53 protein-coding genes and 2 tRNA genes (1 of these 55 running past the window's edge) are annotated in these 57671 nt (G+C 34.1%); 38 read left to right on the forward strand and 17 right to left on the reverse strand.

Annotated features, from left to right (window positions below):
- The first annotated feature begins 383 nt into the window (after positions 1–383).
- Positions 384–469, forward strand: a tRNA-Leu gene (locus tag AAC069_RS10785).
- Positions 470–777: 308 nt separating this feature from the next.
- Here AAC069_RS10785 and AAC069_RS10790 read toward each other — a convergent pair.
- The 5 genes from AAC069_RS10790 to AAC069_RS10810 form a co-directional block, all read right to left on the reverse strand.
- Positions 778–2037, reverse strand: coding sequence for a DUF819 family protein (locus tag AAC069_RS10790; protein WP_339920477.1), 1260 nt, complete (start codon positions 2035–2037; stop codon positions 778–780).
- The gene (locus AAC069_RS10795; RefSeq protein WP_339920478.1) at positions 2037–3392 is read right to left on the reverse strand and encodes a serine hydrolase; all 1356 of its coding nucleotides are present in this window, start codon (positions 3390–3392) and stop codon (positions 2037–2039) included. Before AAC069_RS10795 ends, AAC069_RS10790 begins: the two co-directional genes overlap by 1 nt.
- The gene (locus tag AAC069_RS10800; protein ID WP_339920479.1) at positions 3385–4425 is read right to left on the reverse strand and encodes a dipeptide epimerase; all 1041 of its coding nucleotides are present in this window, start codon (positions 4423–4425) and stop codon (positions 3385–3387) included. The genes AAC069_RS10795 and AAC069_RS10800 overlap by 8 nt, the downstream gene beginning before the upstream one ends.
- Positions 4426–4662: a hypothetical protein gene (locus AAC069_RS10805; RefSeq protein WP_339920481.1), complete on the reverse strand. Its 237-nt coding sequence runs from the start codon at positions 4660–4662 to the stop codon at positions 4426–4428.
- A gap of 166 nt (positions 4663–4828) precedes the next feature.
- Positions 4829–5329: a DUF456 domain-containing protein gene (locus tag AAC069_RS10810; protein ID WP_339920482.1), complete on the reverse strand. Its 501-nt coding sequence runs from the start codon at positions 5327–5329 to the stop codon at positions 4829–4831.
- Positions 5330–5414: 85 nt separating this feature from the next.
- Between AAC069_RS10810 and AAC069_RS10815 the strand changes: the two genes are divergently transcribed.
- Genes AAC069_RS10815 through AAC069_RS10825 form a run of 3 tightly spaced genes read left to right on the forward strand, consistent with a single transcriptional unit; the run spans position 5415 to position 6983 of the window.
- Positions 5415–5744, forward strand: a complete 330-nt coding sequence (locus AAC069_RS10815) for a hypothetical protein (protein WP_339920483.1) — start codon at positions 5415–5417, stop codon at positions 5742–5744.
- A gap of 45 nt (positions 5745–5789) precedes the next feature.
- Complete coding sequence (locus tag AAC069_RS10820; RefSeq protein ID WP_339920484.1) at positions 5790–6266, forward strand: hypothetical protein; 477 nt, start codon at positions 5790–5792, stop codon at positions 6264–6266.
- A gap of 3 nt (positions 6267–6269) precedes the next feature.
- Positions 6270–6983: a DUF4184 family protein gene (locus AAC069_RS10825; RefSeq protein ID WP_339920485.1), complete on the forward strand. Its 714-nt coding sequence runs from the start codon at positions 6270–6272 to the stop codon at positions 6981–6983.
- Positions 6984–7436: 453 nt separating this feature from the next.
- Here AAC069_RS10825 and AAC069_RS10830 read toward each other — a convergent pair whose 3' ends face one another.
- From AAC069_RS10830 to AAC069_RS10840, 3 genes are read right to left on the reverse strand one after another with little or no spacing between them, the layout of a single operon-like run.
- Complete coding sequence (locus AAC069_RS10830; protein WP_339920486.1) at positions 7437–7628, reverse strand: hypothetical protein; 192 nt, start codon at positions 7626–7628, stop codon at positions 7437–7439.
- Positions 7629–7678: 50 nt separating this feature from the next.
- Positions 7679–8779 carry a glycosyltransferase gene (locus AAC069_RS10835; protein ID WP_339920487.1) on the reverse strand — a complete coding sequence of 367 codons (1101 nt, stop codon included), beginning with the start codon at positions 8777–8779 and terminating at the stop codon, positions 7679–7681.
- 10 nt (positions 8780–8789) lie between these two features.
- Positions 8790–9761, reverse strand: coding sequence for a hypothetical protein (locus AAC069_RS10840; protein ID WP_339920488.1), 972 nt, complete (start codon positions 9759–9761; stop codon positions 8790–8792).
- 89 nt (positions 9762–9850) lie between these two features.
- On the opposite strand from AAC069_RS10840, the gene ruvC reads away from it, so the two are divergent.
- The 15 genes from ruvC to AAC069_RS10915 all read left to right on the forward strand — a co-directional run bounded on the left by ruvC (position 9851) and on the right by AAC069_RS10915 (position 23351).
- Positions 9851–10405, forward strand: coding sequence for a crossover junction endodeoxyribonuclease RuvC (gene ruvC, locus AAC069_RS10845; protein WP_074724169.1), 555 nt, complete (start codon positions 9851–9853; stop codon positions 10403–10405).
- Complete coding sequence (gene hemW / locus AAC069_RS10850) at positions 10402–11535, forward strand: radical SAM family heme chaperone HemW (RefSeq protein WP_339920489.1); 1134 nt, start codon at positions 10402–10404, stop codon at positions 11533–11535. Before ruvC ends, hemW begins: the two co-directional genes overlap by 4 nt.
- Before the next feature lie 89 nt (positions 11536–11624).
- On the forward strand, positions 11625–12392 hold the full coding sequence (locus AAC069_RS10855; protein WP_339920490.1) for a cyclase family protein: 768 nt from the start codon (positions 11625–11627) through the stop codon (positions 12390–12392).
- Positions 12393–12394: 2 nt separating this feature from the next.
- Positions 12395–12796, forward strand: a complete 402-nt coding sequence (locus tag AAC069_RS10860) for a GNAT family N-acetyltransferase (protein ID WP_339920491.1) — start codon at positions 12395–12397, stop codon at positions 12794–12796.
- Between the two features lie 19 nt (positions 12797–12815).
- Positions 12816–13181, forward strand: a complete 366-nt coding sequence (locus tag AAC069_RS10865) for an MmcQ/YjbR family DNA-binding protein (protein ID WP_339920492.1) — start codon at positions 12816–12818, stop codon at positions 13179–13181.
- 118 nt (positions 13182–13299) lie between these two features.
- Complete coding sequence (locus AAC069_RS10870) at positions 13300–13713, forward strand: response regulator (protein WP_339920493.1); 414 nt, start codon at positions 13300–13302, stop codon at positions 13711–13713.
- A 5-nt stretch (positions 13714–13718) separates the two neighbouring features.
- Positions 13719–14261 (forward strand): heme NO-binding domain-containing protein, encoded by a 543-nt coding sequence (locus AAC069_RS10875; protein WP_339920494.1) that lies wholly within the window; start codon positions 13719–13721, stop codon positions 14259–14261.
- A 4-nt stretch (positions 14262–14265) separates the two neighbouring features.
- Positions 14266–16563, forward strand: coding sequence for a PAS domain-containing protein (locus AAC069_RS10880; RefSeq protein WP_339920495.1), 2298 nt, complete (start codon positions 14266–14268; stop codon positions 16561–16563).
- Between the two features lie 2 nt (positions 16564–16565).
- Entirely contained in the window at positions 16566–17699 is a 1134-nt protein-coding gene (locus AAC069_RS10885) for an FIST N-terminal domain-containing protein (protein WP_339920496.1), read from the forward strand.
- A complete protein-coding gene (locus tag AAC069_RS10890) occupies positions 17699–18736 on the forward strand; it encodes an ATP-binding protein (RefSeq protein WP_339920497.1) in 1038 nt (345 codons plus the stop codon). Before AAC069_RS10885 ends, AAC069_RS10890 begins: the two co-directional genes overlap by 1 nt.
- Positions 18723–19040, forward strand: coding sequence for an Hpt domain-containing protein (locus AAC069_RS10895; RefSeq protein WP_091089205.1), 318 nt, complete (start codon positions 18723–18725; stop codon positions 19038–19040). Before AAC069_RS10890 ends, AAC069_RS10895 begins: the two co-directional genes overlap by 14 nt.
- 13 nt (positions 19041–19053) lie before the next feature.
- On the forward strand, positions 19054–19761 hold the full coding sequence (locus tag AAC069_RS10900) for a LytTR family DNA-binding domain-containing protein (protein WP_339920498.1): 708 nt from the start codon (positions 19054–19056) through the stop codon (positions 19759–19761).
- Positions 19762–19868: 107 nt separating this feature from the next.
- Positions 19869–20216 carry a hypothetical protein gene (locus AAC069_RS10905; protein ID WP_339920499.1) on the forward strand — a complete coding sequence of 116 codons (348 nt, stop codon included), beginning with the start codon at positions 19869–19871 and terminating at the stop codon, positions 20214–20216.
- Positions 20217–21083: 867 nt separating this feature from the next.
- A complete protein-coding gene (locus AAC069_RS10910) occupies positions 21084–21794 on the forward strand; it encodes a PH domain-containing protein (protein WP_339920500.1) in 711 nt (236 codons plus the stop codon).
- A 264-nt stretch (positions 21795–22058) separates the two neighbouring features.
- Entirely contained in the window at positions 22059–23351 is a 1293-nt protein-coding gene (locus tag AAC069_RS10915; protein WP_339920501.1) for an aminopeptidase P family protein, read from the forward strand.
- Positions 23352–23423: 72 nt separating this feature from the next.
- Here AAC069_RS10915 and AAC069_RS10920 read toward each other — a convergent pair whose 3' ends face one another.
- The 3 genes from AAC069_RS10920 to AAC069_RS10930 form a co-directional block, all read right to left on the reverse strand.
- Positions 23424–24524, reverse strand: coding sequence for a DUF4407 domain-containing protein (locus AAC069_RS10920; protein WP_339920502.1), 1101 nt, complete (start codon positions 24522–24524; stop codon positions 23424–23426).
- Positions 24525–24679: 155 nt separating this feature from the next.
- A complete protein-coding gene (pckA, locus tag AAC069_RS10925; RefSeq protein ID WP_339920504.1) occupies positions 24680–26281 on the reverse strand; it encodes a phosphoenolpyruvate carboxykinase (ATP) in 1602 nt (533 codons plus the stop codon).
- 69 nt (positions 26282–26350) lie between these two features.
- Entirely contained in the window at positions 26351–26749 is a 399-nt protein-coding gene (locus AAC069_RS10930) for a DUF423 domain-containing protein (RefSeq protein WP_339920505.1), read from the reverse strand.
- Positions 26750–26956: 207 nt separating this feature from the next.
- On the opposite strand from AAC069_RS10930, the gene AAC069_RS10935 reads away from it, so the two are divergent.
- A complete protein-coding gene (locus AAC069_RS10935; RefSeq protein WP_339920506.1) occupies positions 26957–28324 on the forward strand; it encodes a saccharopine dehydrogenase C-terminal domain-containing protein in 1368 nt (455 codons plus the stop codon).
- 73 nt (positions 28325–28397) lie between these two features.
- Here AAC069_RS10935 and AAC069_RS10940 read toward each other — a convergent pair whose 3' ends face one another.
- The 4 genes from AAC069_RS10940 to AAC069_RS10955 form a co-directional block, all read right to left on the reverse strand.
- Positions 28398–29861, reverse strand: a complete 1464-nt coding sequence (locus AAC069_RS10940; protein ID WP_339920507.1) for a M56 family metallopeptidase — start codon at positions 29859–29861, stop codon at positions 28398–28400.
- On the reverse strand, positions 29858–30232 hold the full coding sequence (locus tag AAC069_RS10945; protein ID WP_339920508.1) for a BlaI/MecI/CopY family transcriptional regulator: 375 nt from the start codon (positions 30230–30232) through the stop codon (positions 29858–29860). Before AAC069_RS10945 ends, AAC069_RS10940 begins: the two co-directional genes overlap by 4 nt.
- A gap of 20 nt (positions 30233–30252) precedes the next feature.
- Positions 30253–30678 carry a hypothetical protein gene (locus AAC069_RS10950; RefSeq protein WP_339920509.1) on the reverse strand — a complete coding sequence of 142 codons (426 nt, stop codon included), beginning with the start codon at positions 30676–30678 and terminating at the stop codon, positions 30253–30255.
- 277 nt (positions 30679–30955) lie between these two features.
- Positions 30956–32344: a dipeptidase gene (locus tag AAC069_RS10955; protein ID WP_339920510.1), complete on the reverse strand. Its 1389-nt coding sequence runs from the start codon at positions 32342–32344 to the stop codon at positions 30956–30958.
- A 113-nt stretch (positions 32345–32457) separates the two neighbouring features.
- Between AAC069_RS10955 and AAC069_RS10960 the strand changes: the two genes are divergently transcribed.
- Positions 32458–32539, forward strand: a tRNA-Leu gene (locus tag AAC069_RS10960).
- Between the two features lie 175 nt (positions 32540–32714).
- On the opposite strand, the gene AAC069_RS10965 is transcribed toward AAC069_RS10960, so the two are convergent.
- The gene (locus AAC069_RS10965) at positions 32715–33662 is read right to left on the reverse strand and encodes an alpha/beta hydrolase (RefSeq protein ID WP_339920511.1); all 948 of its coding nucleotides are present in this window, start codon (positions 33660–33662) and stop codon (positions 32715–32717) included.
- Positions 33663–33960: 298 nt separating this feature from the next.
- Here AAC069_RS10965 and AAC069_RS10970 point away from each other — a divergent pair, with 298 nt between their 5' ends.
- The 9 genes from AAC069_RS10970 (at position 33961) to AAC069_RS11010 (ending at position 44362) form a co-directional block, all read left to right on the forward strand.
- The gene (locus AAC069_RS10970) at positions 33961–35406 is read left to right on the forward strand and encodes an MFS transporter (RefSeq protein ID WP_339920512.1); all 1446 of its coding nucleotides are present in this window, start codon (positions 33961–33963) and stop codon (positions 35404–35406) included.
- 173 nt (positions 35407–35579) lie between these two features.
- On the forward strand, positions 35580–36416 hold the full coding sequence (kduI, locus tag AAC069_RS10975; RefSeq protein WP_339920513.1) for a 5-dehydro-4-deoxy-D-glucuronate isomerase: 837 nt from the start codon (positions 35580–35582) through the stop codon (positions 36414–36416).
- Between the two features lie 7 nt (positions 36417–36423).
- Positions 36424–37209 carry a gluconate 5-dehydrogenase gene (locus AAC069_RS10980; RefSeq protein ID WP_339920514.1) on the forward strand — a complete coding sequence of 262 codons (786 nt, stop codon included), beginning with the start codon at positions 36424–36426 and terminating at the stop codon, positions 37207–37209.
- A gap of 17 nt (positions 37210–37226) precedes the next feature.
- A complete protein-coding gene (uxaC, locus tag AAC069_RS10985; protein ID WP_339920515.1) occupies positions 37227–38627 on the forward strand; it encodes a glucuronate isomerase in 1401 nt (466 codons plus the stop codon).
- 27 nt (positions 38628–38654) lie between these two features.
- Positions 38655–39677 (forward strand): sugar kinase, encoded by a 1023-nt coding sequence (locus tag AAC069_RS10990; RefSeq protein ID WP_339920516.1) that lies wholly within the window; start codon positions 38655–38657, stop codon positions 39675–39677.
- 6 nt (positions 39678–39683) lie between these two features.
- Positions 39684–40352, forward strand: a complete 669-nt coding sequence (locus tag AAC069_RS10995) for a bifunctional 4-hydroxy-2-oxoglutarate aldolase/2-dehydro-3-deoxy-phosphogluconate aldolase (RefSeq protein WP_339920517.1) — start codon at positions 39684–39686, stop codon at positions 40350–40352.
- 52 nt (positions 40353–40404) lie between these two features.
- Positions 40405–41220 (forward strand): SDR family oxidoreductase, encoded by an 816-nt coding sequence (locus AAC069_RS11000; RefSeq protein WP_339920518.1) that lies wholly within the window; start codon positions 40405–40407, stop codon positions 41218–41220.
- A gap of 50 nt (positions 41221–41270) precedes the next feature.
- Positions 41271–42716 (forward strand): tagaturonate reductase, encoded by a 1446-nt coding sequence (locus AAC069_RS11005; protein ID WP_339920519.1) that lies wholly within the window; start codon positions 41271–41273, stop codon positions 42714–42716.
- Between the two features lie 29 nt (positions 42717–42745).
- The gene (locus tag AAC069_RS11010; RefSeq protein WP_339920520.1) at positions 42746–44362 is read left to right on the forward strand and encodes an altronate dehydratase family protein; all 1617 of its coding nucleotides are present in this window, start codon (positions 42746–42748) and stop codon (positions 44360–44362) included.
- Between the two features lie 60 nt (positions 44363–44422).
- On the opposite strand, the gene AAC069_RS11015 is transcribed toward AAC069_RS11010, so the two are convergent.
- Positions 44423–45451 carry a LacI family DNA-binding transcriptional regulator gene (locus AAC069_RS11015; RefSeq protein ID WP_339920521.1) on the reverse strand — a complete coding sequence of 343 codons (1029 nt, stop codon included), beginning with the start codon at positions 45449–45451 and terminating at the stop codon, positions 44423–44425.
- 329 nt (positions 45452–45780) lie between these two features.
- Here AAC069_RS11015 and AAC069_RS11020 point away from each other — a divergent pair, with 329 nt between their 5' ends.
- From AAC069_RS11020 to AAC069_RS11055, 8 genes are all read left to right on the forward strand, one after another.
- Positions 45781–47193 (forward strand): glycoside hydrolase family 28 protein, encoded by a 1413-nt coding sequence (locus AAC069_RS11020; protein ID WP_339920522.1) that lies wholly within the window; start codon positions 45781–45783, stop codon positions 47191–47193.
- 98 nt (positions 47194–47291) lie between these two features.
- On the forward strand, positions 47292–50444 hold the full coding sequence (locus AAC069_RS11025) for a TonB-dependent receptor (protein WP_339920523.1): 3153 nt from the start codon (positions 47292–47294) through the stop codon (positions 50442–50444).
- An 18-nt stretch (positions 50445–50462) separates the two neighbouring features.
- The gene (locus AAC069_RS11030) at positions 50463–52253 is read left to right on the forward strand and encodes a RagB/SusD family nutrient uptake outer membrane protein (RefSeq protein ID WP_339920524.1); all 1791 of its coding nucleotides are present in this window, start codon (positions 50463–50465) and stop codon (positions 52251–52253) included.
- Positions 52254–52281: 28 nt separating this feature from the next.
- The gene (locus AAC069_RS11035) at positions 52282–53823 is read left to right on the forward strand and encodes a DUF4957 domain-containing protein (protein ID WP_339920526.1); all 1542 of its coding nucleotides are present in this window, start codon (positions 52282–52284) and stop codon (positions 53821–53823) included.
- 127 nt (positions 53824–53950) lie between these two features.
- Positions 53951–55402 (forward strand): right-handed parallel beta-helix repeat-containing protein, encoded by a 1452-nt coding sequence (locus tag AAC069_RS11040; RefSeq protein WP_339920527.1) that lies wholly within the window; start codon positions 53951–53953, stop codon positions 55400–55402.
- A 52-nt stretch (positions 55403–55454) separates the two neighbouring features.
- Positions 55455–56405, forward strand: coding sequence for an alpha/beta hydrolase (locus AAC069_RS11045; protein ID WP_339920528.1), 951 nt, complete (start codon positions 55455–55457; stop codon positions 56403–56405).
- A 23-nt stretch (positions 56406–56428) separates the two neighbouring features.
- The gene (locus AAC069_RS11050; RefSeq protein WP_339920529.1) at positions 56429–57394 is read left to right on the forward strand and encodes a DUF4861 family protein; all 966 of its coding nucleotides are present in this window, start codon (positions 56429–56431) and stop codon (positions 57392–57394) included.
- A gap of 15 nt (positions 57395–57409) precedes the next feature.
- Positions 57410–57671, forward strand: the 5' portion of a protein-coding gene (locus tag AAC069_RS11055; RefSeq protein ID WP_339920530.1) for a glycoside hydrolase family 88 protein. 932 nt of this gene lie beyond the right edge of the window; the window shows 262 of its 1194 coding nt (coding positions 1–262); the start codon lies at positions 57410–57412; its stop codon lies beyond the right edge, outside the window.

The raw sequence follows: 57671 nt of genomic DNA on the forward strand, positions 1-57671 counted from the left end.
TATGTGGGAGAGTATGTCGTCGCCTTTCTTTGAAAACCCCGTTCTAACGAACGGGTTTTTTTGTTTTAACGTGATTACACAACGAAGCAGCCGTTAGAGGGTCAGTATTCATCCATTTGAATAAGGATTTTGGGGTAACAATAAAAGTTAGGTATTATGCAAATAATTATTTAGTTAAGATAAAGAGAAAGTATCCTACTTGATGTGGAACCGGAGTGGAAGGAGTAAGTAAGATTAAACATAGTAAATTATTTGATTTTTTTTAATAGTACTTTGCGAAAGTGAATTATTATACTACCTTCGCCTAGATAGTATTCCAATGGATCGATAGTCCATTTGTCCGTGGCTTTTAGAAGCTTCGGCATATGTAGGTGCTACAGCATGCTCGGATGGTGAAATTGGTAGACACGCTGGACTTAAAATCCAGTGAACAGCAATGTTCGTGCGGGTTCAAGTCCCGCTCTGAGTACAAAGAAACTTCATTAGGTGTATGCTTAATGGAGTTTTTTTATAAAATAGATTTGTTAAAACCCTATTCATGTAGTTGAATAGGGTTTTTTGTTGTAGAAAAGTTCGTTTTGCGTGAGGGTTAGTAGCGGCATCCTTTTACAAAGTGATAGCTGAGTAAAAGATATAGCGTATAGCCCGACCCCTTAGGGTCACGCCCAAATTATAAGGCCGTTTTAAAGGGTCGTTAATCTGACAGCACTTTGTTGTTGGTTAATGAGATGTATGGCTTAGAGTTCTTTAAATCATCACTGTTTAATATAACGTTAGCTAGGTAATGATTAGAAATATTTGGTGCAGTAGTAAACCGCAAACGTAGGCTCCGTAGGTTCCGACGGCATAGCCCAAAACAGCTAGTAATACTCCAACGGGAGCTAAAAACGGACTAAATGCGGCGGCAACGATGGGCGCAGAAGCCGCTCCGCCAATATTAGCTTGGCTTCCTACTGCCACATAAAAGAAAGGGGCTTTAATAATTTTAGCTACAATGATCATCACAATGATATGGGTAGTAATCCAAATAATTCCGACTAAGAATAACAAAGGATTATCAAAAATTGCTCCTAGATTCATATGTGTTCCTATGGTTGCAACTAGTATGTATAAGAATACGGTTCCCACTTTTGAAGCACCATAACTTTCTATTTTTCGAACTTTGGTAAACGATAATAAAACTCCTGCTGTAGTTGTGATAATTACCAACCAGAAAAATTCATTTGTAAACGAGTATTTCTCTAATTCTGGATAGTTTTCTTTAAAAAATGGAGCTAAAATATCGGCTAAAAAGTGTCCTAAACCCGTTAGGCCAAAAGCAACCATAAGAACTATCATTAAGTTATTGGTCGTAAGTGGTTGTCTTTTTCCTGCTTGCTCTTCTTCCAGTTTTTTCTCTAATTCGGCTATTGGTGCATTATCTGCTTTTAACCATTTGTCAATTTTATCTGATTTTTGAGCGCCGTACAGCAAAAACCCCATCCATAAGTTAGCTACCAGAACATCTACCGCAATCATTTGAGCAAACATGCTTTTACTTGCGCCAAATACTTCTAGCATGGCGGTTTGATTTGCACCACCACCAATCCAACTTCCCGCAATAGTTGATAGTCCTTTCCAAACTTCTTCTCCGTTTGATAAAGCTACTTCAGGAAAGATGCTACCCACAATATATAAGGCCAAAGGACCGCCTAATATAATACCTAAAGTCCCTGCCAAGAACATAATGATAGCTTTGCTTCCCAGTTTTTTCAATGCAACAAAATTGATGCTTAAGGTTAGTAAAACCAAACTGGCTGGTAATAAATAACGTGAGGCGATGGTGTATAGACTGGAATTCTCTCCTGATATAATATTGAAGGTGTTGAAAAGTGCAGGTATGAAGTAGCACAACAATACCGAAGGGACTATGCTATAGAATTTCTTGAAAAAAGGTTTCTCACTCGAAGAAGTGATAAATATTAAACCTAGTATTGTCATAAGAATACCTAGAACAACAGCATCGTTAGTTATTAGGGCAGTTGGATTTTCTATCATTATTTATTGGTTTGTATGGTTTTGATTAGCAAATCTAACATTTCACTTTTATTTGTAGCACCTATTTTTACATAGTCTTTTTGAAGCGACGTTAAAGCTGGTAAATCCCAGTTGCTATTTTTATGATCTTTATACCATTTTGGTATTTTTTCAAATGATAATTTACAGGCATCTATTTTAAATAGTTCGCTTCCTTTTGCTTTTGGGAAATTTAACTTTTGTCCATTTAGAAAATCATTAACAGCCGCTCTTATTTCTTTAATGTAAGCTGTGTTATAGGTGTTATTTAAAATAATGACAAGATCTTTCGTTTGAATGGAACGTCTAATATAAGTTAAGTTTCCTGCCCAACTTCCTGTATGTGATACAATTTTGCCTTTTATACTATCGTTTGTAATGTGCCAACCATAACCATAATCGGAGGTGTCTTTAGTAGGCGGATTTTTGCTAAATGCTAATTCCTTTGAAACAGCATTAAAGATAGAATCATCATATAAAAACTGATCCCATTTTATTAAATCGTCTATACTTGACGATAGTCGTCCTGATCCTAGACGGCCACTCAAAAAGCGATAATAGGCATTGTTTGGTAATGATTCTGGAATAACATTTTTGCATTCAGCTAAACTAAACATGTAACCAGGGGCATAGTTCTCTTTATCCCAAATACTGTCTCTGCCCATAAAAAAAGTGCTTTTCATTTGCATAGGTTCAAATACTTTTTTGGTTAAATACTTTTCTAAAGTTACTCCACCGCTTGCGCCACTTACAATTTCAGCAAGAAGCACATATCCAGTATTAGAATAATGGTATTTTTCTCCTGCGACACTTATAATTGCAGGTTTTTTCGTCTTGAAATAATTTAGAATGTCTTTGTTGTAGGCAATAACTTCAGTATTCCAATTTTCTTTAAAATAGTCTTCATAATCAGCCAAACCAGCGGTATGAGAAAGTAATTGTGAAATAGTCACATCTTTATAAGGAAAATCATCACCAAGATATTTAGTAGCAAAATCAGTTACCTTTAATTTGTTTTCTTGTTGTAGCAAAAGAATTGCTGTTGATGTGAACTGTTTAGAAACTGAAGCGATCTCCATAGCAGTAGTAGTCAAAAACGGGTTTTGCTTTTTTAAATTAGCTATTCCGTACCCTTTTTTGAAGATTAATTTGCCATTTCGTTTTACCGCTACTGCTCCGTTAAACATTTTTGCAGCGTATAATTTTGAGAAATAATTATCTAATGTATCATTTTGTACTTCAGTAGTTGTTTTTAAATTTGTTTTCTTTTGCGCATCACAGCTGGTAATCGATAGCGCTAAAAATAAAATGATAGCAGTTTGGTAGATCTTATACATAAGTTTCAATTTTGTTCCAATCGGGATTTATAAGGCCGATTCCGTTAGTATCATTAAGATGGATAGATCCATTTATTACTTGGTGTCCTTGAAATGGATCATTAGTCACGCCTAAATTCCCATCTAAATCTACCCAGTCAGCCATGGCACCTAAATGAGCTGCAGCAGCAATAGCACAAGATGTTTCAGACATGCAACCGATCATTATTTTAAGATTCATTGATTTGGCTAAATTTGCCATAGCAAAAGCTTCGTGTAACCCCGTTGATTTCATCAGTTTGATATTGATACCATGATAAAAATTACTGGCGGTTTTCACCTCTTCTAATCGTTGAATTCCTTCGTCTCCAATCAATGGTAAAGGACTTCGGGCCACTAGCCACTCCATGTCGTTGAATGCTTTTTTGGGCATTGGCTGTTCGATAAAAACAGCACCTTCATCCTTTAACCATGCAATTTTATCAAGGGCTTCTTCTTTATTAATCCAACCTTGATTAGCGTCTATAAACAATGGTTTGTGAGAAACGCTTCGTACTGCTTTTATAATTTCAGCATCGTTATCCCCACCAAGTTTAATTTTAAGGTAATGATAATCAGCAGCTTCGTCTACTCTTTGTCTAATAATTTCAGCACTGTCAATCCCAATAGTTTTACTCGTTTTAAGTTCCTTTCTTGGTAAATTGAAATATTCATACAAAGGAATGTTTTTCATTTTACCTATAAGATCATGAAGAGCAATATCGACCGCTGCCTTAATGGCTGGATTTCCTGCGGCATGTTGATCTAATGATTTTAAGATCGCTTCAATTTCTAATGGTGAGGAGAAGGGACTAAAATCAAATGTTTTTATAAAACGTTGTGCACTGGCTATACTTTCTCCATATAAGGGAGGCATTGAAGCCTCTCCATACCCTACAAACCGATCGTATTTTAGTTTTATCAATAGAACAGGAGTATTTGTTCTAGATCCACCAGCAATTCTAAAAACGTGTTTTTTATTTAATATATAAGGTTTAATTTCTATCGAAATCATTTAATATCCAGTGTTTTGAGGTTTGATATTTGGATTTGGATTTAATTCTTTCAATGGAATTGGAGAACTAAATTGGTCATAAGTATAGCTTGTTCTCAAACTTTTTTTAGACTGTATGACTGTTAAATCTGTCTTATTAGGGTTGAAATCGAACAAGAGGCATGCTTCAATAGCCGAGTTCTGACCGTGATTCAATTGGTGAATAAAAGAAGAGGTATTTATAATATCTTTATTCAACGGCTATATTATATAGTGAATGATTACTTTTTCTTTAGAATATCTTATAGAAAAGTTAAATGCCAAAGTTATTTATAAATTTTATAATCGAGTCATTAAATTTTAAAGAAATGAAAATCGTTTTCTTTTTTTGTTTTTCAATGTCTTAATTTTGGGTAGTAAAGGCTTAAAACAATCCTTCTTTGTGACGCCAAACCAGACTAATATACAGACCGAAAAACAACAGGCAAACTAAAAACTGCATAAAAGTAGAAGCTAAAAAACCAATAATTGATCCAGTAGCTGCTCTAAAAGCGCGTTTTTTATTTTTCGAATCATAAATTAGCTCACCTATTAAAGCGCCTAAAAATGGACCTATTAGGAATCCAAATGGGATAGGAGCAATAATACCCAGAACTAATCCGATATTTGTTCCCCAAATCCCATGTTTACTTCCGCCAAAGTGCTTAGTTCCCTTAGCAGGAATGATATAATCCAAGTAAGAGATAACTAATGTAAGTACTAAAGTAATACCAAGGATCCAATAGTTTACAGGAACAGTATTGGTGAAATACAGTAAAACCAGTCCGAGCCAACTAATTCCAGGACCAGGTAAAACGGGAAGTATGCTGCCTAGAACTCCAATTAGCATGCAACAAAAACTGAGGATTAAGAGGAAGGTATCCATAAAATTTTATTTTTGTATTTTTGAAAAAATAAATCGTACAGTTATTCATCAAATGAATATGAGAAATTTAGTTTCAATCTTTTTTATGTTAATTTTTTTTAATGCGGCTTTCGCCCAAGATAAGGTTGATGCAGATTTAAAAGATAAAATATATAAAGAGAACAGAGCAAAAGTATTGAATTTTTCGATGAAAGATTTTGACCGCCTCTTTTTTGAGTTTTCAGATAAAAAGGCAATGACAAATTTAATTCTAACAAAGGAAGAATTTTATAAATACACGATTCAAATCGCTGCTTTTTCTGATCGACTTGGGGTTTTGTATCCAGATCAGAAAGAAATGGCTGAAGCAAGTAAAAAGAAATGGTTTGCTGAAAGCTATGAAGATTATTTGTTTTCGAAACAATCTCAAAGATAATAATTGTATTTTTATAGAATATTACTCCAATTCAAAAACAAAACATTGAAGCACTATTACTTTATTTTAGTATTCTTACTTTTTAATTCCTGTCAATATTTCGAAAAGCAAGTGCCTTCGGAAAAGGAATTATTGCAAAAAGAGCTAAAAGCAATCAATTGGAAAGAAGTAGATGAGTATCCATCTTTTGTTGATTGTGACAATTTAGATAATAAATCAAAGCGTGAATTATGTTTTTTTGAGTATTTAACTGAATTAATACAGCAAAAATTGAGTAGTGATACGCTTTCAATTTTATACCCTGAATTAGATACGATCGAGGTTAAGGTGACTATTTTTCCTAATGCAAAAATGAAGTTTGAGCCACAATTCCCTAGAGATTCAGTTGCTTATGATACCATTAAAATTGACAGTATTTTACATGCGAGATTGGTTGATTTTCCAAAAGTTAACCCAGCGATTAAACGTGGAATTCCTGTAAAGACGCAATTTATACTTCCAGTGATTCTTAAAGTAGAGTAGACAATGCCATTTACTTTTTCACATCCCGCCATCATTTTGCCATTTTTGAAAAACAAAAATATGTCGACAACAGCCTTGATTGTAGGTTCGATGTCGCCAGATTTTGAATATTTTTTCCGAATGAAAATGCAAAGCGAAATCAGTCATACTTTTTCAGGAATTTTTCTGATAGATTTTCCTTTGGGCTTTATCGTTATTTTTGCCTTCCATGAAATAATTAAACGGCCTTTAATTAATAATTTACCTGCTTTTTTTCAAAAGAGAATGCAGGTACTAAAGGAATCGAATTGGTTGGGTTATTTTAAAAATAATATTCTGATTGTTTTAGGGTCTTTCTTTTTAGGAACAATATCCCATATTTTTTGGGATTCCATGACGCATTGGGATGGTTATATAGTGGAAAGAATAGCTTTTTTTAATGAAGTGTTTTTTTGTGTTCCTGTTTATAAAATGGCGCAACATCTTAGTTCTATTATTGGTTTGATCTTAATTTTTCTCTATTTGTACAATCAGCCGTATAACGAGCAGAATGTTAAAGAAGTTAATTTAAAATATTGGTGGACTACATTTGGTTTTAGCACTGTTGTTTTTGGGATAAGATTTTCGTTTGGAGTACCTTTGTCAGAAATAGGAAGTGTAATTGTAAGTATCCTTTTTTCTATAATGATTGGTATCACTGTTGCAGGAATTATTTTTAGAGAAAAAAAGATTATTTAGAAAAGTGTCGGCCTTTCCATTCGTATTTTCCGACTAATGAATATAGGGCTAAAACAGTACTGAAAAATGGATAGAGTAGACTGCCCAATATAAAGTAGTGGGTTTAAATATCGGAATAGCATCGACTGCAGATTTGAGCAGGGATAAAATGATTGCAAATTCAATTGGCATCAGTCCGAATATCCAGAATCCTTGACCCTGGATTGGTTGATTTTTTAAAGGTGAATCCAGTAATCAAAATGCGGATTACCGTAAAAACATAATCTATTCTAGCTGTTATTTTAAAAGTGTAGTAGCAATTTTATGAGCTCAGTCGCATCTTAGTTATAAGCTATTTCCCGCTATGCGTTACAATCTTTTTATTCGCCGAAAAGACAGATAAAAGGGATTTTTATTTCTATCAGGGCTAGGGTTCTGTGATTAGAATTAACTTTTCGATTATAGATCGATTAATTACTTCTTATTGTTTTTAAGTGTCTTGTTCTTGTAGTAAATAGCAAGTATGAACAGTGCCATGCTTGATGCTAAGCCCACATATTTTAATGTCTGCTCTTCCTTAAGAGTTGTTATTGAAATTATTAAAAAAAGTAATCCAATTGCAATTAATCCAGTTCCTTTTTTCTTTTTTAAATTATCGTTTTCCATTTTTTCTAATTTTAATTATTCATTGTATAAGTATGAAAAAATTAAAAATGTTACACTTTAAATTTTCTACCTTTCCATTCGTATTTACCAAACAGGGAATAGATAGCCACGCAAACGCTAAAAAAAGGATAGAGTAGACTGCCCAATATAAAGTATTGGTTTTTTTGTCCAAGAAAAGTATTGGTTTTAAATATCAAAACTGCGTCGACTGCAAATTTGAGCAGAGAATAAATGATTGTAAATTCAGTTGGCATGAGCCCAAATATCCAGAACCCGACAGCTATTATCCAACATAAGTTTCCCATTAAAACAACAACACCCAGAAATTTTCCGAAACTACTTTGATAAGAAGTCGTTTTGGAAGCCCAGCGAACCCTTTGATGAAATAGGGGCTTCCAGTTATTCAATGGTTTGGTAGTAATTATGTTATTTTTGGATTTTAAATAGTGGACTTGTTTAGGGAATCTTGCATTTGCTTTCTGTAATAAAAAGACATCATCTCCACTGGCGATTTTATCATTACCATTAAAACCATTCAGTTCTTCAAATAATAATTTCGTGTATGCTAAGTTGGCGCCATTACACATAAAACCTTTTCCTATTCCAAAACTACCAATAGTGGCTCCTTGCAAGCTTGCCAAGTCCAGTTGCTGGAATTGGTGTAGGAACGAATTACTACAATCATAGGTTACCGCTCCTGCAATCATGCTGACTTCGTGATTCTGGATGTAATTGTCCAATGTCAATAACCAGTTTTCTGGAACCACACAATCAGCATCAGTGGTGATGATCCAATCGCTTTTTACGAATTGCATCGCGGATACAATGGCGTCCTTCTTTGGGGAGCTTGAAACTCGAATATTATTTAGGATCGAAACTTTAAACTTTAAACTTTGAACTTTAAACTTTTCTTTTGATTCATCATCAACCAAAATAACTTCAAACAGATCATTGGGGTAATTCAACTTAGAAAAACTGTCTAAAAGCAAGGGTAAGTTATCTGCCTCATTCCGGAAAGGAACTACAATAGTAAATTTGTTTATTGGCGCTAAGTTATTAAAATCAAAGGAATTAATTTTTGTAAAACCATATATGAGCCACACAATAGTAATGCAGTAAATAATTAAAGTAATTATTAAAGTAGGTACCATAAATATTTTTTTAGGTTTCGTCTCCCGCTACTTTGGCGAGGGTTGGGGTGATGATTTTAAAATTCAGTACATAATAACTTCCTATAATAGCCGGTAGAACTACATTTAGAAACCACATTAAGGTCGAAATAAAAACGACAATCCATTCGTTTACGCCTAAGATTCCAAAGAAAAAGAGGGCCACACTCCCTTTTACGGCAAAGTCTAAAACCTGAAAAGTAGGTAAGAATGATGCTAAGAAATAAACGCAAGTTACCGCAGAAATCAATGTTAAATAGGGTAGATCGACATCAAAAGAGAGAAACAAAAAGTAGTACTGATGCGAAAAAACTAGATATCTAAAAATGCCTAAAAAGATATTTTTTTGTTGGGTTCGTTTTGGAATCTCATTGATTTTACGAATTAGTTTTTCAATAGAATATCCTTTGATTGTTATTTTCTTTATCGAAAATAATACAATGAAAGTAAGGATTAAAACGCCAAACAGGATCGCGACTTTTTTTGTTGCAATTACATTATAGTGAGTGCTAAAATACAGTAAGCCAAATGTTCCAAAGATTGCGGTTAGTATCATTTGGATTCCGTTGCTAATCAAGTTTAAAAAAACTACTTTTTTAGTTTCTGATTTGTCAAAGAATATGGCTTTTCCTGCATATTCACCTACTCCATTAGGTGTGAAAATCCCAGCTGTTAGTGCTGCTAGAGCTTGTTTAGTTGCTTCAGCTACAGAAATGGGTTTGAGATAGGAGACTAAGTTGTGCCATTTTAAAATTTCTAAATACCTATTGAGTACACTCAATAATAAAATAAAAGCGATACCTGTAACGGATTGATTTTTCTTGAATAAAACCAGAAACTGAGCCCAATCGAGTTTGTCGTTATTTGCCAGCTGATTGTAAATAAAGTAAAAGGCGCATCCTACAATCAAAAGTTTGATTAGAAGTACTAGGAATTGCTTAGTTTTGTGAGGAATCGAAATCATTGAGGCAAAGAAAAGAAAAGTATTGTGAAAATACTACTTCGCAAAGGTTTGCGAGACTCTGTGTAATAAAAAAACGTATCAAAATATAAATGGCAAACGAACGCATCATATTAGGAATTGATCCAGGAACCACTATAATGGGTTTTGGTTTGATACGAGTGATCAATAAAAAAATGGAATTTATTCAGTTAAACGAATTGCAGTTGAATAAAATGGACGACCATTATATGAAATTGAAACGAATTTTTGAACGTACTATTGAGTTGATTGATACCCATCATCCAGATGAGATTGCGATTGAAGCACCTTTCTTTGGGAAAAATGTGCAATCGATGTTGAAGTTGGGACGCGCGCAAGGTGTGGCTATGGCAGCAGGACTTTCAAGAGATATCCCTATTACGGAATACGAACCCAAGAAAATTAAAATGGCGATTACCGGAAACGGAAATGCTAGTAAGGAGCAAGTAGCTAAGATGCTGCAGCAACTTTTAGGATTGAAAGAATTACCTAAAAACCTAGATAGTACTGATGGACTGGCAGCTGCTGTTTGTCATTTTTTCAATTCTGGGAAAGTGGTTGGAACGAAAAGTTATACGGGTTGGGATGCTTTTGTAAAACAGAATGAAGAACGAGTTAAGAAATGAGCGGCATCTACATACATATCCCTTTTTGCAAGCAAGCCTGTCACTACTGTGACTTTCATTTTTCGACTTCGATGAATAAGAAAGATGAGATGGTTTTGGCTTTGGCCAAAGAAATCCAAATGCGCAAAACCGAATTTGAAAACGATATAATAGAGACTATTTATTTTGGAGGAGGAACGCCTTCGGTTTTAAGTTATGACGAGATTAACTTTCTGATAGATTCGGTTTATGAAAATTATGAGGTGGGGGAAAACCCAGAAATCACACTCGAAGCCAATCCTGATGATTTGTCAAGTGAACGAATCTTAGAACTTTCGAAAAGTAAAATTAATAGATTAAGCATCGGAATTCAGTCTTTTTTTGAAGATGATTTAAGGATGATGAATCGCGCGCATAATTCAGAGGAAGCGCAAAAATGTTTGCAAGAAGCGACTCGCTATTTAGATAATATTTCGATTGATTTGATCTATGGAGTTCCGGGAATGAGCAATGAAAAGTGGAAGCAAAATATAGAGAAAGCGCTGTCTTTTGGGGTACCGCACATTTCAAGTTATGCTCTAACGGTAGAACCTAAAACGGCTATGAATAAAATGATTCAAACCGGAAAAATGGAAGCTCCCAAAGATGAAGTGGCTCAGGAACATTTTATGATTTTAGTTGAAACCCTGGAAGAGAAAGGGTTTATTCATTATGAATTATCAAATTTTGGTAAAGAAGATTATTTTTCAAAAAATAATTCTGCTTATTGGTTGGGGAAAAAATACTTGGGCATTGGCCCTTCGGCACATAGTTATGACGGTGTATCTCGAAGTTGGAATATTGCTAACAATCCTTTGTATTTAAAAGCAATTCAGGATGATAAATTACCAAATGAAATCGAAACTTTATCAGAAGCCGACCGTTATAACGAATATGTTATGACAGGTTTAAGAACCATTTGGGGCGTTTCATTGGATAGAATTAAAAGAGAATTTGGACAGACGTATATAGATTATTTGATGAAGCAAGCTCAGAAATTCTTGAATGATGAATTGGTTTTTATTGAAAATAACATTTTGAGACCAACAAAAAAAGGAAAGTTTCTGACAGATGGCATAGCGTCTGATCTATTTTTGGTAAATTTGGAATAATATAAACACTAAGCACAAAAAGGAAGCAGCATGCTCACAAAGCTTTGTGGACTTAGTTTAATCTTAGCGCCCTTTGTGGTTAAATATTTATGATTGCAACAATAGAGAATTTTCAAGTAGACTTATCAAAACCCATTGATATTTCAATTCCTTTATCTAATACAGATGCGAACCCAATTGCCTGGTATATTGAAAAACCGGTTATTGAACCCGTTCGTTTTGGGGAATGGATTGGGAAGGTGTCTGAAGGGATGTCGTCTACAAATTTTAATAACATTACTTTCAATCCGCATGGACATGGAACCCACACGGAATGTTTGGGTCATATCACACGTGAATTTTATAGTGTTAATCAATCCTTGAAACATTTTTTTTTCATTACTGAACTAGTTTCTATAGAGCTAGATGACCAGGAAGGAGATTTTATCGTTACTAAAGACGCTCTTGTTAGTGCTTTAGAGGGGAAATCACCGGAAGCAATTGTTATCAGGACGTTGCCAAACGACAGTGATAAATTATCCCGAAAATACTCTCATACGGACCCTCCTTTCTTGGCTGAAGATGCAGCTTTGTTTCTTCGCGAAAGCGGAATCAAACACTTACTAATTGACTTGCCAAGTGTAGATAAAGAAAAGGATGAAGGAAAACTTTTGGCACACAAAGCATTTTGGAATGTGACTGATGTTAAGAATTTGAATCCAGAAGCTCGACTAGATGCTACTATTACTGAAATGATTTATGTTGCAGACGATGTTGCAGATGGAAGTTATTTGCTGAACTTGCAGATCGCCTCTTTTGAAAACGATGCGAGTCCGAGTAAGCCCGTTTTATATGCCATTGTAAATAATAGAGTTTAGCTATGATAAGCGTTTCTACCGATAAAAATAAATTAGATATTCCTTTTATTCAGCATTTTCTAAAAGACATTTATTGGGCAGCTGGACGTACGATGGAGGAGGTGCAAACTTCGATTGATCATTCCTTTTGTTTTGGGATTTATCTTGATGAAAAACAAATTGGCTTTGCCAGAGTGATAACGGATTATGTAGTTTTTGCTTACGTGATGGATGTGTTTATTACTGAAGAACATCGTGGTAAAGGATATTCTTCCATTTTAGTTGATGCAATGATGAAGGAAGTACAATTAAAAAAAGTTAAAATATGGAGATTAGCAACTGCTGATGCACATTTTTTATACGAGAAATTCGGATTTAGACTTTTAGCAAAACCGGAAAGAATGATGGAAAAAATAAGTAAATAATTGTTTAACGGCACTTTACATGAACCTAGGAACGTATTACGAATATTGCCTTGCAAAAAAAGGAGTGACAGAACATTTTCCTTTTGATCAAGACACATTGGTTTTTAAAGTAGGGGGCAAAATGTTTGCCTTGTCTTCTTTGAAGAAATGGGAATTAGGAGAGTCAGCTGTTAATTTAAAATGCGACCCAGATCGTGCGCAGGAATTACGTGCGCAATATGAGGGGATTAGGCCAGGTTTTCATATGAGTAAAACACATTGGAATACTGTTGCTATAAATCAAGACGTTTCAGATATAGATGTTAAAGAATTAATAGATCATTCGTATGAACTGATTTTCAAAAGTTTAACAAAGAAAATCCAACAAGATATCGGGAATTCTTAATGTTATTCGTCGACACTTTTCGTCGATTGGACTATAGTAATAGATTAATTATCGAATAAGTAATTGTTTTTATTATATTCGGAATATATTTATATGTAAAAATTATATTCGAAAAAACATGAGTAAGGCGCTAAATATATTGTTAATTGAAGACGACGAAATTGAAGTGATGAAGTTTAATAGGGTTTTAAGTACCTTAAAATTAAGTCATAAAGTTGTTGAAGCCAATAATGGAGAGGAAGCAATCGAAATATTAAAAGTGAAAGAAATTGTTCCGGATATTATCGTTTTAGATTTAAATATGCCAAAGATTAACGGAATTGAATTTTTGAGAATCTTAAAGGCTGACGATTATTTGAAATATATTCCAGCAATTATTTTAACTACTTCAAGTAATCATAAAGATGTTTTAGAATGTTATAGAATAGGAATTGCAGGTTATGTGATCAAACCTTTGAAATACGCTGATTACGTAGATAGAATTACGAAGCTGATTGAGTATTGGAGTTCAAATGAATTAATTACCAACTAAAAAGTATGTACGGAATTGTTAATAAATCAATAGAGGACTTAGTTGTTACTAACTTTGGTAGAGAAAAATGGGAAGCTATTCACGAAAGGAGTGGTGTGGATGTTGATTTTTTTTTAAGCAATGAGGTCTACGATGATGAGGTAACCTTCAAAATAGCAATAGCTGTTTCTGAGGAAATGAATATGACATTAAGTGAGGTTTTGATTGCCTTTGGTGAATGGTGGGTAGTTAAAACGACCAGAGAAAAATATCCTGGATTAATGGAGTCTGGAGGGAATAATTTACGAGATTTTTTGATAAATTTACCGAACTTCCATAACCGAGTAATGCTAATTTACCCTAAACTTACTCCGCCTGAATTTAAAGTAAGTGATATTTCGTCAAAAGGGTTGCATTTGCATTATTTCTCAAAAAGGGAGGGGCTTCAAGATTTTGTTAGAGGTATTATTCAAGGATTAGGGATTGTTTATGAAACCCCTGTTGTACTTGACTTAATTCAATCTAGAAATGAGGGGAGTTCACACGAAATATTCAAAGTAAATTGGTAGACAGATGAGTGGATTAGGATTGTATTTTAATGAAGATAGCTTTAATAGATTATTTCCATTTTATTTGCAGTTAGGTGCAGATTTCCAGGTTTTGAATTTTGGAAAAAGCCTTGCTAAAGTTTGTCCAGACCTTCAAAAAGAAAATTTATTTACAGGTTTTTTTGAAATAGTGAGACCTCACTTAAAAGCCGTTTCCTTTCAAGAAATTATTAAAAATAGCGACCAGTATATTTTGCTCAAGTATTCCAAAACTGATCTCTTGTTAAGAGGCCAGTTTGAACAAATGGGAGATACATTATTATTTGTTGGCTCACCCTGGTTCACCTCGATGAGTGAAGTAATTGATAGGAAATTGACCTTCGACGATTTCGCTCATCACGATGCTTTATTAGATTTACTACATGTTCTCAATAATGCAGAGAATACTTCAAATGAATTAAAGGAGTTGTTACTTACAATTAATACTCAAAAAAATCAGCTTAAAAAAGATAAAGAGGAACTCAATAGACTTTCTTATGTCGCTAGTGCTAATAAAAATGGTGTCGTTTTTACAAAACTAGACGGAAGTATTTTTTGGTGCAATGATGCTTTTTTAGCAGTAACGGGTTACTCTAAATCAGAAATCATAGGAAAAACTCCAATTGAACTTGGGAGAACGACCAACACGGATAAGAAGGAAATTAAAAAAATGGTCGATGCTTTTTATTCGGGTAACGCTTTTGAAGTGGATTTAGTACATGCGAGAAAAAATGGCGATTCTTTTTGGTCACGAGTTAAGGGGCAGCCCATTGCCGACTCCAAAGGGAATACCATACAATATTTTGCTATTCTTGAAGACATCTCACTTAAAAAGAGATATGATGAAAGTTTAGAAATTGAAAAAGAAAAATACAGAGGGATTATCGCTAATATGAATTTAGGTTTATTAGAGGTGGATCTTAACGGCATGATTCTCATGGCGAATCAAAGTTTCCTAGACATGAGTGGTTATGATACTGAGGAATTAATAGGAAATAAAGCAAGTGGATTGTTTTTAACCCAAGAGGGTAAAAAAATACTTGAGTCAAAAGATAAGTTGCGATCTGAAGGTGTCATTGACTCTTATGAAGTGAATGTCATAGACAAAAGCAATGAAGATAAAACGTGGCTCATCAGTGGAGCGCCTAATTATGATATTCAGGGTAACTTAATAGGCTCAATAGGAATTCATTTAGATATTACTGATCAAAAAGAACAAGAGCAACAGCTCTATCTCCTTTCTTTAATAGCGGAAAAAAATATTAATGCCGTAATTATATCTGATGCCACTGGTAGAATTGAATGGGCTAATCCCAGTTTCCTGAAAATGTCAGGTTACACGGAGCAGGAAATTTTAGGTAAAAAACCTGGGGATTTACTTCAAGGACCAGGTTCTAATAAGGAAACAGTGGCCTACATGAGCTCACAAATTGCGAAAGGCTTGCCGTTTAACTGTGAGATTGTCAATTACTCTAAAAATAAAGAAAAGTATTGGGTGCGAATTCAAGGTCAGGCCTTGTATGATAAAAATGGAGTCGTCATTAAATTTTTTGCTATTGAGGAGGATATCACGGCTCAAAAAGCACTTGAGAAGCAAAAAGAAAATTTACTAATAGATTTAGCAAAAACCAACAAAGAATTAGAAGATTATGCACAAATTGTTTCGCATGATTTAAAATCACCTTTGCGAAGTATCAACTCTTTGATATCTTGGATTAAGGAAGAGAATGAAGGAGGTTTTGAAGAGCAAACAATGAAATATTTTTCTTTAATGGAGCATAAGGTCGAAAAAATGGACCATTTGATTGAAGGGATTTTAACCTATTCTAAAATTGATAAAGAAGCATCTAGAGGTGAGAAAGTGAATACCAATGATATAATAAAAAGTATTATTGATATGATTCATGTTCCAGAACATATAAAAGTTACAATCAGTAACCCGCTACCCGTCATAAAAGCAGATCGCTTTAGAATTCAGCAGTTATTCCAAAACTTAATTGGAAATGCAGTAAATTATATAGACAAAGAAAAAGGATTGGTTGAAATAGCCTGTGAGGAATTTGCGTCTCATTATGTATTCTCAGTAGCAGATAATGGAGTGGGAATGCCAAAAGAAATTCATGATAAAATTTTTGAAACGTTTAAAGCCTATACTACTAGTAAACATTCTACAGGATTAGGATTGTCTATCGTGAAAAAAATAGTTCTCTTTTATAAGGGCGAAATTTGGCTGGACAGTGAAGAAGGAAAAGGAACAACTTTCTATGTGAAACTAAAAAAATAACTATGAAAATTATTCAAGCTTATAAAGATGCCAATAAAGAATGGGAATATTTTCAAGAAAAAGCAACCCTGAAGAATCCTTTAGTTTTAGTTTTTGGTAATCGATATTTATTAGAAAACCCGGAAATTATTAAAGATATCAGGAACGAATTTCCTTATGAAGATATTGTGTTTGGATCTACTGCGGGAGAAATAATTTGTTGTAATGTAAATGATAAGTCTATTTCCGTCACTGCCATCGAATTTGAAAAATCAAGTTTTGTCGTAGAGCGTGAAAATATAGTAGACTACGGTAAAAACGCTAAGGATTTAGGAGAGAAACTGTATAATAAAATACCTAAAGAGAATTTAAAACATTTATTTGTCCTGTCAGAGGGGAGTTTTGTAAATGGAAGTTCCTTGATAAACGGTTTAGAAAACAATATTGATTCGGGAGTTTCAATTACTGGAGGAATGTGTGGCGATGATGCCCGTTTTGAAAAAACACTTGCCTCTTATAAAGAAGACCCTAAAGAAGGAGAAGTAATCTTGATTGGTTTTTATGGAGATAGCTTAGATATTTCTTATTCTAGTTTTGGTGGTTGGATTCCTTTTGGGCCAGAACGAGTTATAACTAAAGCAGAAGGTAATATTTTATACGAAATTGACGGCCAACCCGCTTTGGATTTGTATAAAAAATATTTAGGAGAAAAGTCGAATGAATTGCCGCAAGCATCACTTTTGTACCCATTGAATGTTACTCCTGATGGCAAAAAGGAGCCTGTGGTGCGGACTATTTTGAATATTAATAATGATGATCAATCGATGATTTTGGAGGGAGATGCACCTGTGAATTCTAAAGTGCAATTAATGATGGCCTCGGTGGACGGAATTGCACAAGGAGCTCACACTGCTGCAAAAATTGCCATGACTACTAGAAGTAGTAAGCCTGAATTGGCTCTTTTGGTGAGCTGTATTGGCCGTAAATTAGTAATGAATCAACGAGTAGAAGAAGAAGTAGAGCAGGTGCGGGAGGTTATAGGAGAACGTGTTCCTATGGCAGGTTTTTATTCGTATGGAGAAATGGCACCATTTAATGGGAGCACTTCCTGTGAATTACATAATCAAACGATGACATTAACCCTAATTAGCGAATAATGCATTCATTATTAAAAAGACAGATAGAGAAGAAATTGAAAGGCGGTTTGAATGATTTGGATGTTTTTTTGGACGTCGTAAACGAGTCTTATGGCAACTATGAAAGTCAAATTGAGATGCTTCAACGTGCAATGAAATTAAGCTCTGATGAATTATTTGAAGCTAACCAAAGATTACGAGACGAAGCAGAGAGTTTGAAAGATGTTAATAAAAATTTGCAGTCTATATTGGAATCTATGAGTTTAGATTCAGAATTAACTTCAAAAAACGAGAGTTTTGATTCGTCAGAATATATCAAACAACAATCAATTGAAATTGTTAAAATTAACAAGCAGCGTGAAGAACTGTTAGTTAACTTAGAGAAGCAAAATGTAGCACTGAATGAATATGCACACATGGTTTCGCATGATCTTAAAGCACCATTAAGGAGTATTAACACTCTGATCAACTGGTTTATAGAGGACAATGAAGGAATGATGAATGAGGACCAGCTGAAATCTCTAAATTTAATTCTTTCTAATGTTGAGAAGATGGATTTATTAATCAAAGGGATTTTGAACTATTCTTCAGTAGAAAGCCAGCCAAGTGACGATAGATTAATTGATTTGAATATACTGATGCAGGATATTTTAAATACTATTGTAGTACCTAGTCACGTAGAGATTACTGTAAAAAACAAATTACCTAAAATTGTTGGGAATGATTTTAGATTCAAACAATTGTTTCAAAATTTAATTGAAAATGCAATTAAATACAATGATAAAGAGAAAGTAATAATCGAAATAGGCTGCTCAGAAAATCAAAGCGAAATTGCTTTTGATATCAAAGACAATGGTATAGGGATTCCCAAAGTATATCATAGTAAAATTTTCGACGTTTTTTCTAAGCTCAAAAATGATGGAAAATCTTCAGGCATTGGCCTTTCGATAGTGAAAAAAATCATAGAATTCTATAAAGGGAAAATCTGGCTTGAAAGTCAAGAGCAGGTTGGAACTACTTTTTATTTCATAATACCCAAAGAGAATGGAAACACCTAATTTAAATTACATTAATGAATTGTCAGGCGGCAATGAAGAATTCAAAATCAAGATTATTGGTATACTGAAAAGAGAACTTCCAGTTGAGGTCGAAGTTTATCAAAATGAAGTCGATAAAGCTAATTTTTTACAAGCTGCACAGGCAGTTCATAAATTAAAGCATAAAGTTTCTATCCTAGGTCTCGAAAAAAGTTATTATATTGCTTCAGATTATGAAGATAATTTGAAAGATAACTCAGTAGCCCTAAAAAATGATTTTGAAGCAATTCTAAAGGCTATGCAAGAGTTTGTTATACAATTGTAAAAAAAAGCTTTAAATGAATTGCATTATTATAGACGATGAAGAGATGGCAAGAGCCATTATGATGCAATTCATAGCCAATTATACGGATATAGAAGTTCTAGCTGATTTTTCTAATGCAATTGAAGCGATAAAATATTTAAATCAAAACGAAGTTGATTTGATTTTTTTAGATATTCACATGACTAATTTTACCGGTTTTGATTTTATCCAAACTATTAAAAACCCTCCTCATATCATTTTAGTAACCTCTGACAGGAATTTTGCTATTGAAGCATTTGAATATGAGTGTATTGTAGATTATTTAGTAAAACCCATCACTGAAGATCGTTTCCTAAAAGCAATTCAAAAAGCAGTTTCTTTGAAACCAAATACTCCTATAAAAAAAATTAAACCAAAGAAAGAGGACAACGCGAATGAATTTTATGTCAATATTGATCGCAGGTTAATAAAAATCGAAATGGCCTTGGTAAATATCGTGGAGGCGAGGGGTGATTATATTCATATTAAAACAGAAGGCAAAAATTATGTCGTTCATTCCACCCTCAAGAAAATAGAGGAAAAATTACCTAAGGATTTATTTTTAAAAGTACATCGCTCTTTCATTATTAATACTAATAAGATTATTGATATTGAGGACAATAGCGTCTTAATCGCTAAAGATGTAATTCCAGTAAGCCGCGGAAACAGACCGGAATTGATGAGAAGATTGAATTTGTTATAATTATAAGTTAAAACTTATAATAGTTAATAAAAACTGTATTTAGTCGATTAAAGCTGTCGTTTTGCCTAAATTATTGCTACTTTAGTAATGTGTTTAAAAACGATAAGATGGAGCTAAAATTACCAATTACAGATTCTACAATTACAGATTCTGTCGTAGATGAAATTACAGGTTGTTATTTAGTGGCTGCGCGATGGACTATGATAAATGATAAGAATGTTACTTTTGTAAGAAATAAAACCTTAGGGTACTGTTATAATTTAAAATGGGCAGGGCCATTGAGTAAATTTGATGCGGATATAGCCTGTCAAAATAGTAAAGCAACTTTTGTTATAAGTCATTCATTGTTAAAGCCATTTTTAGTTAATTTAAATGATGAGCTCAGTTTGCCAAATTCGATTGAAGTTCGTAAACTTATTGGACTGGATAATGAAGAATTACAATTAGCCAATTAAAAATTGTGAAAAAATCTAAACATATAAATTAACTGCTTTTATCGCTCTAAAATAGCCATTGGTCGAAGGGAAATTGAATCTCACCGAAAAGTTCTCATTACTTATTACACTTGCAAGTATATTTGAACAGCGAAACAAAATGAAACAACTCTGTTTCCAAAAAAACAAGAGTACTATTAATCTTTGAATTTTATATCGGTTTAACTGTTGTGAATTTAGATATAGTAAAACAAATTTATTGATATCTTAAGTTTAGTTAATAAAAAAGACTGCTACCACGAGCAGTTTTTTTTTTGTTATGAATATAGAGTTATAATTAGAAAAGTGCTTGTTGTATTTAAATGAAAATTCAATTAATAATAGCCTTGATGCTTTGGCCTCTAAAGTGTTGAAAATGATAATTAAAAAGACGTTTTAATTAGAACTTAATAATACGCTATGTGGAGCAAAAATAATGAGTAAGGATGTCGTTGAGAAAACGTTTCAAACAAAATTTTTGACCTAATGGCTTTTTGATGTTAAGAATTTTATGCGAATGAAAAAAATATTTGGGGATGAAGAAACTAAAAAATTAGTTTGTGAACAACCATTAAAAAGATGGATTCATGCGGATAGGTCTAAATTGTCATTTAAAGATTCATTAAAAATTGTTTTTCAAATAGGCCATATTGCAGTTCATTACAGATAAATAGTTTTTATATATCTATCAATTTTAGGAGAGATTACGTTTTAAAAGCGTAATCTTTTTTTTGTATAAGTTAAAAAATAAAAACAGGCTTGTCTATATATAGTAATTTGGTATTACTTTTGTACAAGAAAAAAAAGAAGTTGCTGCATAAAGCTCAGAATAATAAAGTTCAGTACAACATGAGAGAACAAATCAAGAAATTTTTAAACGAGGAACAAGATCCTAAAGCTATTGAAAAAATCACTTCAAAGCTGAATGATCTATTGATGAAGAATGAAGAAATTGGGTATATAGCGGTTCAGAAGAAACCGGCACTTACCGTTTTTCCAGACAGTATTGTTCTGACTAATAAACGTATTATAATCTGTCAGCCTAAAAACCTAGGGCTTTCAATGGATTTTACAGATTATACCTGGGATCAAATTGAAGGGACTTTTGTTAAAGAGAATATCTTAGGTTCAGAGTTTTCTTTTTCGACGAAGACAGATATGGCGGTTTCCATCGATTATATTCCGAAAATTCAAGCAAGAAAAATTTTTACTTACGCTAAAGAACAGTTGGATGTTTTAAAAACCGGAGCGGTTTCAAATGCCACGGTTATGGAAGAAGTTTCAGTTGATGCAACTGATGAATTTGAGGTCATTGAAGAAATGGAAACAGAGGAAGTAACTAGTTTTATGGAGATAATGCCTAGTACTCCACCACCTTTACCTATTAAGAGCAACGATTTTGAAGCTCATTCTGAAACTGCAAAAGAAAATGGTTTTGCTGGATTATCTCAAGATGAGTTGTTTGAAAAACTACAGAATTATAAAAAATTATTAGATAACGGTTTAATCCTTCAAGGAGAATATGATGCGTATAAAAAAGAGATTCTAAGTTTTATGTAATTCAGTTTGTACACAAAGTAAAAAGGTCAAGTGATAATTTTATCACTTGACCTTTTTTAATATTATAAAGTTCTCTGCTGCTTTTTTATAAAGGTTGTTGCATATTTTTATACTTTTATTGCGTGGGGTATTTAATCTCATTTTGAGATAATATATTCAATGCCTTTAGTTTTCCTAATGATTAATAGACAGTATGATCCAGAGTTAAATAGATCTCTGAACGATCACTTTCTGTTTTAATCAAAATCTTTCAATTATAAAAATATGCGATATAAAACGATTCCTTCTTCCTTATTTGTTGCAAACAGAAAACGGTTTGCCGAAAAAATGAGTGGTAATAGCATTGCTATTCTGTCTTCTAATGATGTTATGCCTAATAATGCAGATGATGTAATGGGTTTTGCCCAAAACAACGACTTATTTTATTTGTCAGGAATCGATCAAGATGAAACCGTTTTGGTTCTTTGCCCAGATGCTTTCAAAGAAGAAAACAGGGCGATTTTGTTTGTAAAGGAGGTAAATGAGCAAAGCAAAATATGGGATGGTGATTTCTTGACAAAAGAAGAAGTTTCTACTATTTCGGGAGTAAAAAATGTGAAGTGGACGCATGAGATGGAGAAAACCTTACAGCTTTTTGCCTTTGAAGCCGACACTTTTTATTTGGGACATAATGAGCATGTAAAAAGGGTTACTTCAGAAATCGCAACAAGGCAGGATCGCTTGATTCACTGGTGTAAAGAGAAGTACCCATTGCATCAGTACGATAGAGTAGCCAAGATTACAAGGGAACTTCGTCCTATAAAATCAGAAGAGGAAATAACTCTTATCAAAGAGGCTGTAGCTATAAGTATAAAAGGGTTTGAAGGTGTCTTAAAAGCAATTAAACCCAATGTAAAAGAGTATGAGTTAGAGGCTGAATTGACATATCAAGTAGTAAAAAACGGAGCAACGCGTCATGCCTTTAAACCTATTGTGGCTTCGGGTAAAAATGCCTGTGCTTTGCATTATAATTCTAATGATGCGTTTTGTAAAGATGGAGACATGGTTTTAGTTGATTTTGGAGTTTGTTACGCGAATTACAATTCTGACACGACTAGATGTATTCCGGTAAACGGTACTTTTTCCCCTCGTCAGCGCGAAGTGTATGAGTCGGTTTTGCATTGCTTGAAAGAAGGATCAAAGCTATTAAAGCCTGGAGTTTTGTCTGTTAATTATGAAAAGCAAATGGCTGAGTTGGTTGAAAAAGAGTTGGTGAAGTTAGAGTTAATTACTGAAGATGAAATAGCAAATCAAAATCCAGACACGCCGGTTTACAAAAAGTATTTCATGCATGGCACGGCGCATCATCTGGGGTTAGATGTGCATGATGTGGGTCTGTATTCTCGTGTCTTCGAAAAAGGAATGGTACTTACTTGCGAACCAGGAATTTATATTCCTGAGGAAGGAATTGGTTGTCGTTTAGAAAATGATTATTTGATCACTGACGATGGAAATATCAATCTTTCGGAAGCTATGCCAATTGAGATTGATGACATTGAAGAACGAATTAGAAAATAGATTAAAAGATTATTTCTTTTATGTAATGTAGTAGCTATACTAATAAGGCAGCCTTGTGGGGCTGCCTTATCATTATAAAGTTCTCTTTTGTTTTTCTACAAAATTAGTAGCTTGTAACTCCAGGAGCTCCGTTGCTTTTTTTCGTTGCAAGTTATATAGATTTTTGTCTTCCGCAATGTCTTCATACACCTTATCGTGCATTATAGCGCTCGTTTTAACTAATAAATTGCGTTGGTATTTGTCTTGTTCTATAGTTGCTTTTAAGGCTGTTTCTAAATCTTCCAGTTTGAAATCGTATTCTCCTTTTGGGGATAGTAATTTAGCGATAATAGGAGATGTTTCAATGGCTAAAAACAGTAACATGATAAATAATGAGGGAAGTGAGGGCAATTTGTTCAAAGCATTTATACGTGCCATTAAACCGTCAAAGCCATCAATTATAGGCTGCGTGTCGGTTATTTTTTTATCTAAATCAGCTTGCAGTAGAGCTGCCGTTTTTTCCTTTTCGGCAATTTTTGCCAAGTTGTTTTTTCGAATCGTATCTAGTTGTGCGGAAGCAAGATTGTGCTTGGCTATTTTTTCCTTAAAAACGGGGCCTTTTCCAAGTTTTAGTGTGCCTTTTGTTCCTTCAGCTTCTGTGATATAAGTTTCGTACAAGCTGTTAACTTCTTTTTCTTTTTTAGAAATATCCGATTTTAAACTTGCGATTTCGCCCTTGTTTTTATCTAAATCCGATTTGAAGTAATTAGCCACTTCTTTTTTGTTTTCGAGTGCCATAGCGTTTTTCTCTTTCAATAAAACGGTATTGATTTCTTTCTCGAATATTTTAATTTCCAATGGCTTCGATATTACGATGGCGATAATGATGGCCAAAATAATTCGGGGGGTTGCTTGCAGAAACTCACTTCCGAACTTATCTCTTTTTCGAATAGTAGATACAATGAATCGATCCAGATTAAAGATAAGTAAACTCCATACTAATCCAAAAAGTAGTGCAGGGTAAACACTGTCGAAAACAGTAAATAAAGCATAAGAGCTAGCGATAAACGCCATGACTGCAGTAAAGAAAACGGTGGCGCCAATACCTGCGTATTTAGTTTGTTCTCCTTGAGAACAGCCTTCTAGGATTTCATTGTCAGCTCCGGAACAGAGGATGAAGAATTGTTTTAACATGATTGATTTTTTTGATTGAATGATGATTGCAAATTTAACGCCAAAAAATCAATAATGTTGTAAAACCCTCATTTGTTTTCTGTTAGAAGTTTCTTAGAATCAAAAAGAGCTGTTCCATGGGAACAGCTCTTTTCTTTTTTTGAACTATAATTAACTTATGCATTTGGTGCTCCTGCCATAATTTCGGCATTCGCAAACTCTTCAAATTTGGCAAAATTAGCTTTAAATTTCTTTCCTAATTCTATTGCTTTTTGGTCATATAAATCTTTGTCTTCCCAAGTGTTTCTAGGGTTTAAAATTTCACTAGGTACGTCAGGGCATTCTTGTGGAATTGCTATTCCAAAGACAACATGGTTTTTATATTCGACGGTTTCTAGTTCGCCGTTTAAAGCAGCGGTAATCATGGCACGAGTATATTTTAATTTCATTCTTGTTCCAGTTCCGTAAGCTCCACCGGTCCACCCTGTGTTGATTAACCATACTTTCACATCAACTTCTTGAATTTTTTTACTCAACATTTCAGCATATCTTGTTGGGTGAAGTGGCATAAATGGCGCTCCAAAACAGGCAGAGAAATTAGGTTGAGGTTCTGTTACTCCAGCTTCTGTTCCAGCAACTTTTGCAGTATATCCTGAGATAAAGTGGTATGCGGCTTGTCCTGGAGTTAATCTTGAAATAGGAGGTAGGATCCCGAAAGAATCTGCCGTTAAGAAAAAGATATTTTTAGGGTTTTTTCCAATAGACCCCGGTTGAATATTATCAATATGAAATATAGGGTAACTAACTCTTGTATTTGGCGTGATAGAAACATCCTCGAAGTCAACTTCATTGGTTCCCTCTTTAAAAATAACATTTTCTAAAATGGCTCCCTTTTTAATTGCTCTAAAGATATCTGGTTCGTTTTCTTCAGAAAGATTTACCACTTTAGCATAACATCCACCTTCAAAATTGAAAACAGTATTTTCGCTTGTCCATCCATGCTCATCATCACCAATCAATTTTCTTTTTGGGTCTGCCGATAAAGTTGTTTTTCCAGTTCCTGACAAGCCAAAGAAAATAGCTGTATCGTCTTTATCTCCTACATTAGAGCTACAATGCATAGGTAATGCATTCTTGTCTACAGGCAAGATGAAATTTAGTGCTGAAAAAATTCCTTTTTTCATTTCACCAGTATAACCAGTACCTCCAATAAGTACTACTTTTCTTGTAAAATCCAAGATAGCAAAATTGCTTTGACGGGTGCCGTCAACTGCAGGGTCTGCCATAAAACTTGGAACACATAATAAAGTCCATTCTGCAGTGAAACTTTCAAGTTCTTCTTGTTCCGGTCTCAAAAACATATTGTAACAAAATAAATTTGCCCAAGGTGTTTCAGTAACTACGCGAACGTTTAATCTGTAATTAGGGTCAGCACATACATAAGAATCCCTAACGAATACTTCTTTGTTAGACAGGTAAGAAGTTACTTTTTTGTATAATGCTTCAAAAGCAGTAGGCTCAAAAGGAATGTTTACTTTTCCCCACCAAACTTGGTTTTCAGAAATACTGTCTTTCACAATAAATCGATCCAGAGGGGAGCGTCCAGTGTATTCTCCTGTATTCACAGCTAAAGCACCAGTCGAAGTTTCGATTCCTTGGCCTGACGCAATTGTCATGTCATGTAATTCGTTGGCTGATAATTGATAATGAATCTTTGCGTTTTCGATTCCTAAGTCTTTCAACGAAATCGATTGCGTAAACGGTGTGTTATTATTCATAAAATTATGTATTGTGTAGTTAAATTATTCGAATGCAAAAGTAGAGCTAATATTTTAGATACGATTTAATTATCCTATTTTTGTTGGTTTTTTCTTCAAAAATGTTGTGAACAGCACGCCCCAAGCCAGTATTAATAGGAGTCCGCCGATAGGAGTTAGAAAACCGATAACTTTAAAATCAAAGGAAGTTAGGCTGTTTGTGGCCAATAAATATATGGATCCAGAAAATAAAATCACACCAAAAATGACCAAATAATTGATGATTTTCTTCGCTTTTTCACTTAGGTCATTTAAGATTCCAATAAAGATTAAAAACAACGCGTGGTACATTTGATAGCGTACTCCAGTTTCAAAAGTAATCAGTTGTTCAGGTAGTAGTACTTTTTTTAGGGCATGCGCTCCAAATGCACCTAATATTATCGCGATCATGCCCAAAAGAGCTCCTGTTGAAATTAATTTATTTTTCATTTATTGGGTATTTTTTTACTCTGTAAAAGTATTCCTTATCAGGCTGAAATAAAAGATTTTTTGATTATTATGTTTAGACTTTTTATTTAGTGATAAGTCGGAATTCTGGTGTTTTTTATTTTGTTGACAAGATAGTTAGGTTTTTAACAAGGACTAGTTGTTATAAATACAACAATTTTATATATTTGTGTTATATTTATACAACATATGAGAGTCATTTTAATTATAGGAGCAGGTAGATCAGCATCATCGTTGATACAATATCTTTTAAATAAATCAGAAAAAGAGAACTTACATCTTGTCATTGGTGATTTATCATTGGCTTTAGCCCAAAAGAAAACGAACAACCATCCCAATGCGACTGCAATAGCTTTAGATATTTTTGATACTAATCAAAGAAAAGAGGCGATTGAAAAAGCTGACATCGTTATCTCGATGTTGCCGGCTCATTTGCATATTGAGGTAGCTAGAGATTGCGTTGTTTATAAAAAAAACTTGGTTACCGCTTCTTATGTTAGTGATGCCATGCAAGAACTGGATGAAGCTGTAAAGGAAAATAATTTGATTTTCATGAATGAAATTGGTCTTGATCCAGGAGTTGATCATATGAGCGCCATGAAAATCATTGATGAAATAAGTGATAAAGGCGGAAAAATGCTTTTATTCGAATCCTTCTGTGGAGGTCTCGTAGCTCCAGAATCAGATACGAATCGTTGGAATTATAAATTCACTTGGGCTCCTCGTAATGTGGTGCTTGCTGGACAAGGTGGTGCTGCTAAATTTATTCAAGAAGGAACGTACAAGTACATACCCTATTGTAATTTATTTAGAAGAACAGAATTCCTTGAAGTAGAAGATTATGGCCGCTTTGAGGCCTATTCTAATAGAGATTCGTTGAAATATAGAAGTGTATATGGTTTAGATGATGTACTTACCTTATATAGAGGAACTATTCGTCGTGTTGGGTTTTCTAAAGCCTGGAATATGTTTATTCAACTGGGAATGACAGATGATAGCTATGTTATGGAAGATTCTGAAAACATGAGCTACCGACAGTTTGTAAATTCATTCTTGCCTTATCATCCTACAGATTCAGTTGAAATTAAGACACGCTTGATTTTAAAAATAGATCAGGATGATATTATGTGGGACAAACTTTTGGAATTGGATTTATTCAATAACAAAAAAATAGTTGGTCTTAAAAATGGTACACCAGCACAAATATTGGAAAAAATATTAAGTGATAAGTGGACCTTAGAATCAGACGATAAGGATATGATAGTGATGTACCATAAATTCGGATACGAAGAGGATGGTGCTAAAAAACAAATCGATTCTAAAATGGTTTGTATCGGGGAAGATCAGACGTATACTGCCATGGCAAAAACAGTTGGTTTACCCGTGGCAATGGCGACCTTACTTATCTTAAACGGGAAAATCACTACGCCTGGAGTACAACTTCCTATTCGTAAAGAAGTGTATTTGCCAATATTGAAAGAATTAGAAGAATATGGTGTTGTTTTTAAAGAGCAATCCATGCCTTACTTTGGTTATAAACCAGATAGTACTATTTAGGTAATAGTTTTTAGTTTTGTAGTAAGACAAATCCGCTTCGTAAAGAAGCGGATTTGTTGGTTTTATATTGTACTTATGGAGCAGATTGAATTGTTATTGGTAAACTGTACATTACTCGGGCGGCTTCACCATGAACTGTTCCTGGAATCCATTTTGGGGATAGTTTTAAAACGCGAACGGCTTCTTCACCAGTTCCGTAACCCATATCGCGAAGAATTCTAAATTCAGAAAGACTTCCGTCTTTTTCTATCATAAATGTTAAGTATACCTTTCCTTTTAACTTCATTTTTGTGGCTTCTTCCGAAATTTTAAAATTTTCGGCAACAAACTGGTAGAATGCGTTCATACCTCCGGGAAACGTAGGTTTTGTTTCTGTCTCTGCAACGTTGTAAACCGTATCAGTATTGCTGTTATTTACAGTTAACTCGACGTATTCTGGTCCTTCTGCATTCTTAAGTTCATCTAGTTGCTTACCCTTTTCCTGCTTGTTTGTTGAAACTTCGACCGGTGGCGGGGGTGGCGGAATGTTTTTCATTTCTTCGCTTGTCAGTTGAGCGAATCTTTTTTCGGCTATGTTATTTCCATTTGCGTCTTTAATCTTAAAAGTGGTGTTCTCAAAATATTTCTCCATTCCGGTAATTGAAGTCGACGATTTGATTGTGGTTTCCGTTTTCTTTTCTTGGGCTACTGTCTTTGCGCATACTAAGAAAACGAGTGCTGAAAATAGGGGCATTAACACTAGTTTTTTCAACATGGATCTTGATGCCGATGTGGTTTTTGTCATCATAATTAATCTTTTTTTAGTTATAGAATAGTTCAAATTACTGGCCAAGTAATAGCTTGAGTTCGCGTTTGCCACCGATAGCAGTAGGTTTTGGTAAAACGGAACATTGTTATAGGATTTCACGACCTTCTCGTCTGCAAGGAATTCGTGGTTGAGTTGTATTGCTTTTTTATAAAAAATGAAGACGGGGTTAAACCAAAACAGCATTTTAAGAAGTTCAATGCACAAAATGTCCAATGTGTGTTTTTGGGTTACATGAATTAATTCATGCGTATATAGTTCCGCTTCAATTTTTCGGTTATAGTAATCCGTTTCGTTGATGAATATAGTATCCAAAAAAGTATGCGGAAGTATTTTCTCTTTTAATAAAACGAGTTTTGAGTTTTTGTAATCAACAACTGGATTTGATTTTATTCTTGAGGTAAGTTTCCAAATGTTTCTGACAAATCGGATTATGAGTACCGAAGTTACGATGGCGTATATACCCCAAAGGGAAATAATCCAGTAATTTATCGAATCCTCTATGATCGCCATCGTTACTTCGCCTGGCTTTATGGACGTTTTTCCCATCAATGGTCTTATGGATTCCTGTATCACTTCAATCGTTATAAATGGAATACTCAAAGAAAAGACTAGGCTAAACAACAGGTAAAATCTATTAAATTGATGTATTTTTTCTTTTTCCAATAGCAGATGATATACGGCTAATAGCACGGACAAGGAAAGTGTCGATTTGATTATGAAATCTATCATTTTTTCTTTTTTTGAAGTTCGCTATCTATAATTTTTTTGAGATCTTCCAATTCTGCTTCGGACAAATTCGTTTCGGTGGTGAAGAAGGAAGCGAATTGAGAAGCCGAATTGTTGAAAAAATTAGTGATTAGTCCATTTACATGTTTGGAGAAATAGTCGGTTTTTTTCACCAAGGGATAGTATTCTCTGGAATTTCCAAACTCATTGTAATCCACGAAATCTTTATCAATCATCCTCTTTAGTAAAGTGGCAATCGTTGTCGTTTTTGGTTTGGGCTCGGGAAAAACTTCAAGTAAATCTTTCATAAAAGCTTTCTCCAGTTTCCAAAGCTGTTCCATCAGTTGTTCTTCGGCCTTAGTTAATTGTTGCATCTTTTATTTTTTTTAAAGTTTTATTTCAAGATTGTTTCAGAAGCAAGCTTGCCACTCTGATAATTTCGTTCAATTATTAGTTTTCCTTTGTCATCGTAGAATTCCCAGTTGCCACTATAGAACCAATGGGCATATTTAGTGGTGGTGTCTAAAACTGTTTTCCCTCGGGATTGTATTTTTCCATTTTCATGATAAAATTTGGTGTAACATGTATTTCCTTTGTGCTTCTCTTTTTTGATTATTTTACCGTCCAGGTAATAGCACCACTTTTTTATAGGGTCGTCATTTTTATATTTCCCGACTGACTTATAATGCGCACTGTCTAACGAGTAGTGTTCTATCCAAAGACCTTCTCTTTTTTTGTTTGTTTTTTGGTTGATTAGTTTTGGTTTACAAGAAAACAAACTCAAAATTAGACAGCCTAGAATAATAATTGGTTTTTTCATACGTTTTTGTTCTACAGAAAAGTACATTGCTCTACAAATGTAGAATAATAAATCAATAAAACAAGGGTTTGTCTATAAATTAATAGTTATTAGAGAGTTGCGTTAAGGATAGTAGTGGAAATCCTTATTTGTTTTTACAAATAAGATTGTAGCGGATAGCCTGACCTCGTTGCAAAACCAGTGTAATGGCTTAAATCAATAGTTCTGCAACGAGGTAACGCCCAAAAAAAAATCCGCTCATTTCTGAACGGATTTTGTAGATGGATGTTGAGTGCGTTTATTTGCTTAACTCAACAAAATATTTATAAAACAAAGGAATTGTTTCAATCCCTTTCAAGTAATTGAATATTCCAAAGTGTTCGTTTGGTGAGTGAATGGCATCACTGTCCAATCCAAATCCCATTAATATCGTTTTGCTTTTTAACTCTTTTTCGAATAAAGCTACAATAGGAATACTCCCACCAGAACGAACTGGAATAGCTGGAACTCCAAAAGTCTCCGTGTATGCCATGTTAGCAGCCTTGTATCCGATACTGTCGATAGGTGTCACGTAACCCTGACCTCCGTGATGTGGTGTCACTTTTACGGTTACTGAATCAGGAGCGATACTCATGAAATGCTTTGTGAATAATTCAGTGATTTGCTCCCATTCTTGGTTGGGCACTAAACGCATGGAAATTTTAGCAAACGCTTGACTTGCGATAACCGTTTTAGCTCCTGCACCAGTATAACCTCCCCAGATTCCGTTTACGTCTAATGTGGGACGAATAGAGTTTCTTTCGTTAGTCACATAGCCTTTTTCACCATAAACGTCTTTTAGGTCGAGTGCTTTTTTATATTTTTCTAAGCTGAATGGTGCTTTTGCCATTTCTGCTCTTTCTTCAAGAGATAATTCTTCTACATTATCATAGAAACCTGGTATTGTAATGTGATTGTTTTCGTCATGAAGCGAAGCAATCATTTTTGCTAATATATTGATAGGATTAGCAACTGCACCACCGTATAAACCCGAATGTAAATCACGGTTTGGTCCCGTAACTTCTACTTCTACATAACTTAGTCCGCGAAGACCAGTTGTAATAGAAGGTTGTTGGTTAGAGATCATTCCAGTATCTGAAATTAAGATCACATCATTTTTAAGTTTTTCGGTATTGTTTTCTACGAAGGTTTTTAGGTTTACACTTCCTACTTCTTCTTCGCCTTCAATCATGAATTTCACGTTACAAGGCAAAGTATTGCTTTGAATCATGTATTCGAATGCTTTTACGTGCATGTACATTTGCCCTTTATCGTCGCAGGCACCACGAGCAAAAATGGCTCCTTCTGGATGAATATCAGTTGTTTTTATTACTGGTTCAAATGGGGGAGAAGTCCAAAGCTCCATTGGGTCCGCTGGTTGTACATCATAATGACCATAAACTAATACCGTAGGCAAGTTTTTGTCTATTATTTTTTCACCATAAACAATAGGGTAACCATCAGTTTCACAGATTTCTACGAAATCGCAACCTGCTTTTTCTAGGCTTATTTTTACGGCTTCCGAAGTTTCAATTACATCTTGAGAGTAGGCTGCATCAGCACTTACGGAAGGCATTTTTAATAATTCAATTAATTCGTTGATGAAACGATCTTTGTTTTCTTGAACGTATGACTTGATATTTTCCATTTATTAACTAATTTTTTATAGTTTCAAAAGTACAAAAAATAGAATGAAAAAATTTTTAAAAAAAATACTTTGAAAGTTCAAACTTATGTCTATATTTGCACCCACAATTGCACGCGGATATGGTGAAATTGGTAGACATGCCAGACTTAGGATCTGGTGCCGCAAGGCGTGTAGGTTCGAGTCCTATTATCCGCACAAAAAAAGCTTCTCAATCGAGAAGCTTTTTTTATATCTACTATTTAAAGGGGTCAAGGGCAAAAGTTTTGCGCTACTGAAATGAGTTAATTTATCTAAACAGGAATGCGTTTTTTGTTTGCAATATTAGATTAATAGTTCTTTTTATATTTAGGTTGTTCTAAAGTAAATTTTATTAATTTATGTACTGGTGGTTTTTTAACCAGTTTTGGCAATCAGCTGTCCAATATTGACTTGTTTGATCCTTTCCAAGCCCAAAACCATGTCCACCTTTTTCATATAAATGCAGTTCAACGGGGACGTGGTGTTGTATTAAACCTTTATAATAGTTAATGCTGTTTTTTGCCGAAACTACAGTGTCATCTGATGCGTGAACGATAAAGGTTTCTGGAGTTTCAGACGTTATTTGTAAGTCATTAGAAAACCGCTCCATTGATGATGATGAAGCTGATTTGCCTAGTAAGTTAACTTGCGAGCCTAAGTGTGTTATTTTACTATTCATTGAAACTACAGGGTAAATTAATATAGAAAAATTTGGTCGTGCACTTGTTGAGTCAATTGAATTATATACTTGTTCATTATAATTTGTAGACAATGTTGAAGCTAGATGACCTCCAGCAGAAAATCCAATTACTCCAATTCTTTTCTCATCTATATTCAATTGAGTAGCATTTCGCCTTATGTATCTAATTGCTTCCTGTGCATCTTGTAATGGGCCAGTTGATTTATTTTCCATTATTTTATCACTTGGTAATCTGTATTTTAATACAAAAGCGGTGATGCCCATTGTGTTTAACCATTGTGCAACCTTAGTGCCTTCTTTGTTTATCGCTAAATGTGAATAACCTCCACCTGGAAAAATTAGTACTGCTGTTCCATTAGGTTTTGTTTTTTTAGGTAGAAATAATGATAATGTTGGTTTTGAAACTTGACTGCTACTTTCTATTTCACCATTCTTGTAGGTATTTAATTCTTGATAACTGGTTGAAATTATTTCATTAGGAATTTGATTCTTCCATAGTGAAATAACTTTATCCTGCCCGTATGAATGGATGTTTATCCCTAATATAAATAACATAAAAAGGAAATAGGCTTGTCGAGCTAAGTTTTTATTTTTTTTCAATGGAAAGAATTTTAATATTATCTACATGAGACAGCTGTTTTTTCTACTCTTTTATTTTTTTTAAATGAAAAAAGTCAGAGATTATTAACTTAACACTAATATTATATAATGTACAATATTACATTAGTATTTTTATTTCATGCGTTTATTTTAGAGATATATACAAATATATATATAAATTATTTGCGTTATTGATATTAAAAAGTATATTTGTGTAATCGATTACATTTTTTTGATTTTAATAAAATAATAATGAATGTAAAGCTGAAATCTATTTAACTATCTATAATTAATTTCTATGACCAAAAATACTAAATCAACCGGGAGCTATCGTTGGACAATTTGCAGTCTGCTTTTCTTTGCAACTACTATAAACTATTTAGACAGACAGGTGCTTTCTTTAACATGGAGTGATTTTATTGCTCCAGAATTTCATTGGACCAATAATGATTATGGAAATATTACAGCATTATTCTCGATTTTTTACGCAGTGTCATTATTATTTGCTGGTAGATTTGTTGACTTAATGGATACTAAAAAAGGATTTCTTTGGGCTATTGGAATATGGTCTGTAGGAGCTTGTTTACATGCTTTTTGTGGAATTGCAACAGCGGGAATATTAACTGGTAATTGGTTTGTAGGTTTTGAAGGAGCAAAAGAGGCTCTAAAAACGGTAAATGATACGGGAATGGTGATTACGGTCAGTGTTACCTTATTTATTTTTGCTCGTTTTGTGTTGGCATTAGGGGAAGCTGGGAATTTCCCTGCTGCTATCAAAACAACAGCTGAATATTTTCCTAAAAAAGACAGAGCATTCTCTACAAGTATATTTAACGCAGGAGCAACTGTTGGAGCATTAGCAGCGCCTATTTCAATTCCGTTTATTGCAGAAGCATATGGATGGGAAATGGCTTTTATTATTATAGGTGCCTTAGGTTTTGTTTGGATGGGATTTTGGGTTTTTATGTACGATAAACCTGAGAATCACCCTAGAGTTAGTGTTGCAGAATTAGAGTATATCCAACAAGATACTGTTGCTGATAGTAAACTAGAAGGATATGTACCTGAAACTACTGACAAGGTTTCTTTGATTGATTGTTTAAAGTATAAGCAAACTTGGGCTTTCGCTTTTGGTAAATTTATGACGGATGGTGTATGGTGGTTTTTCTTGTTTTGGACGCCAGCTTATCTAAGTTCGGTTTATGGAATGGATTCTACGCAAGCCGCTTTACCATTGTTTGTTTTATATATGATTACTTTATTATCAATTATTGGTGGTTGGTTACCTACTTATTTTGTTGAAAAGAAAGGAATGAATCCCTATGAAGGGAGAATGAGAGCCATGTTGATTTTTGCATTTTTCCCATTATTGGCAATGATTGCGCAGCCTTTAGGGCATATTAGTTATTGGTTGCCTGTAATTATTATTGGAATTGCCGGTGCGGCTCATCAAGCTTGGTCGGCTAATATATTCACGACCGTTGGGGATATGTTTCCTAAAAAAGCAATTGCCACCATTACCGGTATTGGAGGATTAGCTGGTGGTATTGGCTCAACTTTTATCAATAAGGGGTCGGGGATGCTGTTTGATTACAGTAAAGAAACTAATATGTCTTTCATGGGATTTGAAGGTATTGAATCTGGATACTTTATTATATTCTCCATTTGCGCTGTTTGTTACTTAATAGGTTGGGCGGTGATGAAAACTTTAGTCCCAAAATACGCGCCAATTACTGATATGTAATATTTTAATAAGATTTTGAATTATAAGGAACTAGTTCTATATCTCTTTTTCACAAAATCAAATACTCAAAAATCAATTTTTAAAATAAAGAAATGGATTAACGAATGAATAAACATTTAGGTTTAATGAAATATTCAATACATTTGTAATCGATTGCATTAAAAATTTAAGTTATGACAAAATATAGTTCAAGATACGCTTCTAGTCCAGAAGCAGTTAAAAAATACGATACACAGCAATTAAGAGACGAATTTTTAATTGATGATTTAATGAAGGAAGATGAGATTACTTTTACTTATTCTCATTACGACCGTTATATTGCTGGCTCAGCAGTTCCTATTAAAGATTTAACATTAGAAAGTATCGATCCGTTGAAAGCTTCTTATTTCTTAGAAAGAAGAGAGATGGGAATCATTAATGTGGGTGGAAGTGGATCTATTGTTGTTGAAGGAAAAACTTATGAATTGGATTTTAAAGATGCACTATATATTGGGAGCGGAAATAAGGAAGTGATTTTCAAGAGTACTGATCCTAAAAATCCAGCAAAATACTATATCAATTCAGCTCCAGCACACAGTAGTTATCCTTCGAGAAAAGTGAGTTTGGCAGAAGCCAATAAATTAGAATTGGGTTCAATGGAAACAGCAAATCACCGAACTGTAAACCAAATGATTATTGGTGGAGTAGTTACTACTTGTCAATTACAAATGGGTATGACAGAATTGAGGCCAGGTAGCGTCTGGAATACTATGCCAGCACATGTTCATGATCGTAGAATGGAGGTTTATTTTTATTTGGATATTCCAGAAAATCAGGCTGTATGTCACTTTATGGGACAACCACAAGAAACAAGACATATTTGGATGAATAACCATCAAGCTGTAATTTCTCCACCGTGGTCAATTCATTCTGGTTCAGGAACTAGTAATTATACTTTTATCTGGGGAATGGCTGGTGAAAATTTAGATTATGGCGATATGGATGTTTGCAAAATCAATGAATTAAGATAAAACAATTATGACTTTATTTAATTTAAAAGGTAAAAGAGCGCTTATAACTGGAGGAACTCACGGCTTGGGAATGGCAATGGCTGAGGGACTGGCCATGGCGGGAGCTGAACTGGTAATTACAGGGACAACTCCTTCAAAAATGGAGGAAGCGCTTACGTATTATAAAAGCAAAGGTTATACTGTTTCTGGTTATTTATTTGATGTAACAGACGAAAATGCTGCCGCAAAAAATATAGAACTAATTGGTAAAGAATTGGGAGATATTCACATATTAGTTAATAACGCAGGAATAATAAAAAGAGAATTGGCAATAACAATGCCTATTGCTGACTTTAGGCAAGTAATCGATGTGGATTTAGTTGGACCATTTATTATGTCACAATTAGTTGCAAAGCAGATGATTGCCCGCAATGAAGGGAAGATTATCAATATCTGTTCTATGATGAGTGAACTAGGGCGAAATAGTGTTTCGGCTTATGCTGCTGCAAAAGGAGGATTGAAAATGCTAACTCGTAATCTAGCGACAGAATGGGCAAAATACAATATCCAAGTGAACGGAATAGGTCCTGGATATTTTGCAACTACTCAAACAGAACCTATTCGTGTGGATGGGCATCCTTTTAATGAGTTTATTATCAATAGAACACCAGCTGCTCGATGGGGAGACCCAGAAGATTTAGCAGGAACAGCAGTGTTTCTTGCTTCAAAAGCAAGTGATTTTGTCAACGGACAAATAGTTTATGTTGATGGAGGGATTTTAGCCACTATTGGGAAACCTTCAAACGAGAATTAATTTTTAAGAAATCTAAAATGAGCACTAAATTTATAAACGATAATTTTCTATTAGAAAATAAATACGCTGAAGAATTATATCATAATTATTCAAAAAATCAGCCTATTATTGATTATCACAATCACTTATCACCAAAGCATATTGCCGAAAACACCATTTTTGACAATATTACCCAAGTGTGGATAAATGGCGATCATTACAAATGGCGCGCAATGCGTACCCTTGGAATAAATGAACAATTTGTCACAGGAAATGGTTCTGATAAGGATAAGTTTATGAATTGGGCAAAAACAGTTCCATATACCATGCGTAATCCTTTGTACCATTGGACGCATCTTGAACTGGCTCGTTACTTTGACATTACTGATTTACTAAATGAAAAATCAGCAGAGGGAATTTACGAACAAGCTTCGGCAAAAATAAATTCTCCGGCATACAGTACTCAAAATTTACTTACCAAAGTAAATGCGGAATTTGTATGTACTACTGATGATCCAATTGATACTTTAGAATACCATCAACAATTAGCCAAAAGCGATTTTAAAACAAAAGTAAGTACTGCTTTTAGACCTGATAAAGCGATCTTAATTTCGGTTGATGGATACAATGATTATGTTGATACGCTTGGTCAAGTAGCTGGTGTAGTCATAAACACCTATAGTGATTTATGTACTGCATTGATAAATAGAATTGACTATTTTGATAAAAATGGATGTAAATTATGTGATCATGGTTTGGACCAAATTTACTTCGAAAACTTTACTGAAAGCGAAGTAAACGGCATCTTCAAAAAGAAAAGAGATAATGCAGTATTAAGTAATGAAGAAGCGTTAAAATTTCAAAGTGCTATTTTATTGTTTTTATCTGAGACCTATCATCAATACGGTTGGGTACAACAATTTCACTTAGGTGCATTAAGAAATAATAATGCACGTATGCATAGAATTCTTGGACCAGATACAGGTTGGGATTCAATAGGAGATTATCCGCAAGCACAAAAATTATCAGGTTTTTTGAATGCGTTAGATAGTAAAGATAAGTTGACAAAAACCATTATTTACAATCTAAATCCAGCTGATAACGAGGTGATGGCAACCATGATTGGAAATTTTAATGACGGAAGCGTTAAAGGAAAAGTACAGTTTGGTTCAGGATGGTGGTTTTTAGACCAAAAAGACGGAATGACAAAACAATTAAACGCCCTTTCAAACATGGGATTAATTAGTTGTTTTATAGGAATGTTGACTGATTCAAGAAGTTTTTTATCTTTTCCAAGACACGAATATTTTCGACGAATTCTTTGTAATCTTTTAGGCGATGAAATAAAAAGAGGGGAGTTGCCGAATGATATGGAATGGATTGGTAAAATGGTTTCGGATATAAGTTATAACAATGCCAAGGAGTATTTTAAATTTTAATGAAGACCACTATATAATTTAAACACAATGAATAAAGTTGTTGCTTTTGGTGAAATAATGTTACGCCTTTCTACAGAGAGGCATTTGCGTTTTGCACAAGCGAAAACATTTACCGCTACTTATGGCGGTGGTGAATTTAACGTAGGTGTTTCTTTGGCAAATTATGGTATGAATGCTGAATTTGTAACTCGGTTACCCGATAACGAAATTGGAGCTTGTGCTTTTAGAGAAATGCGAAAAATGAATGTAGAATCCAAGAATGTAATTTTTGGTGGAGAACGTTTGGGGACTTACTATTTAGAAACAGGAGCAGGAACTCGTGGCAGTAATGTAGTATATGACCGTGCTCACAGTGCAATGGCAACCATTCAAAAAGGGATGATTGACTGGGAAAAAGCACTAGAAGGAGCCACCTGGTTTCATTGGAGCGGAATTACGGCGGCAATCTCTGAAAGTGCTGCAGAAGCTTGTTTGGAAGCTGTTATAGTGGCGTATCAATTAGGATTAACTATTTCTTGTGATCTTAATTACCGATCAAAATTATGGCAATATGGTAAAGCTCCAAGCGAGGTTATGCCGGAATTATTACAGTATACGCATGTTATTTTAGGAGATATAGATACCGCTTATTTTATGTTAGGTCAAGCCAAAGTCAACCCTAACTATCAAGATTTAAAATCGCTTCTTATTTTATACAATACGTTGTTTGATTTATGTCCAAATTTAAAAACAGTCGCCACAACGTTGCGATATTCAGTAAGTGCTTCGCACCAAAGAATAGGAGGTGTTTTATTTGATGGCAAAGAAATATATAATGCAGCCATTCAGGAAGTAACTCCAGTTGTGGATCGAGTAGGAAGTGGAGATGCTTTTATGGGAGGATTGATTTATGGATTGTTAGAGTACCCAAATAACACACAAAGAGCATTAGATTTTGCAGTAGCAGCCTGTTGTTTAAAACATACAATCGCTGGAGATTATAATCTAGTTACCTTAAAAGAAGTTGAAAATATGCTAGACGGTAATATTACCGGATTAGTATCAAGATAAAAAATTATGGCAAAGTATTCAAGAATTGAAGTAGCAACTGTAATGAAAGAAAACGGGATGGTTCCTTTATTTTTTCATTCCGATATTGAATTGAGTAAGAAAGTATTAAAAGCCTGTTATGATGGTGGTTCTCGCTTAATGGAATTTACTAGTAGAGGTGATTTTGCTTTTGAATTTTTTGGCGCATTAAACAAATATGCTTTGGCTGAATTGCCGGGAATGATTTTGGGAGTTGGATCGGTTACCGATGCTGCAGCTGCTTCACTTTATATGCAATTGGGGGCTAATTTTATTGTTACTCCAGTTTTGAGAGAAGACATAGCCATCGTTTGTAATCGTAGAAAAGTATTGTGGTCACCAGGTTGTGGAACTTTAACTGAAATTGCTCGTGCTGAAGAATTAGGATGTGAAATTGTAAAATTATTTCCTGGAGATATCTACGGACCACAGTTTGTGAAAGGGATTAAGGGACCATGTCCTTGGACAAGCATAATGCCTACAGGAGGCGTTTCTACAAGTAGAGAAAACCTTAAAAGTTGGTTTGACGCTGGTGTAACCTGTGTAGGTATTGGATCGCAATTGATTTCAAGCGAAATATTAGCAAATAAGGATTTTGAAGGTTTGCGTTTAAAAGTAAAAGGAACCTTAGAAATCATAAAAGAACTAAGAGGTTAGTTTGCTGAATTGATTTTTAACAATACAATTGATTAAATAAAAAGATACAATTTTGGGAACCAATTTATCACTAGCGGGAAAATCAATAGTAATTACCGGAGGTACTGGGATTATAGGAGCTTCTTTTATAAAAAGTGTTTGTAATGCGGGAGCTGATGTTGGAATTTTAGGAAGGAATGAAAAAATTGCTACTGAAAGAGCTAATGAAATTGTAAAACAAGGTGGAAAGGCAATTCCGCTCATTGCAGATGTAACTAATGAGGAGCAGTTAATAGCTGCAAGAGAGAAAATGCTACAAGCATTTGGAAAAATTGACGGACTGGTAAATGCCGCAGGAGGAAATATTCCAGAAGCGGTTGTTCAACCCGATCAAGATATTTTTAAACTCAATATGTCAGCCATTCAAGAGGCTATGAATCTTAATTTGTTTGGATCTATTTTACCAACTCAAGTTTTTGGAGAAGCCATAAAAAATAATGGTTCTGGTAGTATTGTAAATATTTCTTCGGTTACTGCGCATCTAGCTGTTACAAAAGTTTTAGGATATAGTTTAGGAAAAGCAGCGATTGATTGTTATACGCAATGGTTTGCAGTGGAATTAGCAAAGCGTTTTGGGGATAAAATACGAATGAATTCTATCGTTCCAGGATTTGTTTTAACAGAACAGAATAAAACACTCTTAACAAACGAAGACGGTAGTTTGACAGAAAGAGGTCATTTAATAATCAATAAAACTCCTTTTAATCGATTTGGAACGGCGCAAGAACTCGAAGGAGCACTTGTATGGTTATTAAGTGATGATTCTAAGTTTGTTACTGGATCAAAAATCACTGTTGACGGAGGTTTTTCTGTTTATAGCGGAGTTTAAATTTCCAGTAAGCATCAAATAAAAAAGTACACTTTATATCAATATATATAATGAAAAAATTAAATAGAATAAATACAGGTTTAGAAAAATTGCAGCCTATTAAAGTAGTGCAATTCGGAGAAGGGAATTTCTTAAGAGCATTTATAGATTATGCTTTTCAAGAACTGAATGAAAAAGTAGATTTTAATGCTGGGATTGCAGTTGTACAGCCTATTGAAAACGGAATGGTAAATATGCTAAACGATCAGGATGGCTTGTATACCTTGTTTATGAAAGGGTTGACAAAAGGAAAAGAAATTCAAGAGAAAACACTAATTTCTAACTTGGTTTCCGGAATCAATCCGTATACTAATTTTAATGATTATTTGGCCTTAGCCAAAGAAGAAGAATTGGCTTTTATTATTTCGAATACAACAGAATCAGGTATTGCTTATGTGAGTACAGATACTCCAACGATGCAACCACCAAGTTCATATCCTGCAAAGTTGACGGTGCTTTTACACGAAAGATTCAAGCATTTTAACGGAGATACAGCAAAAGGCTTGGCAATAATTCCTTGTGAATTAATCAATAACAATGCAGATACTTTAAAGGAAATTATATTAAAATACAGTGATGATTGGAGTTTAGGGGCTGATTTTAAAAATTGGATCCAAGAAAATAATTCGTTTCACAATACACTTGTTGATAGAATTGTTCCAGGATATCCACGAGCAGAAATAGATGCTTATAATAAAGAACTTGATTATTCAGATAATTTAATTGTTACCGCTGAGACTTTTTTCCTTTGGGTTATTGAAGGAGGAGAAGATTTGAAAGCCAAACTACCATTTCATAAAACGAATCTTGATGTAAAAATTGTTGCAGATATGCAACCGTATCGAACAAGAAAAGTAAGAATCTTAAACGGAGCGCATACTGCGATGGTTCCTTTTTCATTAATGTATGGAAATGAAACTGTAAAAGAAACAGTAGACAATGCGTTTACAGGTAAATTTATCAATCAAGCTATTTTTGAAGAAATAAATGAAACAATTGAAATGGACAAAGCAGAATTAGATCTTTTTGCTTCTGATGTTTTAGATCGTTTTAGAAATCCATTTATAAAACACAACCTTTCTAGTATCGCTTTGAATTCAATTTCGAAATTTAAAGTAAGAGCGTTACCAAGTGTTTTAGGTTACATAACAAAGTTTGGTAAAGTACCAACAAATCTAACGTTTGCATTTGCCTGTTTGATTCGTTTCTACAAAGGAACATGGAATGGGACAACTTTAGCAGTAGATGATAGCAAAGAAATAACTGACGTTTTTCAAGAAATTTGGGCATCAAATGATTCTGCAAAAGTAGTAGCTCAAACTCTATCTAATACAGAATTCTGGGGAGATGATTTAACAAAAGTTAAAGGTTTATCAGAGGCTTTAGTTTTGGCTTTGAATGAGATTGAAGCAAATGGAATTGAGCAAGGTTTCGTTCATTTCCTGAAAAAAGTTTAGTAGTAGTCACCAATTATAGTATTATAATTATGCAAAAAAAATTAATAAAAGTAAATCCATCGGACAATGTTGCGGTGGCATTAGTAAATCTTACTCAAGGGGAAGAGATACAATTTGAAGGGGAATTGATAAAAGTGCTATCTGATGTAAAAATGAAGCATAAAATTGCGATGACTACGCTAGAAATAGGAGACCGTATTATTATGTATGGCGTTTTAGTAGGTAAGGCAAGTCAGCGTATCGAAAAAGGAGGTGTTTTAGCAACAACTAATGTAAAACATGAAAGTGATAAAGTAACTGGGAAAACAGAAACTATCGGTTGGACAGTCCCAAACGTTGATAAGTGGAAAGACAGAACTTTTCAGGGATATCATAGAGAAGATGGACAAGTAGGAACCGAAAATGTTTGGTTATTTTTCCCATTAGTTTTTTGTGAAAACAGAAATATCGAAATCTTAAAAGATATTTTCGAAAAGGAATTAATGAAGCCGAAAGAGAACGATTATCAATTGTTATTGCGTTCACTAGTGAATTCAGAAACTGGTAAAGAAGGAAATAGCGGCGGTTCTAATGAAGCAGATTTATTTAAAAATATAGAGGTGAAATTCATCACGCATCAAGGTGGCTGTGGAGGAATTCGTCAGGATTCTCATAGTTTAGCTAAACTGTTAGCTGGATACGTAAACAATCCAAATGTAGCAGGAGCAACGGTTTTGAGTTTAGGTTGTCAGAATTTACAGATTCAGATATTCAAAGATGCTTTAAACGAAATCAATCCTAATAGCAAAAAGCCTGTTTTGATTTATGACCAACAACAAATAGGAACTATTGAGGCGATGTTGAGTAGTGTGGTAAAAGATACATTTGTGGAAATCAAAAAAGCAAATGAGCTGCAAAGAGAACCAGCGCCGTTATCTAAACTAAAAATTGGATTGGAATGTGGAGGGTCAGATGGGTTTTCAGGAATTTCAGCAAATCCTACTTTGGGAGTGACTTCAGATATGCTTACGGCATTAGGAGGAACTACAATTCTTTCGGAATTTCCTGAATTATGTGGAGTAGAACAAGAATTGGTGAACCGTTGTAATGAGGATGAAGATGGAAAACGTTTCTTGGAATTAATGAAATGGTACGAAAAAACAGTTGTTGACGCCGGTTCGGGATTTGATATGAATCCGTCTCCGGGTAACATCAAAGACGGGTTGATTACTGATGCCATGAAATCAGCTGGTGCAGCCAAAAAAGGAGGGACTTCTCCAATTGTAGGGGTTTCAGACTATGGAGAATATATTTCAAAACCAGGTTTAAACTTACTTTGTACTCCTGGAAATGATGTTGAATGTACTACGGCAATGGTAGGTTCAGGAGCTAATATGGTGCTTTTTACAACAGGTTTAGGGACTCCTACGGGAAACCCAATTGCACCAGTGGTAAAAATTTCTTCCAATTCTGAACTAGCTAGAAAGATGTCTGATATTATTGATATTGATACTGGTGGAATTATTACAGGTGAAAAATCAATAGATGAAATGGCTGATGAAATGTTGGAATTTATTATAAACGTTGCAAGTGGTACAATAAAAACGAAAGCTGCTATTCTGAATCAGAATGATTTCATTCCTTGGAAGAGAGGAGTTTCGTTATAATTTTTTTTTTTGGTTTTGTTTAAATTCGAAAGCGTGAAAGGTAGTTGTTTCACGCTTTTTTTATGCCTCTTTTCTTGATGATGATTTCCTAACATGCAGAATTGGGTTCAAGACAATCTTCTTTTCCATTTTGAAGTTTTCAGTATGGTTTATTTGCTCCAAAAATACTTTAGCTACCATGTTTCCCATTTCAAGCGGGGATTGATCAACAGTAGAAATGGAAAGCTCCATGAATTTAGTAAAAGGCTCATTACCGAAGCCTACTACACAAAAATCTTGCGGAATTTTTATGCCATTTGCTTTAAGTTCCTGTATAGCACCTAATGCAGCAAAATCACTAGCGGAAAATATAGCGTCTGGGGCGGGGCTTAACGCTAATAACTTAGTGGTTGCAATAGCACCATCCTCTAGGCTACTTTTAGATCGGATAACATAACTTTCGTCAAATTCAATGTTATTATCAAGTAATGCTTGCCTGTACCCTTTGAAACGATTTTCATATATTTCTAAAGATTGGTCTCCACATAAATGGGCTATTCGTTTACATCCTTCATCAATAAGATGCTTTGTAGCCATGTATCCTCCTTTAAAATCATCAATAGTAACAGAGCTAACGCCATCAATATTTTTTTTTCTGTCAAAAAAGATTAAAGGCACGTTTTTCTGAAGAACACTATGTATTATTTTCTCATTCTTTTTTGATTCATTAGTAATAGAGATCATTATACCATCTACTTGTGCGTCAAGTAATGTATTGATGTTTTCAATTTCTCTATTTTCATCTTCATGAGTTTGACATATAATAACATTGTATTTATTCGGATGTAATTCCTCTTCAATTCCTCTTATTATTGTTCCAAAAAAGTTTGTGTTGATACGCGGTACAATTACACCTATGTTTCCGCTTTTACCACTTTTAAGAGCTAACGCAAGTCGGTTTTGTTTGTAATTCATTTTAGTCGCTGTCTCTTGGACCAGCTTGCAGGTACTCTCGCTTATTTTTGGATTATTATTTAATGCTCTAGATACTGTTGCAGCCGATATATTGAGCTTTTTAGCAATGTCGTAAATGGTTGTTTTCTCACTCATTGTGGGGAAGTCTATTTTAAAAAGCTGTAAAATTAATGTTTTTTATCTTTAATGTCAATTAATGTTATCGATTGCCTATTGCTGAATTTATATCATTAAAAACGTTTTTCGACAAAATATAAAAGGGTAAATATACATTGTTATCCACTATATTTTGTTTATATAATAAAAATAAGTCTTTTTTATTATTGCTCTACTATTTTAAGTCTTTTTTTTTTGGTTATATGGGAATTAAGTTTTACGTTTGTGTAATCGATTGCATCAAGGTCTTTTTCTCTTCAAAATAGAGTTTCTGAAAATGGATAGGATTGCAATTAAAATTTAAGATAATGAAAAATAAAATACTACTCTTAATGGTTTCTTTGGTTTTAATTTCTTGTAAAATTGAAAAACAAAAACGTGCTGTAGCTAGTCCTTGGGATGCAATGAAGTCAATTGAAAAATTAGTTAGGGTTCCTGTTTTTAAGGATAAAACATATAGTGTTGTGGATTTTGGAGCTGTTCCTGGTGGTGTTTTTGATTGTACCCTAGCAATAAATCTAGCAATTCGAACTTGTTCGAATGAGGGGGGTGGAAAAGTTTTGATTCCTTCTGGAAAGTATTTGGCTGGACCAATAAATTTAGAAAACAATGTGAATCTTCATTTAGAAGAGGGAACTGAAATTTTATTCAGTACAAATCCTTTAGATTATCCAATTGTTCACACCTCGTATGAAGGTACGGAACTAATGAATTATTCCCCTTTAATTTATGCGTATAAAAAATCGAATATTGCTGTAACAGGAAAAGGAGTATTAAACGGACAGGCGTCAAATGAAAACTGGTGGTGGTGGAGTGGAAGCGAAACCTATGGTTGGTCTAAAGGGATGCCTAACCAAAAAGATCCATTGAATTTATTTCGTTTAATGGATATGGCTGAAGAGGGGGTTTCTGTTTCTGAAAGAGTTTTTGGAGAAGGGCATTATTTACGGCCAACTTTCGTTGATTTTTTCGAATGTACAAATGTACTCTTAAAAGACATCAAAATTATTAATGCTCCATTTTGGGTTATTCACCCAATGAAATCATCCAATGTGACGATTGATGGCGTAACCGTACAAAGTCATGGACCTAATAATGATGGTTGTGATCCGGAATATTCTAAAAACGTTATTATTAAGAACTGTACTTTTAATACTGGAGATGATTGTATTGCTATAAAATCAGGAAGAAATGCTGATGGTAGACGCGTTGCAATACCTAGCGAGAATATTGTTGTCAAAAATTGTAAAATGATTGACGGTCATGGGGGTGTTGTTATAGGTAGTGAGATTTCAGCAGGTGTGAGAAATGTTTTTGTAGATAATTGCGTAATGGATAGTCCAAATCTTGAACGAGCCATTAGAATAAAAACCAATTCAAAAAGAGGAGGGCTTATAGAGAATGTCTATGTCAGAAACTTAGAAGTAGGACAAGTAAAAGAAGCAGTATTAAAAATTAATATGTTTTATGGAATATACGGAAACCAAGAAGGTGATTTTATTCCACAAGTACGAAATGTTTTTCTTGAAAACATAAATGTTAAAAATGGAGGACAATATGGGATATTGGCAAAAGGGTATAAAGAATCACCAATAGAAAATGTAACTCTAAAAAATGTGGTTATTGAAAAAGTTGATAATCCATATTCAATTGAAAATCTTAAAGGACTTAATTTCGCTAACACCTATATCAATGGGATATTGATGAAAAGTCCAAATTAATATTAGCACAAACCAATTTCTAAACTATTAAACCATTAATTATGATTCTAAAACATTTATTTAAAAAAAGCTCAAATTGTTGCTTTATCATTTTCCTCTTGCTTAGCTTATTTGTGAGTAATGAAATGTGTGCTCAAAATGGGATGACTATTGGCGGTATAGTCAAGGACGCTACAAACATGCCAATTCCTGGGGTAAATATTATTGAGAAAGGAACTAAAAATGGAACTGTAACAGATTTTGATGGGAAATTCTCTTTACGCGTTTCTGGATCAAATAGTGTTTTAGTCTTTTCATATCTAGGATATGAGACATTTTCTAAGACTGTAGGGCAAGCTAAATCTTTAAACGTAGTTTTAAAAGATTCAAATTCTAAGCTTAATGAAGTTGTTGTGATAGGTTATGGTACTTCACGTAAGTCGGATTTAACCGGTTCAGTTGTTTCTATTGCCGGTGAAGATTTGAAAAAACTATCTATTGCTAGTGTTGCAGAAGCTTTAACAGGGCGTTTGGCTGGGGTTCAAGTAACTTCATCAGAGGGTTCGCCGGATTCTGAAATTAAAATAAGAATTCGTGGAGGAGGATCTTTGACTCAAGATAGTTCTCCTTTAATAATAGTTGATGGTTTTCCAGTAAACAGTATGAGTGATATTTCTCCTTCTGATATAGCAAACATCACGGTATTGAAAGATGCCTCTTCAACTGCAATTTATGGTTCTCGTGGTGCAAATGGGGTTATAATCGTAACCACAAAAACAGGTAAAGATGGGAAAATGACAGTAAGTTTTAATTCTTTTTTTGGTTTCAAGAAAATTGCAAATACTATTGATGTTTTGCAGCCGGATGATTTTGTCAAATGGCAATATGAATATGCGCTACTTAAAAATGACTTAAGCTCTTACGAGAAATACTTTGGTAAATGGCAAGATTATGATCAGTATGCTGGTATGAAAGCTAATAATTGGCAAAAACAAATCTATGGTCGTTTAGGTGAAGCAAGAAGTCGTGATTTAGGAATTCGTGGTGGTACAGATAAATTAAGTTACAATTTTAATTATGCCCGCTATGATGAAAAAGCCATCATGGTAGGTTCTGATTTTACAAGAAATAACCTGTCTTTTAGTTTGAAAAACAAAGCTAGTGATAAAATTGACCTTTCGTTTACTATGCGTTATTCTGATACAGAAGTTAATGGTGGTGGAACTAATGAACAAAACGAAGTCTCATCTGCAGATGCTCGTCTAAGACATAGTGTAGGTTACTCACCAATACCGCTTCCAGGTTTAACTACTGATAATACTGATGAAGCATTATCAAGTTATTTAGTGAATCCTTTTGTTTCTGTGGCAGATAATGACCGCAAACAAACTAGAAAGAATTACAATTTGTTAGGTAGTTTTTCTTGGGAAATTTTAAAGAATCTTAAATTAAAGTCAGATGTAGGATTAGACAATTATAACTACAAAGATTATAGATTTTATGGACGCTCTACTTATTATGTGAGTAATATACCTGCCGCCGAAAACCAAGGAAGTCCTGCAATAATCATTAGTAATCGTGATAATTTGCGCTTTAGGAATGCAAATACATTGAATTATGATTTCAAAAACTTAATAGGTGATAATCATGGTTTAAAAGTACTAATAGGTCAGGAGATGATCAAATATAAATCAAATGAAATAGAAAGTACGATTCATGGTTTTCCAAAATTCTTTGATTTTAATGACTCAAGAAATCTTAGCTCTCAAGGAACTCCTCAAGCTGTGGATAACAATTACAGTCCAGATGATAAATTACTTTCCTTTTTTGGACGTGTAAATTATGATATTAAAAATCGTTACCTATTCACTGCTACTTATCGTGCGGATGGTTCAAGTAAGTTTTTAGGAGACAATCGTTGGGGATATTTCCCAGCAGCAGCAGTAGCTTGGAAATTATCTGAGGAAGATTTTTTGAAAAATGTTTCTTGGTTAAATGCACTTAAAGTTAGATTAAGTTATGGACAGGCTGGAAACAATAACATTCCTACTGGACAAACAGTTCAAAGCTTTCAATCATCAAGTTCAGCATGGATAAATGGAGTTAGCAACTATTGGTCAGCCTCTAAAACATTGGCTAATCCTGACTTAAAATGGGAAACAACAGTGACGCAGAATGTTGGACTTGACTATGAATTATTCAAAGGTCGTGTAAGTGGTTCTGTAGAAATGTATAAAAATGTTACAAAAGATTTATTAGTACGTTTTCCTGTTCCAGGAACAGGCTACGATTCTCAATATAGAAATATGGGAGAAACACAAAATACGGGTGTTGAGGCATCTTTGAATTTGGTAGCTATTGATAAAGCTGATTATGGTTTAAATTTTTCTTTCAACATAGGGTTTAATAAAAACCGAATTAATTCATTAGGGCTTTTAGAGGATTTTGGACAAAATACAAATTGGGCTTCTTCTGCGATTGGTAATGATTATGTTGTCAATGTTGGTCAACCTATAGGTTTAATGTATGGATACAAAAGCGATGGTCGATATGAAGTTTCAGACTTTGATTATGCAGCAGGGAAATATACACTAAAAACTGATGTTGCAAATAGCTCTAATATTATAGGTACGCTTAGACCGGGATCTATGAAATTAAAAGATGTAAATGGGGATGGAACAGTAGACGCTAGTGATCTTTCAATTATTGGCAACGCTAATCCTAAACATACTGGAGGTTTTGTAATCAACGGTAATGCGCATGGATTTGATCTTTCGGCAGCCTTTAACTGGAGTGTTGGGAATGATGTTTATAATGCAAATAAAATTGAGTTTACAACATCAAATACAAATGGACAATACAGAAATTTAAGCTCAGAAATGGCAGATGGTAATAGATGGACAAATCTAAACGCCGCGGGGCAATTAGTAACTGAACCGGGAGAATTAGCAGCACTTAATACTAATACAACAATGTGGTCACCTTATATGAAGAACTTTGTTTTTAGTGACTGGGCAGTTGAAGACGGATCTTTTTTAAGACTTAACTCACTTTCATTAGGATATACATTACCAGAATCTTTGATCTCTAAACTTGGTATTTCTAAATTTAGATTTTATGCTACAGCGAATAATGTATTTATTCTTACAAACTACTCAGGTTTAGATCCAGAAGTTTCTACAAGAAGAAATACTCCTTTAACTCCTGGAGTTGATTATTCACCATTTCCAAGGAGCCGCCAAGTGGTTTTTGGTTTAAACCTTAATTTTTAATTTAATAATTATTCAAAGATGAAACATAAAATAATAATTACAGTAATAATTATAGCAGGGCTTTTTACCTCTTGTCAAGATATAGAAGGAGATTTCTTAGAAGCACCGGCAAAATCAACTTTAGATGAATCTGTTATTTTTTCAACAGCAGGTTTGGCAAAAGGAGCAGTAGACGGTATTAAAATACCTTTCGCAGAAACTAATTCTTACAGAGGTCGTTTTCTTCCGTTTTACGGATTCAATACAGATACTGAATGGTATAATACTTCTGAGACTGTAGATGATAAATCAGATTTGTGTACTTATGACGCTAAAGCGAATAACTCTCAAATGAATACAACAAACAATGCTTGGGCAATGATGTATTCGGGAATTGAACGTGCCAATATCTGTATAAGAGGGTTACGTAAATTTGGAAACCCAGAACCTGGAACTGAATTAGGACATTTATTAGGAGAAGCATTAACATTGCGTGCGATTTATTATGCTGATTTAATGAAGACTTGGGGAGATGTCCCTGCTCGTTTTGAACCTATAAACTCAGAATCTTTGTATTTACCAAAGTCGAGTCGTGACGAAATTTATAAACAATTAATTCAAGATTTAGGGGAAGCTTCTGCATTGGTGCCATGGCCAAATGAAACGGCTAATACTGCAAGTGTAGAGCGTATCAATAAGGCTTTTGTAAAAGGGTTAAGAGCGCGTTTAGCAATGGTAGCATCTGGTTTCCAGCAATATCCTGACGGTATTAGAAGAAGTACTGATGCTGAACTTTCTGTTGCAAAAATGTACAAATTGGCGTTAGATGAGTCCCGTTCTATAATGAATAGCGGTACTGCTCATTTAGAATCTTCATTTGAAACTTTATGGAGAAAATACAATCAAGAAAATATAAGCGCTGGTGGAGAATCATTATGGGAACTTCCTTTTGCTGATGGACGTGGACGTATGCTTTTTACTTTTGCGGTTTATCATACAAGTAGTGATCAATTCCATTCTAATGGTAATAAACGTGGAGGAGTAGCAGGTCCACTGCCAAATGTGTTTTATGATTATAATGAATTGGATACTCGTAGAGATGTAACCTGTGTGCCATATAAATATGGTACTCCAGTAAATGGTATAGCAAAACAAGAGTTGGGAGCATTAGATACTTGGTATTTTGGAAAATACCGTTACGAATGGATGAATCGTTTTGTAACTTCAACTAATGATGACGGAATCAATAAAGTATACATGCGTTATGCCGAAGTTGTTTTAATTGCTGCCGAAGCGGCAAATGAGATAGAAGGACCTGCTGCTGCTGCTCCTTATTTGAAAGAAATTCGTAAAAGAGCATTCCCAGTTGCTGCACAAGCACAACAAGTCGAGGCTTACGTAACTGCTTTGGCCAGTAAAGATGCTATGTTTAAAGCAATTGTTTTAGAACATAAATTTGAGTTCACTGGTGAAATGGAGCGTAAGCAAGCACTTATTCGTTGGAATTTACTTAAAAGCAAATTAGATGAAGCAAAAGCAAAAATGCAAAATTTGAAAAATCGTGCTGGAGAGTATGCTCAGGTACCATCTACATTATATTACAAAACGAAATCTGATAACGTATCCCTTCAAATTTATGGGTTAAATCGTGGTGAAATTGTTAATCCTGGTGTTGAATATTCTGCATTCGCATGGACTAAACTAGAAGATACTAAAGTAAATTCTCTATATAAAAGCGCTGTAAATCCTGACAATAGACAATACTGGCCAATATGGCAAGTGTTTATCGACGGTAGTAATGGTAAACTAGTTAACGACTACGGCTATTAATAATTAAATAATTAAATCAATTGTGATTATGAAAAAAATATTTATAATAAAAGGATTATTAGCCACTTTACTTTTGACAGTTTTGGTCTCTAGTTGTACTGGCTACAGTGAAGATTTGTTAGATGTACTAGATGTAAATAGAGTATTTTCTCCAATAAGCCTTACGGCAAAAGTTAGAAATCAAACAACTGTTGAATTGAATTGGACAACAAGGGATAACGTAGATCATTATACCGTTGAGATCAGCGCTGATGATCCAGATTTCACAACTATTTTTAAAACGTTGCAAGTTGCAGGAACAGAGCTACCATTGCAAGTGGCATTAGAAGGAGAAACTATTTATTCCATTAGAGTAAAGGCTGTAAGTGCAGTTGGACTTGAAGATTCAAAGTGGTCAGTGGTAACCGCTACAACACTTTCTGAACAGTTGTTGTTAGCGACTATAGATGGTGATGTTCAAGCTAAGCAGGCAACATTTAGATGGGCACCTAATAGTAGTGTAACAAAAATTGTGCTTACACCAGGTACTATCACTCATGTAATTACTGCGCAAGAAAAAGCAGCCGGAGTAGCTACGGTTACTGGTCTAACTGCGGAGACAAAATACAGTGCTATACTATATAATAATACTAAAAAAAGAGGTTTTTCATCATTTGAAACAGGTATAGATATTGGTACAGGTATATTGGTAAAAACTACAGATGATTTGTTCAAAAAAATTGCTGATGCAAAAGCTGGAGATGTTTTGGTGTTAGAGGCAGGTGATTTTACGGCACAAACTGGGTCGATAACTTTAGATAAATCGATAACTATTAGGGGTTTAAAAAGTTATAGTAGACCACTTTTAAAAGTTAATTTTTCAATAGCAACTGGTGCTACTGATGTAAGTTTAATAGATTTAAATTTAAATGGAGGTAAAACATTAACTGATGTAGTAAGGTTTACGGATGCGACGAGTTACGGATCATTATTAATTAGTGGATGTGATATTCATGATTTTGATAAATCATTTATTGGTAGTGATGTTGCTGCTGCAAAAGTGAATACAATTACTGTCGAAAACTCTGTTGTTTCAAATATAATAACTAATGGAGGAGACTTCATTGATTTTAGAAAAACATTTGTAGGCGAGGTAACTTTGAAAAATAGTACGTTTAATAACTGTGCTCCTGATCGTGATTTTTTTAGAATTGATGCTGGTACTTTAAGTGGAACTGGATTAACGACTAAGATATTGGTTGACAGCTCTACATTCTACAAGGTTTCTAATACATCAGGTAAAAGATTTCTATACGTTCGTTTCAATGCAAATATTTTAACTGTTCGCAATTCTTTATTTGCAGAAACAGTAGCAATTTATTCAAATCAAACGACAACTTCAGATCCAAGTTTTCTAAAGAATAATTATTTCAACGCTACGGGCCTTCATACAACAAATATTAAGTATGATAACTCTACAAGCTATACTACCATAAACCCAGGATTTGAAAATGCAGCTACGGGTAATTTTAAAATTACAAATCAAGCGTTAATTGATAATAAAATTGGCGATCCTCAATGGAGAAAATAAAAATACTGAGGCTCGTTTTTAAACGAGCCTTTCTTTTTTACGAGTGTGCTATTAAATTAGCTTAACTAGATTTAAATGTTAGTTTTTTTAGTTTGATTCAAAAGTAAAATCCTTAAAAAGGTCAAAGATGAAGATAATATATATGTTGCTAATGCTAAGTCTTTTTTCTTGCTCGAAGGAAGAAGCTTCAGTCGATACAGTAGTTTATGTAAAAACAATCAAGCTATCGGGTTCTAATATTACAGAGGGAACAAGTAGTCAATTAAAAGGGGTTTTACTGCCAGATAATGCAACTAATAAAACGGTGTTTTGGAAATCTTCAGATACTAGTATTGCTGAAATTTCGTCATCTGGACTACTTACTGCTAAGAAAAACGGTAAAGTCCTAATTACCGCAACAGCTATCGATAAAAACACTGTTTTTGCTACAAAAGAGATCAGCATTTCTAGCTTTAGTAATGGTCAAACTTTTGACTATACAGTATCTAACTCAGCTGAGCTTTTAGTGGCGTTGGCCAAAGTGAAAGCAGGCGAAACAATTGCAATGAATGGAGGAACTTATATAATGAGTAGTAAAATTACATTGAGTGTTTCAGGTACTACTAGTAGCAAAATTAGTTTAATAGGATTAACAAACCCAAGTAGACCAAAACTTGATTTTTCTACCATGACTGAAAATGCCTCAAATCAAGGTATCATTTTAACGGGAAATAATTGGTATATAAAAGGAATTGATATTTACAAAGCTGGTGATAACGGTTTACAACTTAAAGGAAGTAACAACCTAATTGAATTTTGTACATTTTCTGAATGTGCTGATACTGGTTTACAAATTGATTCAGGTGCTTCTAATAATACAATTCTCAATTGTGACTCTTATTTTAATGCAGATGCTACGCTTGAAAATGCAGATGGTTTTGCTTGTAAATTATCGGCTGGTACAGGAAACAAATTTATTGGGTGTAGAGCTTGGCAAAATTTAGATGATGGTTGGGACGGATACTTGAGAGGAGCTGATAACATTACAACTACCTATCAAAATTGTTGGGCTGTAAAAAACGGATTCTTAAAAAACGGAACAAAAGGTGCTGGAGATGGAAACGGTTTCAAAACTGGAGGAAGTGATGATAAGCTATTACAACACAATGCAGTTTATAAAAATTGTATTGCTGCGGGTAACGTAAGCGACGGATTTGATCACAATAGTAATAGAGGAAATGTAGTGCTATACAATTGCTCGGCTTACAGTAATGGAAAAAATTATTCGTTTAGTAGTACAAATCCACTCGAAAAACTAACCATTAAAAACAGTTGTTCTTTAGGAGCATTCGGCGCTACAAATGCTACTTTAATTGATGTTACAAATAACAGTTGGCAAAATGGTATTGTAACTGATGCCAGTGACTTTAAAAGTATCGACTACAATCAACTATTGGTTCCAAGAAAAGTAGATGGGAGTCTGCCAGATGTTACCTTTTTAAATCTTAATTTGGGTAGTGATTTAATAGACAAAGGAATTGATGTTGGTTTGCCGTTTATTGGTAGTGCTCCAGATTTAGGAGCTTTTGAATTTAATTAATAAAAAAATCACTGCCGAATTCTGTGCGGTTTAAAAAAGATAAAAACCTAAGATGAAGTTAGTTTTAGTCCTATTTATTATAAGTGTTGGTCTTCCTGTGTTTTCACAAACGGTAATGGAGAGCGATACTTCGTACACCGTATTTAGTACTTTTAATAAAGAAATTAAAAAATTTCCCTTTATTAAAATTGTAAAAAAACAGCAACATCAAGAAGTAGATGAGGTTAAGGATGTTGTTTATAGAAAAGTAGGATCAAGGGAATTGCATATAGATGCATTTTATTCTAAATCGAAAGTAGCTAACCCCGCTGTAATTATGATTCACGGTGGAGGCTGGAAATCTGGGGATAAATCACATCTGGAGCCAATGGCAATCGAGATTGCTTCAATAGGATATTCATGTTTTGCAGTTGAATATAGATTGTCCCCAGAAGCAAAATATCCGACTGCTATTTTTGACGTTAAAAGTGCTATCCAATTTATTAAAGATAACGCTGCTAAATTTAATGTAGATACGACTAGAGTCGCTATTTTAGGCTGTTCCTCAGGCGGACAAATGGCAGCTTTAGTTGGAACTACTAATGGTAATAAAAGTTTTGAGGAAGGGAAAAGTTCACATAAATCATCTACAAATGTACAAGCGGTAGTCAATATGGACGGTGTCTTGGCATTCAAACATCCAGAATCAGAAGAAGGGGAGGTTGCCACATTATGGTTAGGAAGTACCTATGAAGAAAAACCCGAAATATGGAATCAAGCTTCGGCTCTTTATCATGTTGATGAGAATACACCTCCAATTTTGTTTGTTAATAGTGATGTGACTCGTTTTCACGCTGGAAGGGATGATATGATTGCAAAATTAGATAAATTTGGAATCTATAGTAAAATAAAAAACATTCATAATTCACCACATTCCTTTTGGTTTTTCCATCCATGGTTTGAAGAAATGGTGGAAAGTACAACTGATTTTTTAGATAAAATTTTCAAAACAAAAATTAATTAAATAATTTTCAAAATAAAACAAAAATGAAAATAATAAAAATTGCTTCAGTTATTATTTTAGGTTGTTTGGTTTCGTGTAAAGCACAAGAAAAACAATTAACGACAACATCCAAAACCTATGCCGAAATAGCTGTAAAAGAAGGAGGAAAGTGGGAAGGACGTAAATACATTGGTGGAACATTCAAGAATGTTCAGAAGCTTAAGCTGGCTCCGGAACATACAGATCATTCTTTTGATATACGTTATGAAGGACCAGGTTGGGAAAGCAATAAAATTGGATATCGTTTGTATTTAGATTGGAGAAATGCGATTGATATTTTTGGAAAAAAAACAGAAGCAATAGTTTTACCACAAGTTGGGCAAGACGGTTTTGACTCGTATCATGAAATGAGCGACTGGGGTGCTGATATTCTGAAAGCAGGAAAAGGAATCGGGATTGGTTCGATTGATCGTTATCTAAATAACGAAAGGTTGCATTTTTATGAAGTGGATGCTACAGTCGCAACAGTTAAAAATACAACAGATAAATCCATTGTAAAAGTTGATTATACAGGTTGGAAAACGGTTTCAGATAAAATTAATTTCACATCAGAATTAACGATTAAACCTGATCAGAGATATACCCAGCATACTATTCAAGCTTCTAAAGCTATTGAAGGAATTTGTACCGGAATTGTAAAACAAAAAAATACAGAGTTGCTTAAGAAAGTAAGCAGTAATAAAAAATGGGCTTACATAGCGACCTATGGGACGCAATCGTTAGTTCCAGATAAATTAGGAATGGCTATTTTTTATGAAACGAATACTATCGAAAATTTTGTTGATGCAGAATTTGACCATCTTTTAATCTTTAAACCAACTACGTCAAAAATTTCCTTTTATTTCTTGGGAGCTTGGGAACAAGAGAAAAACGGAATTCAATCTCAAGAGGAGTTTGTGACTTATCTAAATGGAAAATTAGAACAGCTAAACGCTAAAAATAAATTGTAATTCTAGATGCAAAATATGCTTTCTACTAAATACCATTTTTTCAAAATCGTCATTGTAATACTGCTGTTTTGCAACTGCAAAGTAATAGGTCAATCACCTATTTCAGAAAATCAAAAATGGTCAGAAAGAACGGCTATTTCCATACTTAAATCATATCCTAAGGCATGGCAAATTGATGGGAATGACAAACCGAAATGGGATTACAAATTGGGCTTTGTATTGCAAGCATTCGAGCGTTTATATCAAAAGACGAATGATACTATTTACTTTAATTATA

This window comes from uncultured Flavobacterium sp., from assembly GCF_963974175.1.
Taxonomy (GTDB): domain Bacteria; phylum Bacteroidota; class Bacteroidia; order Flavobacteriales; family Flavobacteriaceae; genus Flavobacterium.

Coding starts and splice junctions, on each gene's coding strand:
- AAC069_RS10865 (WP_339920492.1), top strand. CDS start 12,816: ATGAACCTAGGAACGTATTACGAATATTGCCTTGCAAAAAAAGGAGTG.
- AAC069_RS10920 (WP_339920502.1), bottom strand. CDS start 24,524: ATGTTAAAACAATTCTTCATCCTCTGTTCCGGAGCTGACAATGAAATC.
- AAC069_RS11020 (WP_339920522.1), top strand. CDS start 45,781: ATGAAAAATAAAATACTACTCTTAATGGTTTCTTTGGTTTTAATTTCT.
- AAC069_RS10895 (WP_091089205.1), top strand. CDS start 18,723: ATGGAAACACCTAATTTAAATTACATTAATGAATTGTCAGGCGGCAAT.
- pckA (WP_339920504.1), bottom strand. CDS start 26,281: ATGAATAATAACACACCGTTTACGCAATCGATTTCGTTGAAAGACTTA.
- AAC069_RS11005 (WP_339920519.1), top strand. CDS start 41,271: ATGAAAAAATTAAATAGAATAAATACAGGTTTAGAAAAATTGCAGCCT.
- AAC069_RS10885 (WP_339920496.1), top strand. CDS start 16,566: ATGAAAATTATTCAAGCTTATAAAGATGCCAATAAAGAATGGGAATAT.
- AAC069_RS10860 (WP_339920491.1), top strand. CDS start 12,395: ATGATAAGCGTTTCTACCGATAAAAATAAATTAGATATTCCTTTTATT.
- AAC069_RS10825 (WP_339920485.1), top strand. CDS start 6,270: ATGCCATTTACTTTTTCACATCCCGCCATCATTTTGCCATTTTTGAAA.
- AAC069_RS10970 (WP_339920512.1), top strand. CDS start 33,961: ATGACCAAAAATACTAAATCAACCGGGAGCTATCGTTGGACAATTTGC.
- AAC069_RS11015 (WP_339920521.1), bottom strand. CDS start 45,451: ATGAGTGAGAAAACAACCATTTACGACATTGCTAAAAAGCTCAATATA.
- ruvC (WP_074724169.1), top strand. CDS start 9,851: ATGGCAAACGAACGCATCATATTAGGAATTGATCCAGGAACCACTATA.
- AAC069_RS10870 (WP_339920493.1), top strand. CDS start 13,300: ATGAGTAAGGCGCTAAATATATTGTTAATTGAAGACGACGAAATTGAA.
- AAC069_RS10935 (WP_339920506.1), top strand. CDS start 26,957: ATGAGAGTCATTTTAATTATAGGAGCAGGTAGATCAGCATCATCGTTG.
- AAC069_RS11010 (WP_339920520.1), top strand. CDS start 42,746: ATGCAAAAAAAATTAATAAAAGTAAATCCATCGGACAATGTTGCGGTG.
- AAC069_RS10910 (WP_339920500.1), top strand. CDS start 21,084: ATGAGAGAACAAATCAAGAAATTTTTAAACGAGGAACAAGATCCTAAA.
- AAC069_RS10890 (WP_339920497.1), top strand. CDS start 17,699: ATGCATTCATTATTAAAAAGACAGATAGAGAAGAAATTGAAAGGCGGT.
- AAC069_RS10955 (WP_339920510.1), bottom strand. CDS start 32,344: ATGGAAAATATCAAGTCATACGTTCAAGAAAACAAAGATCGTTTCATC.
- AAC069_RS10840 (WP_339920488.1), bottom strand. CDS start 9,761: ATGATTTCGATTCCTCACAAAACTAAGCAATTCCTAGTACTTCTAATC.
- AAC069_RS11040 (WP_339920527.1), top strand. CDS start 53,951: ATGAAGATAATATATATGTTGCTAATGCTAAGTCTTTTTTCTTGCTCG.
- AAC069_RS10930 (WP_339920505.1), bottom strand. CDS start 26,749: ATGAAAAATAAATTAATTTCAACAGGAGCTCTTTTGGGCATGATCGCG.
- AAC069_RS10810 (WP_339920482.1), bottom strand. CDS start 5,329: ATGGATACCTTCCTCTTAATCCTCAGTTTTTGTTGCATGCTAATTGGA.
- AAC069_RS10900 (WP_339920498.1), top strand. CDS start 19,054: ATGAATTGCATTATTATAGACGATGAAGAGATGGCAAGAGCCATTATG.
- AAC069_RS10875 (WP_339920494.1), top strand. CDS start 13,719: ATGTACGGAATTGTTAATAAATCAATAGAGGACTTAGTTGTTACTAAC.
- AAC069_RS10945 (WP_339920508.1), bottom strand. CDS start 30,232: ATGCAACAATTAACTAAGGCCGAAGAACAACTGATGGAACAGCTTTGG.
- hemW (WP_339920489.1), top strand. CDS start 10,402: ATGAGCGGCATCTACATACATATCCCTTTTTGCAAGCAAGCCTGTCAC.
- AAC069_RS10940 (WP_339920507.1), bottom strand. CDS start 29,861: ATGATAGATTTCATAATCAAATCGACACTTTCCTTGTCCGTGCTATTA.
- AAC069_RS10950 (WP_339920509.1), bottom strand. CDS start 30,678: ATGAAAAAACCAATTATTATTCTAGGCTGTCTAATTTTGAGTTTGTTT.
- AAC069_RS10915 (WP_339920501.1), top strand. CDS start 22,059: ATGCGATATAAAACGATTCCTTCTTCCTTATTTGTTGCAAACAGAAAA.
- AAC069_RS10795 (WP_339920478.1), bottom strand. CDS start 3,392: ATGTATAAGATCTACCAAACTGCTATCATTTTATTTTTAGCGCTATCG.
- AAC069_RS10880 (WP_339920495.1), top strand. CDS start 14,266: ATGAGTGGATTAGGATTGTATTTTAATGAAGATAGCTTTAATAGATTA.
- AAC069_RS10800 (WP_339920479.1), bottom strand. CDS start 4,425: ATGATTTCGATAGAAATTAAACCTTATATATTAAATAAAAAACACGTT.
- AAC069_RS11050 (WP_339920529.1), top strand. CDS start 56,429: ATGAAAATAATAAAAATTGCTTCAGTTATTATTTTAGGTTGTTTGGTT.
- AAC069_RS10995 (WP_339920517.1), top strand. CDS start 39,684: ATGGCAAAGTATTCAAGAATTGAAGTAGCAACTGTAATGAAAGAAAAC.
- AAC069_RS10855 (WP_339920490.1), top strand. CDS start 11,625: ATGATTGCAACAATAGAGAATTTTCAAGTAGACTTATCAAAACCCATT.
- AAC069_RS11045 (WP_339920528.1), top strand. CDS start 55,455: ATGAAGTTAGTTTTAGTCCTATTTATTATAAGTGTTGGTCTTCCTGTG.
- AAC069_RS10790 (WP_339920477.1), bottom strand. CDS start 2,037: ATGATAGAAAATCCAACTGCCCTAATAACTAACGATGCTGTTGTTCTA.
- uxaC (WP_339920515.1), top strand. CDS start 37,227: ATGAGCACTAAATTTATAAACGATAATTTTCTATTAGAAAATAAATAC.
- AAC069_RS11035 (WP_339920526.1), top strand. CDS start 52,282: ATGAAAAAAATATTTATAATAAAAGGATTATTAGCCACTTTACTTTTG.
- AAC069_RS10980 (WP_339920514.1), top strand. CDS start 36,424: ATGACTTTATTTAATTTAAAAGGTAAAAGAGCGCTTATAACTGGAGGA.
- AAC069_RS10990 (WP_339920516.1), top strand. CDS start 38,655: ATGAATAAAGTTGTTGCTTTTGGTGAAATAATGTTACGCCTTTCTACA.
- AAC069_RS10905 (WP_339920499.1), top strand. CDS start 19,869: ATGGAGCTAAAATTACCAATTACAGATTCTACAATTACAGATTCTGTC.
- AAC069_RS10815 (WP_339920483.1), top strand. CDS start 5,415: ATGTTAATTTTTTTTAATGCGGCTTTCGCCCAAGATAAGGTTGATGCA.
- AAC069_RS10830 (WP_339920486.1), bottom strand. CDS start 7,628: ATGGAAAACGATAATTTAAAAAAGAAAAAAGGAACTGGATTAATTGCA.
- AAC069_RS11030 (WP_339920524.1), top strand. CDS start 50,463: ATGAAACATAAAATAATAATTACAGTAATAATTATAGCAGGGCTTTTT.
- kduI (WP_339920513.1), top strand. CDS start 35,580: ATGACAAAATATAGTTCAAGATACGCTTCTAGTCCAGAAGCAGTTAAA.
- AAC069_RS10835 (WP_339920487.1), bottom strand. CDS start 8,779: ATGGTACCTACTTTAATAATTACTTTAATTATTTACTGCATTACTATT.